Here is a 45,375-nt window from a genome sequence, read left to right on the forward strand (position 1 = left end):
GGAATAACCCTGCATCGGCACCGGCTTTCGTCGCGCAGGACAATTCCAACAACGCAGCGCGCATGGGGCTGTTGCAGCAGATCGCGGGTACGGACGACGACCTGGCGGCAGCGGTGCAGGCACGCCGTGACGCCACGTCCCCACACTTCAAGGACTATCTGTCGCCCAGCAACCCGCAGCAGCGTTACAAGACGGCAGTGGGGCTGTTGGGAGACGTGAAAGGGCAGGTATTCCGACCCGACTACGAGGCCCTTCAGCAAGCGAAGTCCATCGCCTCCAAGGTCGCTCGTGGGACGCTGGACGAGGGGCAGGGTGCCGACCTTCTGAACCAGATCACGGTGAAGACCAAGAAGGCGCAGAAGGTGCTCGACCAGGCCATCACCGCCATCAATCAGAATATGGTGGACCCCAGCCGGATCGCTAGCCAGCTTGCGGAGCTTACGAAGTCCGGCAATCCCACCGTGGCAGGGGCGGCCCGCCAGCACCTCGACCTGATCGCCCGAAACGCCGACGAAACCGGAATGGTCCCTGCTCGGGCCCTTGACGATATGCGGCAGAACATAGGGAATATGCTGTCCGCAAACGCCACTAACGGCGTTGTCGGCTCTCAAGAGGCTGCCCTGTATGGACCGGTCACCGCCAAAATTGTCTCTACTCTCGACCGAGCGATACCGGGCTATCGTAATAACCTGGCGACGTACGCCAAGCTTTCGCAGCCCATCAACGACATGCAGGCCATCCGAGGGCTACTTGACCCTAACGCTCCGGGTAGCCTTAACACTGCTGGCGATCCACAGCTTGCAGTCGCTCGTGTAAAGCAGGCCCTACGGTCGGACGACAAGGCCAACTACGGCCTGAGTGACCAGGCACGGGCTCAGTTGGAGAGCGTACGGGACAGCCTCCAGCGTCGCGGGATCTCCGATCAGAAGATCGCAGCGGCGGGTCCGGGGACGGCAGCTGACCTTCAAGCCCAAGGGCTGCTCTCAGGGGCCATTTTCGGCAAGAACCTGGGGAACCACGGCGGGTGGCTGGGCCGATCCATCGGTAGCGGCATTGGGGGCCTCCTGGGCTCCGGCCTGGGCGGCATCGAGGGTGGTCTCCTGGGCTCCAGTCTCGGCCTGGGCGTTAGCGACGCTATCGGAGCAGCCAATTCACGCGTAGCGGCTCGTACAGGGCAGACGGCGGCAGACGCGGGAGCTACGGCAGAGGCCATCAGGCGTTGGATTGGGAAGCAGCCCAAGGCCCAGCGGCAAGGACTGCTTGACCATTACCTTTACGGCCTTCCCGCAGCCACAGCCAACGAGCCCTGATCGGGTAAAGGGGTCTGGTACTATTTCACTGGGACGGGAGTTGGCTCTAAGTGGAACGTAACTCTATCAATCCGGCGGTACTTGTCTGGGCGCGGGAATCCGCAGGTCTGGACTTGGCTGAAGCTGCTCGAAAGATCGGGCTGTCCGCGAGCCGTAACCTAAGCCCTGCTGAGAAACTTGCTCAAATCGAGCAAGGTGCGCGAGCCGTCACCGCCTCGCTACTAGAATGCATGAGCAAGGCGTACCACCGCCCACTCATTGCATTTTACGCGGCTACGCCGCCCCCAACAGGAGAGCGCGGGGCGGATTTTCGGACCCTGCCTCCTGACCGACGACGTGAAGATGCGCCAACAATTGACGCGCTCATCCGCGATATTAAGGCACGTCAAGCCCTTGTCCGAGAGTTAGTTGAAGACGATGAAGGGGTCGAGCCGATCCGCTTCGTCAATTCTCTAACAATGGATACGCCCATCAACATAGCTGCGCAGGCCATAGCTGGAGCACTAGGGTTCACTAGCCGAGAGTTCAGGCGTGGACCGGTCGAGGCTGGGTTCGCGTACTTAAGGGAGTTGGTAGAGCGCACCGGCGTATTCGTGCTGCTAATGGGAAATTTAGGTTCCAGTCACACCAACATTAGCGCGGAGGTCTTCCGAGGCTTTGCTGTCGCAGATCGGTTTGCTCCGTTCGTGGTTATAAATGACCAAGATGCCAAGGTTTCTTGGTCATTTACGCTTCTGCATGAGTTGGTACATATATGGCTCGGCGAGTCAGGAATCAGCGGCGGTTCCGCGGACAGTCGAATTGAGCGGTACTGTAACGACGTAGCGAGTGCACTCCTCTTGGATCAGGCGGAGCTTGAGCGTTTTGTCTGGACTGGCGACGACCAAGCGCTAGAAGCCATAAATCAGATTGCGCACGAGGCAAGGGTCAGCCGAAGTCTTGTTGCCTACCGTCTGTTTCGCTCGCACGTTGTAACGGAGATAGTTTGGCGCACGCTCACTGACCGTTTTAGGCAGGAATGGCTGGCAGAGCGCGAGCGCCTGAAAGCGATTGAGAGATCAGCAAGAAAAGAAAAGCCTGGGGGCCCTAGTTATTACGTCGTGAAGCGCCACAAGCTAGGTGATGCGCTGGTCGACCTTGTTCGACGTTCCGTGACTGAAGGTAACCTGACACCTTCGAGGGCAGGACAAGTCTTGGGTGTTAGCGCAATGAATGTCCAGCCGCTTATCAGCGGCAAAGCGGCATAGGGATTGTGATGCTTTATCTACTTGACGCGAATGTCCTCATAACGGCGAACAATCAGTACTACGCTCTCGATGCGGTCCCTGAGTTCTGGGACTGGATGCTCCATGTCGCGGGAGCGGGGCACGTGAAGATGCCTCGGGAGACGTTGGCAGAGTTGAAGGGAGGCAATGCCCAAAAGGATGCTCTCCACGCCTGGGCGGCTAGGCAAGACGTCAGGGACGCTTTAGCCCTACGAGAGGACGTAGATGCTGATTTGGTGAGGAAGGTGATTGCTGAGGGATACGCCCCAGATCTACGCGATGACGAGTACGATCTTCTCGGGCAAGATCCCTTTCTGATCGCCCACGCACTTCGCGCTCCCCAGGACCGTGTCGTAGTCAGCATGGAGGTATCAAAGCCGTCACTCGCTCGGGCTAGGCGGAAGGTGCCCGATGTGTGTAAAACCTTGAACCTCAGGTGCCGTGACACTTTCCAGTTCCTTCGCGAGATGGGCTTTCGGACCAACTGGAAGACGTAGTGCCGGTCGTTGTCGTGATTCGTTTTCCGACGCTATAAAAGAGACGGAAGGTGGGTTTTCTGACACGTAAAAGTCAGTCAGTCGATTTCTTCCGTGGTTTGTATGGTCGCAGCCGTGTCGGTGAAAGATTGCGATAGGGTGCCAGCGGGGAGGCGGCAGCAGCCAGAGGAATGGCCGGTTGGTCCCAGGGCAGCGACTTGGCGATGGCATCGTAAAGGGCTACCCGCTCGTACAACTTCTTCCCCATGAAGCGCCTGGCCGACAGGCCATAGTCGCTTTCCCTGGCTTTGAACTGGCTCACCGATACCCCGCAGTAGTGCGCGGCCTCGTCGACGGTGAACCAGTCCTTGCCCGCGATGTTGAATTCGTTGGGCATGGGCCCTCCCGTTGGTTGGCATGCTGGTGGTTCGATGGTATCTAAGGGCAGCCAATACCAATGCAGCCATCCGGTTCAATGCCAAGGATGCCGTTCCGCATGAAACCCTGTCTCTCCCTCGCGACAATGTCTCTCGTTGCGTGCCTGGGTTTTTCGTCACTCGCCTTGGCTGATGTTTCCGAGTTCAAGTACCTGAGAGACGCCATCGCCACGAACCCGATCCTGACGACGTTCCAAAAGGTCGCGAAGTATGCATATCCGCCGGAATGGGATCAGATAATTTCTCGCTTTGCACCCGTGGACGGCTCATGCAGCGCGGAGACTTCCGCCAAGCTTGCGGCCATGAACAAGAGTGACGCCCGGCGCTTCGTGGACGAGCATTCCGTCCTGGGGCATTTCGTGGTTCGTGGCAGCGCTGATCCATCGGTAGGCAAGCCGGTCGGCGTCGTACTGTTCTTCCCCATGGACTTTTCGAAGACCATTAAGGAGGGGGAGACTCTGAACCTTACGAGCCTTGCCAAGACGCCGATCACCGTGCGAATCGTAAACGGGGAGGTATTTGTCGGTGGCTATAAGGTTGACTGGGAGAACTCCGTAAATACTGACGAGGGTGCAATTATCGCCATCGATGGGTGCGAGGCGCTGAATTGATCTTGCGGCTAGGACCGCCTACAGAGGGGTGTCTATCGGAGGACATGCCCGGCACCTATAGGGTGGTAGCACCCCAGGAAGCTATGCCCCGTAGTGACCCCCTTCCAGGCGGCTTCAGCGCATTTCTAAAGTAGAGGCTGTTAGACCGGCTGAGCGACGAAGTTGGGATTCTTCTGAAAGCTGCCGGCAATAATTTCGCCTGCGACATCGACCTTCCAGGCACCCACGATCGCGTGCGGTGGCACGGTATCCGAGGGGCCGAAGTTTCCAGAAATCACGTAGACCCAGCCACCCGGGTTTTGTCTGGCCTCTTCGCGCATGGCATCGCTAATCTGTGTCGCGGGATCGAATTCCGTCATTCGAGCTTCCTTGAGGGCGATTGATTTATATCAATGAATCAAACGACCGCCGTGTGCTCTCCGGTCGCATGCTGGAGTGACCCGAAATCGCCCTCTAGGGGGTACTCCATCGAGGATGCGGCGATGACCCGGTAGGGTGGTAGCGGGTAGGGCGGTAGGTACGATGGAGGGGTACTCCAGAGGCAGGAGCCTAGATCACTAAAGTAGTGATGAATAGCAACGGAACGACATGGCCTCTCACTTGATACGTGTTGCCTCAACGGTCTCGTTGTCATCCGTGTTGATTAGCTTGTCATCACACACCACGATTTCTGTCATTGGCAGCCAAAGCGAGCTGTCGATGCGGTCGAGCGACGACACTTCCCATATTGTTCCGTCGTTGAGGACGATGATTCCTCCATCGTCGGTCACAGACCGAACCCAGTAGCCACTTTCGCACGCGAGAGCTTCAACTGACGTTGCGCCAAGGGTGATGATGACGATTATTCGCCAGTACTTATCGAGTGACAGCATATGCCTTCATCCGGTACTTGTTGCGGATGCTCGACTGGATAAAGGCCACGTCGAACGCCTGGACGCCCTCTGGCTGGCCCTTGAAGCAGCGGACCATGAGCTTGCTGTTGGGCTTTACCATCGGGAACACGCCGCCCGTAGAGACAGCCGTGTTATCCCCGTAGGCGGCCGTGTTGACCGTGACCGCCCCCGTGGTCGAGGACTCCGCCCCATTGAGGATGGCGAAGTGGTCGCAGCCCAGGGCCTCCGACTTGTCTGCCGCCCGTAGAATTGCGAAGTCCGAAGCCTGCTCGGGCGTCGTGTAGGCATTGGCCGCGAAGTTGACCATGAACGTGTCTGGCGACAGTTGGGTCTCGCTGAACCCCCCGGACCAGCCCTTGGTTTGGTATCCCGTTGCACAGCCTGCCAGGCCCACGGCCAGCACGGCGAGAATTGCCTTCCTCATGCCCATCCCCCTCAGTGGCTCACCCCGGGGCATATTTTAGGCTCATTTAGGCTAATCAGTTCGTGAGTAACTATGTGAGTAACTGCTGTATATGCGACTCAGATACATTGCAAAAACTTCGGTTGTGGTGCCCCCCTTGGCACCAACAACGGTTTCAGCGGAGGCACTCCGTATCGAAACCACAGAGAAACCCGCCATCTGGCGGGTTTTTTTGTGCCCGTAGAATGCCGGCCGATCTCACGGCGTCCCAGTGACCGACGCGAATGCGCCACCTTTGGCACATGGCGAACGGGACACTCCGTGACAGCTTCACATTGCCTCTCGCGGCTGGTTGCGACGCCGGTTCCCGTACGGCGAGGCGGAACGCGTCCTTTTCGACATGGAGACAGGTATGTTTGGCCAGCGATTTCTTGTGATCTATTCAGGCGTCCTCACTGCGGTTTTTGCGGTGTCGATGCTGACGGGTTTTACGAAAACCCCTGCTACGTCGTTCGATGAGCTCAATGTGCAGCGAATTAACGTGCGAGAGGCTGACGGCACGCTTCGGATGATTATCACTAACGGCGCGAGAATGCCTGGGGTGATCGTCAAGGGCAAAGAACAGCCGAAGGTGGATCGACCACAGGCCGGAATGATCTTTTACAACGATGAAGGCTCGGAGAACGGCGGTCTGATTTTTGGCGGAAAGCGGCTCGCCAACGGAGACGTCGTGGATGCTGGAGGAAGCCTGTCGTTCGATCGCTATAACGCGAATGAAGTCGTGAAGCTCATAGGTGTCAACGAGAAGACCGATAGCTTCGCGGGTCTGGCCATCTCGGACAGCGAGGAAGGCGGTCCGAACCATCGACGTGTATGGGTGGGACGGTCCGATGACGGGTCGGCGTCGCTATCCCTGATGGATGCCACGGGGCATGAACGCATTCAATTGTCCGTGCCTGCCACCGGCACGCCCCGGATCGCGTTTCTCGACGAGCATGGCAAGGTCGTAAAAACCTTGAGCGGCGGTGGCGATTCCGGCCAACGATAACCAAAAGGGGCACAAAAGACCCCGCTGATGCGGGGTTTTTTGTTTCAGCATGATTCCCGTATCGAACTTCGCTCCGAAACATTGACGCGGCCGTGGAGTTTCATCGGATGGCTACCGGGTTGATGTTGACCTGGGTGGAACCGACGTAGAGCGGCTGGCCGAGCACGAACAGGAATTCCCAAGCCTTGTCGCGAACCAGTGCGCGGCTGTCGATCAGTTCCAGGTTGTAGATGCCGCGCTTGGCGAGCATGTACTGGTTGACCGGGAACTCGTCTTTGCCATGTGGGTTCGGATAGACCTCGGAGGCCCACGTGTCACCGCCGAAGGCGACGATGCCCTGGTCGGCCAGCCATTTCGCCGCTTCCATGCCGATGCCGGGTTCAACTTCCAGGAACTGCTGGTTGTCCTTGCCGATCAGTTCCAGCCAGCCCGTGTTGAACAGCACCACGTCCGCCTTGCGCAGGGTGATGCCCTGCGTCTTCAGCACGGACTGGATGTCTGCCACGCTGAACTCGGTGCCGCCCGGCACAATGGTCTTGCCGTAGTACGCGGTCATGTCCAGCACAACGCCACGGGTCACTATCGGCGGAACCTTTTCCACGCCGAGCTTGGTGACACCATCGATGGTCACGAAATCGGCGGCGCGGTTGCCGTTGTAGTAAACGTTGTCGATGCCGATGTGGCCGATGCCGTTGAGCTGGGTGCCGACTCCGGTCCATGCGTTCACCAGTTCATCGTTGAAAGTGAACTTATTGGGACCGAGCGATTTGCCGGCCTGCTGGCCGACCTGCACGTTGTACAGACGGAAGCTGCGGTGGCGGAAGGCCGGAAGGTTCTTGTCCACCGGCACGGCCAGCGGGTAAGTCTTTCCCGTCTTGACCAGACCGACCGCCTGCCTGACCACTTCCGGGGTCAACAAGTTTGCGGCGCCGATCTCGTCGTTAGGACCGTAGGATGAGGGATGGCAGTCGGCCGCAGGCGCAACCTGCATGGCCAGCGGCAATACGGCGGCCAGCGCGAGCTTTGTAAGGGTCTTCATCATGCTTCCAGGTTTTCGGCGGACTGCGCCAGCGTGGGGTAGTCGGTCAGGCCGCGCTCGTCGCCGCCGAATAGGGTGTCGCGGTCGTGCGGGTTGAGCGATGCGCCCGTACGCAAGCGCTCCGGCAGGTCGGGATTGGCGACGAACGGACGGCCGAAACCGATCAGGTCTGCCCAACCTTCACGCAATGCCGCGCGAGCGCGTTCGGCGTTGTAGTGGCCGGCGTAGATCATTGCGCCGGGGAATACTTCCCGGAGTCGCTGCTTGAACCCGACCGGCATATCCGGTGCATCGTCCCAATCGGCCTCGGCGATGTGGATGTAGCCCACGCCGATTTCGCCGAGCAGCTTCGCCGCTGCGATGTAGGTGGTCTCGGGATCGTCATCGAAGCAGCCGTTGAGCGTGGTCAGCGGGGCCAGGCGGATGCCGACGCGGCCCTTGTCGCCCGTGCCTTCGGCCAGGGCCTGCGCCACCTCGCCGAGAAAGCGCAGGCGGTTCTCCAGTGAACCGCCGTACTCATCGCTGCGTCCGTTGGCGCCGGAGTCGATGAACTGGTTGATCAGGTAGCCGTTGGCGGCATGCAGTTCCACGCCGTCGAAGCCGGCTGCCATCGCATTGCGCGCGGCCTGACGGAACTCGTCGATGATGGTGTGGATTTCCTCCAACTTGAGCGCACGCGGCTTGGACGCTTGCACGAAACCCGGCTTGCCATCGCCCTCGGCGATGAACACGTTGACGCCCTCTGCCTGCAGGGCTGTGGAAGACACCGGGGCCTGCCCGTCGAGCAGGCTGATGTGGCTCAAGCGACCGACGTGCCAGAGCTGCGCAAAGATGCGTCCGCCCGCGGCATGTATTGCCTTGGTGACTTTGCGCCAGCCGGCGACCTGCGTCGGGGTATGGATGCCTGGCGTCCACGCATAGCCTTTGCCGAGCGGGGAGATCCAGGTGCCTTCGCTGATGATCAGTCCGGCACCGGCACGCTGCGCGTAGTACTCGGCCATCAGATCGTTCGGCACATCGCCGGGTTGGCTGGCGCGCGAACGCGTCATCGGCGGCATCACGATGCGATTGGGCAGTTCGAGGCTACCCAGGGAATAAGGTTGGAACAGGGGGTCTTGGGTATCAGGCATCATGGGGCTCCGCGATAGGCGCAATCGCGCCGATCGGTAGGGTCTGGAAATGCGGTGACAGGTATCCGGCGATCTCACGGAAAGTCTCGCCGAACGGGCGTCGGTCGCGGCGGAACCGCAGGCTGAAGAAGGTCTCCTTCCTCAGTCCCAGACGGGAGCCAGGCCTTCGGGACTGACTTCGCGCCCGTTGCGTTCCAGCAGTGCGATCCTGGTCATGTCGTCGGCGTCCAGGCGCAGGTCTCGGGCCAGCAGGTTGCTGGCGAGGTTCTCGCGCCGGGTCGAGGACGGAATCACGGCATAGCCCAGTTGCAGCGCCCAGGCCAGCGCCACCTGCGCCACCGTGGCCTGATGCTTGTCGGCGATCTGCGCCAACACCGGGTCCTTGAGTATCTTGCCGTAGGCCAGGGTCATGTAGGACGTGACGGTGATGCGCTGTTCCTTCAGGAACGCAGTCAGCGTGTGGCTCTGCAAGTAAGGGCTGAGTTCGATCTGGTTGGTGGCGATCTCGTCTTTGCCAACCGCGGCGATGGCCTGCCTGGTCAACTCGATATTGAAGTTGGAGATACCTATCTGGCGGGTAAGGCCCAGCGCCTTGGCCTCGGCCAGCGCAGTCATGTATTCGACCAGTTCGACGCCATTGCCCGGTGCCGGCCAGTGGATCAGGGTCAGGTCCACGTAGTCGGTACGCAGCTTCGTCAGGCTCTCGCGCAAGCTGGGAACCAACGTGTTCCTGGCGTAGTTGTCAGTCCAGATCTTGGTCGTGACGAACAGCTCGGCACGCTCGACGCCGCTTTCGGCGATGGCCTGGCCGACGTCGGCCTCATTGCCGTAAATCTGCGCGGTATCGACCGCGCGGTAACCCAGTTCCAGTGCGCTGCGCACCGAATCGATGACGGTCTGGCCGGTCAAACGGAAGGTGCCGACGCCGAAGGAAGGAACGCTCATGATCAACTCCTGGAACCAGTGGGTTAAGTGATGGTTCGCAGTTTGCGGAGTTTACATTTGTAGATTAAGCCATGTATGGATTAAATATATTTGGTTTAAAGTCAATTATTGAGACGGCGCTGGATGAATGCAGGCGTTTGTTGCCATCCCGGCTCCTTAGAGCAGCCGGATACCAAACGGCCTGACAGCGAGCGCGAACAGGCCGAAGCTGGCGATCGTGACGAGTGCGCTCATCGCCAGCGCAGGCCAGAAACCGAACCGGGCCAACAGCGTCGGGAACAACAGGAACATGGGCAGCGTAGGCACCACATACCAGAATGTGTACCAGGCATGGTTGGCGATCTTCTCGGCCGGTTGCCGTTCGACGTATAGCCAGACCAGGGCGAGCAGGGTGACAAGAGGCAGTGAGGCCAGCAGGGCGCCCAGGCGGTCGCTTCGCTTGGCTACTTCTGAAACGACCACGACCACCGCGGCGGTGATGGCGTATTTGGTGATGATCCAAAGCATGCGCAACTCCAACGGGTGCTTAAGCATGCCATGCTTTCGAACGCGACCATCCGGCGGTCGCTACCAGGGCACGGTCCGGCCCATATAGTCCACGTAGTGGAGCCCGCCACGCCCTTGATGGGCCTCCATCGTATCGAGCAGGTTGGGAATGCTTTCCTCGATGCTCAAGCGGGCATCGGGGCCACCCATGTCCGTCCGCACCCATCCCGGCGCCATGAGAAGCAAGGTGCGTGGATCGCCGGCGTGCCGCGCGGCGAAGCTGCGCATGAACATGTTGAGCGCGGCCTTGCTGCCGCGATAGACCTCGTGGTTGCCGTTGGTGTTATTGGTCAGGCTGCCCTGGCCGGACGACATCAGCCCGATGGTCCCGTCAGGGCGCACCAGGTCCTGGAAGGTCTCGACCACTCGCATGGGGCTCAATGAGTTCGTCACCATCACGCGGATGAATTCCTCCGTGGAGACATCGGCGATGGTTTCACAGTGGTCGTTCGTGACACCGGCATTCACGAAAAGGACGTCCAGGGGCCTGTCCGAGAGGCTGGCACGAAGGTTGGCGACCTGTTTCGGAAGGGTGGTGTCGACGACTTCGACGTCGAGTGCATCGGGACATGAAGCCGCGAGCTGGCGAAGCCGGTCTGTCGAATCGGCTCGCCCCGTGGCGATCACCTTCCAGCCACGGCGCAGGTATTCTTCCGTCATGGCGAACCCGAGGCCACGGGATGCACCGACAAGCAGAACGGTTTTTGGGGAGGTTTTCATCGATCGGTCCTTAAGAGCGGTCTCCCCAGGATAGGGACGGATCGGATAGGCGGAAGGCGCGCGGGCCGCAGGTATTCGTTGCGCTGAACGCCTTGTCGCGGCGGCTGTCGTAGGATGAGCCATGACCGAGCCAGACCTGAACCTGCTGATCGCGCTCGACGCGCTGCTTGCCGAAGGGAGCGTGGCGAAGGCATCCCGCCGCCTGGGGTTGAGCGACTCGGCCATGAGCCGGACGCTTGCCCGCCTGCGCGTCGTCACCAGTGATCCTTTGCTCGTTCGGGCGGGGCGGGGCATGGTGTTGACGCCGTATGCGGAAGTACTTCGCGGACGCACACGGGACCTCGTCCACGAGGCCGTCGCCATGCTTCGACCCCCGGTCAGCGAGACCGATGTCACGACCTTGCGTCGGACGTTCACGATCCGGACGAACGACGGTTTCGTGGAAGCGTTCGGACCCCTGCTCATCGCCGAAGCGGCAAGGGAAGCGCCGTGCGTGTGTCTGCGCTTCGCACCGAAGGCCGAGAAAGCATCGACGTACCTGCGCGAAGGCCTGGCAGATCTGGAGATCGGCGTCGTCGCCAAAATGGGGCCGGAAGTTCGCGTGCAGGCGCTATTTCGCGATCGTTTCGTGGGTGTGGTGAGGAGGGGGCATCCGCTGGCCGCGAAAAAGAGCGTGACACCCGAGCACTATGTCGCGTTCGGCCATGTCGTCGCATCGCGCACGGGGCGTACGGCTGGCCCTGTCGACGACGCGCTCGCGTCGCTCGGTATGGACCGGCATATCGCCGCGGTGCTGCCGAGCTTTCCGGCCGTGCTGGCCGTGGTACGGACGTCGGATCTCATCGGTCTCGTGCCCGCCTCCTTCGTCCAGGCGATATCCCGTGGGGAAGGCAACGCCGGACCCCGTGCGATCCGTGCCTTCGAGCTTCCCTTGAGAACGCCTGGCATCACGGTCTCGCAAATGTGGCATCCGCGGCTGGATCGGGATTCCGCCCATCGCTGGCTTCGGAAGCTGGTGCGGGTCGCTTGCCGCGGCGAAGCGGATTGACTCCTCGCCAGCGAAGGCTTGTAGTCTAGGCATTCCCTCCCCGCTGACGGCACGCGCATGCCTTGCTGCGATTGTGAATCCACCGGTGAATCGCTGGCTCGTTCCAGGGCGCAGCGGCGCGTCTTGTGGGCGGTGCTCTGCATCAACGTCCTGATCTTCGCAGGCGAGTTCGGTGCTGGCGTATGGGCGGATTCGACGGCGCTCCAGGGCGATTCCCTGGATAGCCTGGGCGATGCCCTGGTTTACGCGGTCAGCCTCGTCGTCGTCGGGCGCTCGTTGCGTTCGCGTGCGGGCGCGGCGTTGATGAAGGGCTTCGTGCAGTTGCTGTTCGCGGGCCTGGTGCTGGCCGAGGTCATCCACAAACTCATCGTCGGGCCGGCACCTTTGCCCGGAGTGATGGCGGTGGCGGCGAGCCTGGCACTCCTGGGTAACAGCGCATGCCTCGCGTTGCTCACGCGGTTTCGTTCGCACGATATCAACATGCGCTCGGTCTGGTTGTGCTCGCGCAACGACGTCATCGGCAATGCAGGCGTGCTGGTCACCACAGGCCTCATCGCATGGACGCACCAGCCGTGGCTGGACTTGCTGTTCGGCGGTGCCCTTGCACTGCTATTCGCGCGCACCGGTGTCCATGTCGTATCCGTCGCCTGGCGGGATTTCCGTTCGCCACGGCCGATCGCGCACGGATGAGCGAGCCCAGGTCGCCTTTCTTCATCATCTGACTTACGATCCCCTTTCCGCTGCCGCAGGCGGCATGCGATTCGATCGGGGAGTGGCCATGGCTGTGACGCAGGAACAACTGGAGAAGCTGTTCGGCTTCGCGGTGGAGTTCGCCCAGGACATGTTGCAGAAGAACGGCGAGTTCTATCCGTTCGGCGCGACGCTGGGACGGGATGGCCAGATCGCCGCGGAGGGTGGCTACGACGGGGACGACGACCACCCCAGCACGCAGGATGTCTACGTGGCCGTGTCCGATCGCCTGGCCGCCGCGGGTGCCGACGGACGCATCCACGCCGCCGCCCTGGTGGCGAACGCGACCGTGCCGGACGAACTGGAGGCACCCTCGCGCGATGCGATCCGCGTGCGCCTGGAGGCGGACGGCTTCGCGCGCTTCATCTATGTTCCCTACGAGCCGTCGTCGGAGCAGTCCATTCGACTGTACGATCCGGTGCTGATCGACATCGATCCGGCCTTCTTTCCCGTCTGACGGCGGGCTCGTCGTCAGACGAGCAGGCGCTGCCAGCGCGGAGGCACGCGTCCCTCGGGGCCGGGCACCGGCTGGTCGACCGGGTGGCTATGCGGTGGCGCCAGGGCCGGGCCTTCGAACATATCGTCGTTACGGTAGTCGTAGAACCAGTCCTCGCCCGGCTCGAAACTCTGGATGATCGGGTGACCCGTTTCACGGGCGTGCTTGCTGGCGTGCTTGTTGAGCGAGTCGTCGCAGCAACCGATATGCCCGCACTGGGCGCAGCGGCGCAGATGGAGCCACCAGCTGCCGGTCTGCTCGCATTCGACGCAGCCAGTGCCGCTGGGCCGCGCCTTTGGGTCGATTCCGTCACTCTCGGTCGTCATGGGTAACGCTCCGCGGGGTTCGTATCGATCCTACCCCGGCGGCGAGGTCGTCCGCTTGTCCCCGCATGCCGTCACGAATGTTCAGAAGAGGTGGCCGGCTCTGCGCATCGCCGTGTGCTGCATGCTGTCCACCGAGCTGGCCAGGAAGCGAAGGGCGATCCGCAGTTCCATCGCATTCGGGTAGCCGCAGGCCAACAGGGATTCGATGCGTTCGGCCGCGTCGGCCACGCTGAGGTGCTCGTGCTGCAAGGCGTGGCGTGCCACGTGGTTGGCGCGGAACTGGGCTTCGTCGTAATCGTGATGCAGCAGCGCCTGGAGCAGCCCAAGGGCCTCCAGAGATATCTCCTGGGCTGCCATGACGTAATGCATCCGGCGATTAAGGCTGAATCCCGTGTCCGATCGCAATCAGCCATCTGGCCTACTAAAGGAATACGCGAAACGACCGATGGGACGCGGCGGCCGCCTTAACGGCTATTCTTTGCACCATCCCCTCGACGCAGGATAGCGCATGACCCTCGCCGCCACCGTGCTCACCGTGCTGGTGCTCCTGATCCACGTGTACATCGTGATCCTCGAGATGGTCCTGTGGCGCAGCCGCGGACCGAAGGTCTTCGGGATCAGCGAGCAGTTCGCCCGCGACAGTGCCGCGCTGGCCTCCAACCAGGGCCTGTACAACGGGTTCCTGGTGGTAGCCCTGCTGCTGGGCCTGAGCCTGCGTGAACCCTTCGCCACGGCATTCCTGTTCTACGGCCTGGGTTGCGTGGTGGTGGCTGGTGTATGGGGTGGGCTGACTGCCAGCCGGCGCATCCTCTACGTGCAGGCCTTGCCCGCCGCCCTTGCGCTGGCGGCGCAGTGGCTCGCCCGCTGATACCCGGAAACGTGGTGACGATCGGAGTTTGACCGGGGGCGTTCGCGGATAATCCCGCAGGACCTATCGACGGGAGCGGGCATGCCCGACACCGATCTTCCCCTCGCGCACCCGGACATCACGCCACCGCCGCGCGAACGCACGTTCGAACTCGGCCTCGCCCTTGCCGGGGCGGTTTCCGGAGGGGCTTACGCCGCCGGGGTGCTCGACTTCCTGTATGAGGCGCTGGACCGCTGGTATGCGGCCAAGGATGCCGGCTTGCCCGTGCCGGACCACGACGTGTTGCTGCGCGTGGTTTCCGGGGCATCGGCGGGCAGCATCAACGGCGTGATCTCGGCGGTGGCACTGCCGTACGCTTTTCCGCATGTGCACGCCTCGGAAGGCGAAGCGGCGGTGGCCAACCCCTTCTACGACGCCTGGGTGAAGCGGGTGGACATCCGCCACTTCCTCGGCACGAACGATCTCGCGGACAAGGACCTGCCGATCGCCTCGTTGCTGGATACGCGCTGCCTGGACGAGATCGCCGCGAATGCGCTGCGCTTCCAGGGTGAGCCGCGCATGCGCCGGTACATCGCGAATCCGTTGAAGTTCGTCTTCACGGTCACCAACCTGCGTGGGGTGCCCTATGCGGTGCCCTTCGCCGGCAATGGCACGCAAGCGGGCCACGGCATGGTGGCGCATGAGGACTACCTGCGTTTTTCCGTCGACACGGGGCAGGGTATCTACGACCGCGCCTGGCAATACCCGGACGATCTCTACGTGGCGCACCCCAAGCATCTTCCCGACCGGGGCTGGAATGCCTTGATGACCGCCGCACTGGCATCCTCGGCGTTCCCCGGTGGCTTGCGACACCGGGAGGTGGAGCGGCGCTGGAGCGACTACCTTCAACGCAGCGTCGTGATTCCCGACGAGCGAGGGATGTCGCGCGTGGTGAACATCGAGCCGAAGCGAGACGTGCTCGACCGGGGCTCCGCCACCTATCGCTTCGTGGGTGTCGATGGCGGCGCGATGGACAACGAGCCGTTCGAACTGGCCAGGACCGAGCTGGCGGGCATGCTCGGGCGCAATCCACGCAGGGGCGACCAGGTGAACCGTATCGTGCTGATGGTGGACCCGTTCCCCGAGCCGGACGACCTCGGCCCCGAATACGCGGCGCCGCTCAATGTCGTCGGTGCGCTCGCTGCCCTCTTCGCATCCTGGAAGCAGCAGGCACGGTTCAAGCCCCGGGAGATCGCACTGGCGATGGATGACGCCGTGTATAGCCGCTTCCTCATCGCACCGACCCGTTCGTCGACGGACGGCTCCGCGCGCTGGTTGGGAGCGCGCGCGGTGGCGGCGGGAGCGCTGGGAGGATTCTCCGGGTTCTTCGCCGAGGCCTATCGCCGCCACGACTTCCTGCTTGGCCGGCGCAATGCGCAACGGTTCCTCGCCGAGCATTTCCTGGTTCCCGCCGGGAACCCCATCGTCGCCTCGTGGACGGCCGACCCCGCCATGGCCGGTTACCTGCGGACGCGCGACGGCGTCCTCCATGCGCCGGTCATTCCTCTGGTCGCGGAGTGCGATCCGGCCCGGCGCGAGGACTGCCTGCCGGACTGGCCCAGGGGCGCGTTCGATCCCGCGACCCTCATGCCGGCGGTAGGCAAGCGCATGGATGCGCTCTATGCCGTTGCCACCGACAAGTGGAAGGACAAGCTGCTGACCTGGTTGGCATGGCATACCTATGCCCGCCGGAAGCTGCTGGCCCTGGCCTCGCGCCGGCTCGTGGATGCCTTGCGCAAGCACGACCTCTGGTGAGGAAAGCCTGCCGAAATCGTGCGCCTAAATCGTGACAAAAATGCATGCTTCCGCATCCGTGAAGACGCAGGTCTCATTTCGATGAAAAATCTGTCGAGTGGTATATAGCGGTGGCGTTCGTTCGGTAGTAGGTTGGGGCCGGGCAACTCTTACGCGGGTAACGTATGAGCATCACCGCCTCTCCTCGCGTCATCGTGTTCGAAGATCATTCCGGACTTGCTTCGGCGCTTACCGACCTGCTCGAGGAGCGGCTTGGCTACGACGTGGCCGCTTGCGCGGGCTGCATCGAGGAGGCGATCCGCGTCGCCCATGTCGAGCGTTGCGACGTCGCGGTCGTCGATCTCGATCTACAGGGCGTGATGGCCTATCCGGCGCTCGACGAACTCCAGCGCCGCGGTATTCCCTATGTGCTTGCCACCGGGGCCATGCCGGTCGACATCCCCGGCCGTTACCGCGCACCCTTGGTGCACAAGCCCTATAGCGCACATCAACTCGAACGGGCGATCCGCGAGGCGAGTGGGCAGCCCGCCTGTTGATGCCCGTATCGTTCAATCCAGCGAAGGCTCGTCGAACATGCCACGTTCGCCGCGGCGTTCCTCCGCCGGTTCGCCGCGGCGAACGCGGAGGGTGTTTTCCACGTCCTTGACTCCGATGGCGTCGGCGACGGCGTCTTCGGCGAGGTGTTTCATATGGCGCCCGGGTACCTCGCCACTCAACTGGACGATGCCCCCGGCGACCCGGACCTCGATCCCGGAGGCATCGATGGCGTCGTGTTCGGCCAGCCGCTCGCACAGGTCTTCGCGGATGCGTTCATCCGTCCGTGAATAGCCCTTGGGACCGACTCCTCGATAGCCCCCCGGATAACCCGAGGCGCTCCAGTCGCGTTCATCCCTGTCATAGTGCCCCGGCGATTCGCCACGGCCGAAATCGCGGTGGCCCGGATGTGGTCCGACGCCGTAGCCGTGTCTTCCACCGAAGTCGCGGTGTCCCGGGTGCCGCTGGCCTTGGCGGGGATCGCGGCCTGCTTCGTAGGGGCTGCCGCCGAAGTCGCGGGCATCGCGATAGCCGTAGGTGCCGCCGAACTCGTCCCCTGGGTAGCGGGTGTCGTCGTGGCGCCTCTTGTCGTAGCGTTCGTCGAAGCGGTGCATGCGGGGTGCTCCCATGGATGGCGGCGACACAGGGGCCAGTCTTGTCCTGGCGGCATGCAATGCGTGTTGCCAGTGCGTCAACGGCGTGTCGCTGAGCGGGCTTTGTTCACTATCGAAGCGGGGGAGACATGTCGCGAATCAGTTTCGACGAACCGTGGACATTCGGCGGGCATCCGTGGCGGAGCCTGAAGGATACGTCTTTCGGCGTCATCGTCGCCGATGGGGAGGGCGAGATCGTCCACGTGAATGAACGTGCGGCCGAGCTGCATGGATGGGTGCGCCTGGCGGTCGGTCCGGACGATTACAGCCGGATGTACAGCCTGTTCACCGAAGAGGGGAGACCGTATCCCTCAGCCGATCTTCCATTGACCCGCGCCGTGCGCCAGGGCGAGACCACGCGGCACGCGCGGTGGGTCGTGCGCCGGCCGGATGGATCGCGGCAGACCCTGCAGGGTTCGGCCTATCCGGTTTGCGACGCCCGTGGGAAACAGGTGGCTTCGGTGCTGGTCCACGACGCGATCGAGCGCCCTGGCGGTGCTTGAGCGCTAGTGCGCCCGTGCTTCGGCGGCGGGGCCACACGCGCCACGCAACCAGGCGTTCACTTCGTCGAGGTCGCCTACGACACCGGCGCACAGGCGCCTCAGTTCGGCGGATGGCTGCTGCAGGTCGGGCACCATGATCGTCGGCAGGCCCGCCGCCACCGCGGAGCGCACCCCCGCCTGGGAATCCTCCAGGGCAAGGCAGCTGCCGGTGGGCTTGTTGAGGATGCGCGCGGCCCGCAGGTACGGGTCTGGATATGGCTTGCAGCGTTCGCAGTCGCCCGACGCCACGAGGGCGTCGAAGCGGTCGCGCAGGCCGAAGGCTTCGAGATGATGGATCGCGGTGCCGTGCGAGGACGAGGTGGCGATCGCACGTGGCAGGCCGAGTTCATCGAGGGTATCGAGCAGCGCCGTCACGCCCGGCTTCAAGCGGAGGTCGGTATCGAGCATCGCGCGGTAACGCTCGGAGGTGCCGGTCCAGATGGTGTCCAGGTCGGTATCGTCACCGACGTGTTCGTGAAGGAGCACGCGCGCCGCGTGCCCATGCAATCCGACCATGCGCTGGCAAAGCGACAGCGGCATGTGGACGCCCGCCTCGGTGGCGGCGGCGAGCAGGGCGTCGCGGTACAGCGCCTCGGTATCGAAGAGGATGCCGTCGAGATCGAACACGATCGCCTGTGGTATCGCGGGAAAACGGACCATGCCACCCCCCGAACCGCCTTGCCGGGCGACGTGCCCGGTTCGCCCCGAAAATAGCGCGGTTTGTCGCACGGTGCCATAGCTCGGCGGTCAACGGGCGGTGCAAGTGTTTGCGTTCGCGTTCGGCACAGGCCACGCTTCGGCGATGAAGAAAGATCGGCGCATGCTTGCCCACGGTGCCGCGGGCGTCCTGGCCGCCGTCGCGTTGTTCCTCTCGGGTGCCTGGGGAGCCTTCGCGCTGGCCTTCCGTTTCCCGGGCGTCCGCGCGGTGCGCCTGGTGGCCGCCTCCGCATGGGCCCTCGGCTGCCTCGCGCTCTGGGCAGCCTGGTTCGGTTGGCGTGCCTGGTGGGCGCTCCCCGGCCTGCTGGCCTCCTTCGCCGCGCTGCTCGCCTGGTGGGCGACCATTCGGCCGCGCAACGACCGGGTCTGGGCGGACGATGTCGCGCGCCTCCTGCATGGCGAGGTCGACGGCCCGCGCGTCGTGTTGCACAACGTGCGCGACTTCGAGTGGCGCGGCGACGATGACTACGACGTGCGCTGGGACACCCGGGAATATCGCCTGGACCGCCTCGCCGGCGTGGACGCGATCCTTTCCTACTGGTCGGGTGAGGCGATTGCCCACGCGATGCTCTCGTTCGGCTTCGACGACGGTCGCCACGTGGTGTTCTCCGTCGAGATACGGCGCAAGCGGGGCGAGGCTTTCTCCGAGATCGGCGGCTTCTTCAGGCAGTTCGAATTGATCCTGATCGCCGCCGACGAACGCGACATCGTCCGGGTCCGCAGCAACGTGCGTGGCGAGGACGACTACCTCTTTCCATTGCGGATGCCGCGCGAGGCCATGCGCTCACTGTTTCTTTCCTACGTGGACGCCGCCAACGAACTGGCCAGGACGCCGCGCTTCTACAACACGGTGACATCCAATTGCACCACCATCGTCTATCGCATGGCGAAACGAATCGATGGCGCCTTGCCGTTCGACCTGCGCCTGCTGCTGACCGGCTACCTGCCCGAATACCTTGGCGACAGCGGGACACTCGACCCCCGCTTCGGCGTGGACGAATGGCGCCGGCTGGGAAGAATTACGGAGCGGGCGAGGGCGACCCGCCCGGAGGATGATTTCTCGGCGGCGATCCGCGTCGGCATCCCGCCGGCTTACTCGCCCCCGTCGGGGGACTCCACGGCATAGCCTCGTTCCTTCAGGGCCTCGAGGTAGCCGTGCGCGCCGAGCAAGTCGTCGATGGATACGATCGCCACCGCCTGCGTGTTGGCCGCGACCGCCGCGTCGACCGCGGTGAGCCAGCGCGCCCGGATGGTCCCAGGCACATCGGCGAGGCCGATGCGTTGCGCCACGCCGCCTTCGGTGACGGCATTGAGGCACGCGAGGCGTTGCTTCGCCCGCCGGTCGTCGCGCAGCGCGGCGACATCGCCGGTGGCCCAGGCATTCGCGCGCGCGGCCATGTCGGCGAGTTGCGCATCGATGTTGTCGATGCTCTGGGTGAAGCAGGAGACATCGTCCAGCGTGGAACGCTTGAACGCCTTGACCGCCGCGCGTGGATCGTCCACCAGCAAGGTGTACGTCACTTCGACCTGCGCGACGCCGTGCTTCTTCGCGAGCGCCGCGACCGTGCGGGTGATGTCTCCCGATCTTGCGAGACCGCTCTTCTTCACCGCGTCCTTGTAGAGTTCGATGGCGGCGAAGATCGGGCGGTAGCGTTCCACGCCGCGGTCGCTGCCGATATAGCGTGCCTTCACCGCCAGCCAGCGCGCATAGACGTCGGCGGGCACGCTGTCTTTCAGCGTCGCTCCGTCCGGCGCGTTGCGCACGCCTATGAGCGACGGGAGCAGGGCGAGGCGGCCGAAGAAGCCGGTATTCGGCTTGATTTCCACGTGGGGCGGCATGAGGAGCGCGCCCGCATGCGCGAGCGCCTCGTCGATCTCGTCGGTCTTCCAGGTCATCTTCCGCGGCAGCGGCGTGAGGGTGCCCAGGATCAGCAGCGTGTGCCCGTCGCGCGTGGCGCGCCAAAGGCCGGGACCGGGCTGCTCGCCACTGACGGTCACGGCTTCCAGTGTCGGTACGGAGGTATCGGGCGGTGGCGTCTGCGCCCGGGCCGCGGTCGCCAGCCACGCGGAGCAGAGCAGGGCAGGGAACACGAGGAGGCGGACAGGGAAATGGCGCATCGGCGAAATTCTAGTGTCTTCACGGAAGAGCGGGAAGCAGGCACAAGAGTTCTCCATGCCCCGGTGGGAGAAGTCCTTCGCACCCTGGTGGGAGAAGTCCTCCACACCTTGGTGGGAGCCGACCCTGTCGGCGATGGGGTGCTTGCTTCAGCCTGGCCGAGCCCCCGACACCCCGCGCACCATGCTCACCGAACACTCGCTCGGCATTCACGCGGAATGACGAGAATCGATCTTTTTCGCCGAGGCGGAGACAGCCATGAAGATTGGCATCATCGGGGCCGGCAACATCGGCGGCACCCTCGCGAGGCGTTTTCGCGAACTCGGGCACGAGGTGTTCATCGCCAATTCCCGAGGGCCGCATACGCTGACCGGCCTCGAGAACGAAACGGGCGCAGTGGCCGTCACCGCGCGCGAGGCGGCGCGTGCCGGTGAGGTCGTGGTCGTCACCATTCCCGAATCGAAGATCCCGGACTTGCCGGCGGATCTGTTCGCGGGCGTGGCCGACGACACCGTGGTGGTCGATACCGGCAACTACTATCCACGGCAGCGCGATGGGCGCATCGGCCCCATCGAGGAAGGCGTACCGGAAAGCCAATGGGTGTCGGACAGGCTCGGCCGCCCGGTCGTCAAGGCGTTCAACAACATCTACGCCGATCATCTCCTGAAGCGGGGCAAGCCGGCCACGGCGGAGGGACGTATCGCCTTGCCGGTAGCGGGCGACGATGCGAACGCAAAGGCGAAGGTATTGAAGCTGGTGGATGAACTCGGCTTCGACGGCGTCGACGCCGGTACGCTCGCCGATTCATGGCGCCAGCAGCCAGGTTCACCCGTGTATACGACAGATCGCGACCTGGAAGGCGTGCAACGGGCACTGCTCGCGGCGGTGCGGGAACGCCAGCCCGAGTGGCGGGCGACGGATGCCAGTCCCGGCGATTTCGATACGCCGCGCTAGCCGCCCGGCGTGACCTTCGCGTGAAGGAACGGCATACGCGGTCTTCCGTTGTGGGGGCCCGTGGGAACGGATAATCTTGCGCACCTGACGATGTAGCCGTGACACCCATGGACCTTGGGGCCTCCGGTCTTCCGCCTAGCGAGGTTACTCATTACTTCCATGGCCCTGGTGATCTACGATATTCCGTTCCATCCGGATATGGCGGGCTTGTGGCACGTGCAGATGAATGGCGTGCCTACCGAGAATTTCGAGACCCGTATCGCGGCCATCGCCTATGCGGTGCAGCAGTCGAAGCTGTTGGGCATGCAGAACGGCTTGCAGGTGCTGGTTTCGGTGGAAGGCGCCGACGGCATCTGGCGGGAATTCGAATCGAACGCGAAGCGCCCGGTCGGCAGGCTGCAATAGCGCTGCACGTCGCGTTGATCCGCGATCCTTACGATGGGGGACGATAAGGAGGATCATCCCACCCATGACGCATCGAAAAATCGGTTACTTCGACGTGGAAGGCACGTGCTACGTGGCCAAGCCAGGCCGCTGGCGTGGCAAGTACGTCATCAGCGAAGACGGCGAGGAATTGCAGGAGAAGTTGTGCACGACCCTGCATGAAAACGAAGAAGATGCCTGCGCGGAAGGCCTGACACTCGGGATCGCCGCCGCTCGCAGGCTCATGCGCGAGCGCGAGGGATTCGACCCCGGCGGCGAGTGACACCGGCGGTGGCGCGTGCATAGGCCGTGCCATCGCTTGCCGCTTTTTGTCCATCGCAACATATTACGAATGGCCGATGGTGCGCCTTGTTTACACGGCGTAAGTTTTCCTTGCGTCCCTGTGAATGCCGCGTTGCGAACTCATTCCCGGAGCCGCCAAGTCCCAGCCCCACTCCCCTAAGGCTCCGGAGACTCACAATGAAAACGACATCCCAGAAGGCGCTTCGGCGTCACGGCCTCGCTTTGTCCATCGCCACCGCATTGGCATGCACCTGTGGCGCCACGGTTGCGCAGGATGCGCCCGCGCAGGCCCCGCGAAATACTCCTCCAGCAGCCCCGGCGAACCAGCAGGAACAGCAGACGACGGAACTTCAGGCCATCACCGTCACCGGCTCGGCGTTACCTCGCATCGACGTGGAAACGCCTTCTCCGGTGACGACGATCACGGCCGAGCAGATCCAGAAGAGCGGCCTCACCACGGTGTCCGATGTGGTGCGCGCCGTGTCGGCGGACAATAGTGGATCGATACCGGCCTCGTTCACCGCCGGCTTCGCCGCCGGCTCGTCGGGCGTCGCGCTGCGCGGCCTGACCGTCAATTCCACCCTCGTACTGATCGACGGCCGTCGCGCGGCGAACTATCCCCTGGCCGATGACGGCCAGCGCTCCTTCGTCGATCTCAACACCATCCCGTCGAATGCCATCGAGCGCATCGAGGTGCTGAAGGACGGCGCATCGTCGTTGTATGGTGCGGATGCCATCGCCGGCGTGGTCAACATCATCCTTCGGCCAGGCTATCAGGGCACCGAGTTCACCGCCGATGTCGGCACCTCGCAGCATGGTGGCGGCACGACCCGGCGCGCCACGGTGCTGTTCGGTGGCGGCGATCTCAACAAGGACGGCTGGAACGCGTATTTCAGCGCCGAATACCAACACGACGACGAGATACTCACACGTCAGCGCGGATATCCCTACAACACGGCCGATACCCGGCGCAGTGGCGGCAACAATCTCATCGGAGGGCAGCCTTCGCAGAACTCCGGCTCGATCTACGGCACGGTGACGCCCGGTACGCTGTCGCGTCCGGGCGACGTGACATCGGGCGTCCCGGATCCGGATGCGGTGGCACAGCCACTGGTTCCCTGCGGATCGCGGGGCACGCTGGTCACCGATGATCCGGCCAATCCCGGAAGCTACTGCGCGCAGAACTTCGCGCGTTATACCGCCATCCAGCCGACGATGGACCGGCGTGGCCTGTATGGACGTTTCACCATCAAGCTGTCCGACACGAGCAAGGCGTATCTCGCCGCCAGCTATTACGAGGTGAAGACCTCCTTCCCCGGCGTGCCTGCACAGATCCAGGCGGGCACGCCGCGCAATACGAACTCGATCGCCTTGCCGGCGACCCTGCCCGACGGCTCGCTCAATCCGAACAACCCGTTCGCCGCCGAAGGCAAGGCGGCGCTCATCAACTACGGGTTCCCGAGCGCGTTGGCAAGCGGCGAGAACGACAACCACAACCTGCGTCTCGTCGGCGGTCTGACCGGTTCGTGGGGTGACTGGAGCTACGACACCGCCTTGGTCTTCAACCATTCGTCACTGGACACGCGCCTCTCGGGCTTCCTCAACTACGACAGGCTGATCGATGCGGTGACCAACGGTACGTACAACTTCATCGATCCTGGCGCTAACTCGCGCGAGTTCCTCCGCGCGCTGGCGCCGCCGCTCAAGAAGACCTCGACCAGCGACTTGCAGTCATTCGATTTCCGCGTGACGCGTCCGTTGATGGACCTGGCCGGCGGCTCGCTGGGTCTCGCCGCGGGCCTCGATGTTCGTCACGAGGAACAGGACGATCCAGACCTCAATCCGAACCTGGCCGCGCAAGGCCTGGGCATCGCCCACGTGAAGGGCGACCGCACCGTCTCGGGCCTCTATGTCGAGCTGGATGCGCCGTTCCTCGAGTCGCTGGAGGTCGATGTCTCGGGTCGCTACGATCACTATTCCGACTTCGGCAACAATTTTTCGCCCAAGATCGGCATCAAGTGGAAACCGATCGAGGAGCTGGCGTTCCGCGGCACCTTCTCCAAGGGATTCCGCGCGCCGAGTTTCGCCGAGAATGGTTCGAGCGAAGCGGAAGGGTTCGCTACCTATACGCCGCCGGAGGATTTCCAGGCGGCGCACGGCAATAGCGGCTACGTGCAGCCGTATGGTCTCGGGTTCCTCACACGGGCCAACCCGAACATCAAGCCGGAACGCTCGAAGAGCTGGACCTTCGGCATCCTGTACCAGCCCACGCCGGACCTGAGCGCGTCGCTGGACTACTATCGGATCAAGAAAACCGGAGTGATCGCGCAGCAGAGTGCGAGCGCGGTGCTGGATGCGTACTACGCGGGGCTGCCGTTACCGCCGGAGTCGGCGATCGTGCAGGATGTGCCCGATCCCGCCGCACCGGATGCCTTGCCGCGCCCACTCGTGGTCGCCGCGCCTTACGTCAACCAGAACGCGCTGGAGACCAAGGGCCTGGACCTGAACCTCAAGGCCGGGTACGACTTCAGTGAGAATGTGCGCTTCACCAGCGAATTGAACCTGACGAAGATCATCAGCTGGCAGCTGACCCTCGAGGATGGAAGCACGTTGCAGTTCGTGGGCACGCACGGTCCTTATGGCCTGTCGTCGGGCGCGGGCACGCCGCGCTACCGGGGTTCCTGGGCGAACAGCATCCAGTTCGGCAAGGCCACCGTCACCGGCACGCTGTACTACACGAGCGGAATCAAGCTGACCGCGCCCGACATCACCACGGGATGTTTCTCGACCAACACGGACACGGGTGCGAACGTCCCCGCCGATTGCCGCATGTCCTCGTTTACGGACTTCGACCTGACCGGGCGCTACGACATCAGCGACAAGGTGGCGATCACCGGCTCGATCATGAACGTGTTCGACAAGAAGGCGCCATTCGATCCGCTGAACTACGCGGCGCTCAACTACAACCCGACCTATGCGCAGAACGGCGTGATCGGCCGCTTCTTCACGCTGGGGGTGCGGGTGAAACTATGAGGTGTCCCTCAGCGAAGCAGGGACGCTTCGTCGAGCACGTCGACGCCGTCGGCGCGGATGGCAAGCACGCCCTCGGCACGGAGTTTCGCCAGCATCCGCGTCACGGTCGCCGAACTCATGCCCAGGTAGGAGCCGATGTCATCGCGCGACATCGGCAAGGGCACGAAAGGCGAGGGGCCTTCGATGCGCCGCCGGCGTTCGAGCAGGTCGGCAAGGAAAGCGCGCACGCGCTCGATGGCGGAACCTTCCGCGGCATGGGGCGTCTTCCCGCGCTCGCGCCTGCGCAGCGTGCGCAGGTGCCGGGCGATGTCCTCGTTGTGTTCGCATAGCGCGTCGGTCGCGGCGCGGGGGAAGCGACAGAACCATGTCTTGCCGATGGCCACCACCGATGCGCCATGGGTTTGGCTGCGCGCGATGTCGAGGGCGAACAATTCGCCGGGTAGGTGGAAAGCAAGCACGCGGCCGCCGCCGACGCTCATGGCCAGGCCCGAAAGCACGGCGAAGGCCGCGCGGTGCGGCGCTTCCGGTTGGACGAGACGGTCGCCTTCGAAGAAGGGGCCGACCCGCTCCACCACGCCACGCATCTCCAGCAGGTTGCCGTCGCCGCCGCGGGTCGCTTCGCATGCGCCGGCATGACGGCAGGACGCGCTGCAATGCACGGCCGCCCGCGTTGCCGGGAAGGTGGCGTGCTGGACCTGTGCGCAAGCTTGGGACATGACGGGACCTCGCTCTTTGCTGGTGCGTGCAAGACCATTCTAGGATCGCGGCGGACCGGGTCCATTCGCCGTCAGCCAGATGTGCGCTTATGTCGCATGCCCCCCGGGGTGTCCGTGCCCATTGACGTGGCCGGATTTTTGCTTTAGTTACGCATCCTGGGGGAATGTCAACAGGGGGCCGTCAAGGCCATGGCAAGTCGATTCACACATTTCAATCCGATTACCGAAGATGCCGGCGCCGCGGTGGCGGCCCTGCCTGATGGCTTCGTGCCAGGCACCGTGGCACCCTTCGTGATGCGCTACGGCACGGATTTCCTGATGGCCATGCAACGCGCCGCGGCGATTCACGACGTATCGCGCCCGACGACGGCCGAGACCGAACCGGCCTGATAGCGCGCCTGGCCCCGTCAGGGGCGCGTGCCGTCGAGCAGGTCGGCCACGGCCTCGGCCAGCGCGTGAAGGGAAAACGGCTTGCCGAGGATGGCCGTGCGTTCGGGTAGTCGCGGTGTGTCGGCGAAAGCCTCCCACGCATAGCCGGTGATGAACAGGACGGGCAGGTCCGGCAACGATTCGCGCGCCGATGCCGCCAGTCGCCGGCCGTCCATGCCGGGCAGGCCGACATCGGTCACCAGGATGTCCACGGCATTGCCTGCGCGCAATTGACGCAGCGCCTCGTCGCCGTCACCGCATTCGCTGACCGAATACCCCGCTTCTTCGAGCACTTCGCGCGACAGGGTGCGCAGCATGTGTTCGTCCTCCACCAGCAGCACGCGCTTGCCGTCGCCGCGACGCGCGCCTCGTTCGATATGTGCGTGCGAGGCCGCCGTGTCACCGACATGGCGTGGCAGCCACAGGCTGACGGTGCTGCCCCGGCCCGGTTGCGACTCGATGATCGCGCGACCTCCGGTCTGTCGTGCGAAACCGTCCACCATCGAAAGGCCCAGTCCGGTGCCTTGGCCGATCGCCTTGGTGGTGAAGAACGGATCGAAGGCTTTTTCGACCACGGACCGCGACATGCCGGTACCGGTGTCGGATACGGCGATGACGACGTAGTCGGCGCGGCCCAGGCCAATATCCGCTCCCTCGACATTGCGTGTCGCGATCCTCAGCGTGCCGCCACCGGGCATCGCATCGCGCGCGTTGATGGCGAGATTGAGGATGGCGCTTTCGAGTTGGCTGGCATCGGAAAGCGTGCGCCAGAGACCGGCTTCCATGCGTAGGTCCAGGGCCACTTGCTTACCCAGCAGCGGACGCAGCAACAGGTCGAGGCCGCGCACGATGGCATTGGCATCCACGTCCGACAAGGACAGGGCTTGTTGGCGCGAATAGGCGAGCAGCCGGTGGGTGAGCCCCGCGGCCCGCTTCACCGCACCGCCCGCGGCATCGAGGAGGCGGCGTGCCCCGTCGATCCGGCCGTTCTCCAGCCGTTCGGTGAGTACCTCGATGGCACCGCCAATACCGCCCAGGATGTTGTTGAAGTCATGCGCGATGCCACCCGTGAGACGGCCCAGCGCTTCCAGCTTCTGTGCGTGGCGCAATTGGTCCTCCATGTCGCGCCGGCGCTGGATGTCACGCCCCATGCCGTAGACCACGTCGCCGTCCGGCACGTAGGTCCAGGCGAACCAGCGGAACTCGCCATCGTACGCACGTATGCGCACCTCCAGGTCCTCCACCACCTCTCCATCGAACAGTTGAGAGACGGCGTCGTGCGAACGTTCGAGGTCGTCCGGATGGACGAGTTCCTCGAAGCCCAGGCCGACCAGGTCGCTGACCTCGTAGCCCAACTCGATGCGCCATGCGGGATTGACGTTGCGATAATGGCCGTCACGGCCCATGACCACATAGAGGTCGCGTGATATGCCCCAGATCTGGTCTCGCTCGCGGGTGCGTTCATCGATTTCCCGCTCCAGCGATGCGTTCAGTTCACGCAGGGCGAGTGCGGAGCGAACGCCACGCGTGGTCTCGTTGGTGACGGCGTACATGCCGATGATGCCGCCGTTCTCGTCACGCAGCGGCGCGTACGAAAAGCTCCACCATGTTTCCTCGTCATAGCCATGCCGGGTCATTCGCAGGGGCAGGTCGCGGTGCATCGACCCTTCGCCAGCGAGTGCCCGTTCCACGTGCACGGACACATCGTCCCAGACGTCCTCCCACAGCGTGTCGAACGAGTGACCGATCGCGCCCGCCAGGCGTCCGCCGAGCATGAGGCGGTAGGGATCGTTGAAGAAGAACATCTTGCCGGGCTCGGCGGAGACGAACATCGGTTGTGGCGTGTCGAACATCGTGGCGAGCATCGATCGCAGGGCGTTCGGCCAACGGTCGACCGAACCCAGCGGCGTACCGCTCCAGTCGAAGGCGCGGATTTCCGCGGCGGTCGGCGAGTCGACCGGGAGGAACGCGAAAGGATCGGCGTGCCGGTTCATCTCGGGCGAAGCCGGAGCATGGGAATGTCCTTCGTGGCGGTGACCGTCATGGAATAATGCACGGAGCGCGAAGACAATGTCGTCTACCACGGAGCCCCCCCCATGTCGTCAGCGAGCCTACCGCGCAGCCCGGGCATCGACACACTGCGGGGCGCCAGCATCTTGCTGGTCGTGATACACCACCTTGGCCTTCGCCTTCCTTTACACAAGACGGACGCGGCGGACTGGTTGCCGGCTCCGTTCCTGAAGGGCCTGATCCAGAACGGCTACGAAGCCGTCTTCATTTTCTTCGTCATATCCGGCTTCCTCATTACACGGCACGCGCTGGAGCGCGATGGGCCGTTGCGCGAGATCGACTGGCGGGCCTTCTACGTGCGCCGCATCGCTCGCATCGTGCCCTGCCTCCTGGGCATCGTCCTGATCCTGCTGGCCTGTCACGCATTGCGCCTGCCGAACTACACGATCGATCGCGCGGGCCAATCGCCCTGGGCGGCCACCCTTTCGGCACTCACCTTCACGCTCAACCTCTATGAGGGGCGCACCGGCTGGTTGCCCGGGGGCTGGGACGTGCTCTGGTCGTTGTCGATCGAGGAGGTGTTCTACCTGGGCTTCCCGCTGGTGTGCCTTTCACTGGGGCGGACGAGGTGGCTGGTGCCGTCCCTGCTGTTGCTGGTGTTGTCGGTGCCGTTCGCGCGTGCCGCGATCGTGGACAACGAGATCTGGCAGGAAAAAGCCTACTTGCCGGGCATGGGGGCGATCGCCGCCGGTGTCCTTGCCGCACTGGCGGTGGGTGCGGGGCCCGCGCGCTCCTTCGCGGGCCGGGGGAGGCGGGCACTGCTCGCGGTGGTCGGCCTCGTGAGTCTCTCCCTGGTCATGTTTTCCGGTGGCTGGTTGTGGAGGGCGATCCATGAGGGCTACATGCTCGTGCTGATCGGTGCGTCGGTGTGCCTCGTGCTCGCTTCGCCGGAAGGTGGCCGGGCGTGGCCGGGCTTCGGCTGGCTCCGCGCGATGGGAAGGGCGAGCTATGAAATCTATCTCACCCACATGTTCATCGTGTTTTCGCTGGTGGGATGCGCACGCGCCACGGGTACGGACACGGTGGACGGCTGGATATGGTATGTGCCGGCGGTGCTGGGGTCGTGGGCGCTGGGCTGGCTTGTCGCCCGGTTTTTTTCGGAGCCGGCCAACCGCTGGCTACGCTCGCGCTTTCACGCGGGGGAGGCCCGGGAACCCGTCGTCGAGGCGGCGTGACGCGGTGCGCGGGAGCCGGCGGCTCCCGCGCGGGGCGGGATCAATGGCGGCGGTCGTTGTCGCGTGCGCGATCAACGGCCTTGCCGGCCTCCCGCTGGACCTTGCCGGCATTCTTCTCGATATGGCCCGCGGCTTCTTTCGCATGGTTACCGGTGATCTTGCCGGCGGCTTCCTTCATGGAACCCTTGACCTCGTGTTTCATGCCCTCGGTACGGTTCTTGTCCACGTCGGTTTCCTCGCTTGCACTGCGTTATCCGCAGCGGCACCGGTTTACGCCGTTTCGTGATTAGCACCGCGTGAAGCCGGCGTGCGGCGGCTTTCATCCGCGAATCCCGTTACGATGCGGCCATGTTTCCCTTGCCCAAGACGGCGACCGCGCCGTTCTGCCCGTCGGAAGTCGCCGGGTCCATCATCGTTCCCTTCGATCTGCCCTGGTGGAAAAAGGCCGCGCGTTTTGCCGGCCCCGGCCTGCTCGTTTCCGTGGGCTACATGGATCCAGGTAACTGGGCCACCGATATCGAGGCGGGCTCGCGGTTCGGCTATCGCCTGCTGTTCGTCGTGCTGCTTTCCAGCCTCGCCGCCATCGTGCTGCAGTGCCTGGCCGCGCGGCTGGGCATCGCCACCCGGAAGGATCTCGCCCGGCTCTCGAGCGAGCGTTACCCGAAGGCCATCGGGCGCATCCAATGGGTGTTCGCTGAGATATCGATCATCTCCTGCGACCTCGCCGAAGTGCTCGGGAGCGCCCTGGCGTTCAAGCTGCTCTTCGGGGTCTCGTTACCCGTCGGTGTCGCCTTGACGGCGCTGGACACCTTCATCGTCCTTGGCTTGCAGGGCAGGGGCTTCCGCCGGATCGAGTCGATCGTCCTCGGACTGGTCGGCACCATAGGCATCTGCTTCGTGGTGCAACTGTTCCTGCTGGGCCCCGACTGGGCCAGGGTCGCCGCGGGATTCGTGCCTTCGTGGCACGCGGTGTCGGCGCAGGAGCCGCTCTACCTGGCGATCGGCATCCTCGGCGCGACGATCATGCCGCACAACCTCTACCTGCATTCGTCGATCGTGCAGACGCGCGCGGTTTCAGGCGAGGAAGGCAAGCGTGCCGCGATCCGCCTGACCCGCGTGGATACCATCTGCTCATTGAGCCTGGCCTTGCTCATCAACGCGGCGATCCTGATCGTGTCGGCCACCGCGTTCCATGCCAGCGGGCGCACGGACGTCGCCGACATCGGCGATGCCTACCAACTGCTCGCTCCCATCGCGGGAACCACCGTCGCCGCCGTAGCCTTCGCCATCGGCTTGTTCGCCTCGGGACAGAGTTCCACCTTCACCGGCACCATCGCGGGGCAGGTGATCATGGATGGCTTCCTGCAACTGAAGATACCCTGCTGGCAGCGCCGGCTCGTCACGCGGGGGCTGGCGATCGTTCCTGCCTTCATCGGCGTGGTGACCATGGGCGATCGTGCCATCGGTGCCTTGCTGGTGGCGAGCCAGGTCGTGCTCAGCATCCAGCTGCCCTTCGCCATGTACCCGCTGATCCGCTTCACCGACGACCGGGCCTTGATGGGAGGCTTCGTCAACACGCGCCTGGTGTCCTGTACGGCGTGGTTCCTTTTCGTCGTGATCTCCGCCGCGAACGCGTGGCTCGTAGCCCAGGTGTCGGGACTCGCGTGACGCGGGGCATACATATGCATCACGCGTAGCCGCGCAGTCTCGGCTGCCGGCGACACCGACGGCCTCCCTCTCGATCCCTGACCCACACTCCCCGGAGGAGACCAAGTCATGCCTGAGAAAAAGACCATTGCCAAGGCACGGAAGGATAAGCGCGAAGGAAAGTCGCCCTCGACCCAGGCCGGGGAATTCGTGCACGAGGAAATCGAGCACGTGCGCGAAGGCAAGCACGGCGCCCGGTCGACCAGGCAGGCGATCGCCATCGGCTTGTCCAAGGCGCGGCGGGCCGGCGTGAAGAACAAGCCCTCGAAGACGGCGAGCAAGGCCACGAAGAAGAAGGCGGCGCAGGAGTCGCGTGCGGCCACCCGGAAACGGTCGACGGGCACGGCGGCGAAGAAGTCCACGGCGCGCAAGCGCGCGGCGGGCACACCGCGGAAGTCCAGCGCCAAGAAGGCCACGGCGAAGAAATCGGCGACGCGCTCGCGGGCTACTACCAGGGCGTTGAAGCGTGAAGGGCATTCCGCCGCGTCCAAGCGTGCGTTATCTGCCCAGGGTCGCAAGAGCGCGGCGAAGCGCACTTCGTCCAGCCGGTCGACGGCGGCCAAGAAGGCCGCTCGAACGAGGGCGCGCCAGGCGTCCTGACAGCCGAAGGCCCGCCGCGAGGCGGGCCTTCTTTATATTCGCAGTACGGAGCGCGGCCCGGTCGGGGCGAATCGCGTTAGACCGAATCGCCGCTCAGGCGGCTGGCCACTTCGCCCAGCCAGTCGTAACCGTCCATCTCGCCACCGAAGAGGTCGAGACCGCCGTGGGCGTCCGCGACGCGGTAGCCAGCGGAGTATTCGAAGGTGGTGATGCCGTATTCGTTACGAAGTTCGTTCATGGTCTTGTCTCCCAGTCGTTAAGGACCGGATGTTTCAATCCTCTGGCGCCGACGCCGCCGGTCTCTGGCGTGGCGTGGACCTTACGCTGCCGGGGCAATCCCAAGAAGAGGCGCCGGGCGATTGGTCCGTTTCGTTTGGTGAACAATCGGTTCGTTAGTCTTTCGTCACGCGCCCCAGGGGCCGAATTCCTGAACTAACGAGTTTCCTACGAGCCCTTTCTATGGGCGGCTTGCGGCTTTACAAGGCCTTCCAAGCATTAAAACTTTGGACATCCGGTGTAAGGAAAAGGTTCAAATAAATTTCCGATGGTGGTCATAAATCACCCCTATCGGAATCCTTACCGTGCCCTTTCGTTCGCCGTTCCGGACGTATCCGTTAACCCTAGTTTAACTCAATGGGCGGTGGACTGCCACCAGTGGGGCTGAACGCCGCGCTGGCGCCGCTTCGGGATCGGGTTCAGGGTGGCTAGAATCCACGGTCCACCCGGTGTCGCAGCCGGTTCAGTCATCGTAAGAGGAAGGCCCCATCATGAAGTCTCGCGCCGCGGTTGCCTGGGAAGCAGGAAAGCCCCTGTCCATCGAAGAAGTCGACGTCCAGGGCCCCAAGGCGGGTGAAGTGCTGGTCCGCATCGTCGCCACCGGCGTGTGCCATACGGATGCGTATACGCTTTCGGGGGACGACCCGGAAGGCGCGTTCCCGGTGATCCTCGGTCACGAAGGAGGCGGCATCGTCGAGGAAGTGGGCGAAGGGGTGACCTCGCTCAAGCCCGGCGACCACGTCATCCCGCTGTATACGCCGGAGTGTGGCGAGTGCAAGTTCTGCCGCTCGGGCAAGACCAACCTCTGCCAGAAGATCCGTGTGACCCAGGGCAAGGGCGTGATGCCGGACGGTACCTCGCGCTTCTCGCTGGGCGGCAAGCCCCTGCTGCACTACATGGGTACCAGCACCTTCAGCGAATACACCGTGCTGCCGGAAATCTCCCTGGCGAAGATCAACAAGGATGCCCCCCTGGAGAAGGTCTGTCTCCTCGGCTGCGGAATCACCACCGGTATCGGGGCGGTGCTCAACACCGCCAAGGTGGAACCGGGCTCCACCGTGGCCGTGTTCGGCATGGGCGGCATCGGCCTGTCCGTGGTGCAGGGCGCCGTCATGGCCAAGGCCAGCCGCATCGTGGTGGTGGACACGAATCCCTCGAAGTTCGAGATGGCGAAGATGCTCGGCGCCACCGATTGCATCAATCCGCGCGACTACCCGGGCACACCGATCCAGCAGGTGATCGTCGACCTCACCGATGGCGGCGTGGACTATTCGTTCGAGTGCATCGGCAACGTCGACGTGATGCGTGCCGCCCTGGAGTGCTGCCACAAGGGCTGGGGAGAATCGATCATCATCGGCGTCGCTGGCGCGGGCCAGGAGATCCGCACGCGTCCGTTCCAACTGGTGACCGGCCGCGTGTGGCGTGGCTCGGCCTTCGGTGGGGTGAAGGGGCGCAGCCAGTTGCCCGGCTACGTGGATCGTTATATGGGTGGCGAGATCAAGATCGATCCGATGATCACGTATACGATGGGGCTGGAAGACATCAATCGCGCCTTCGACCTCATGCATGAGGGCAAGGCCATCCGCTCCGTCATCCTCTACTGAGCCCCTCGATGAACGAAACGATCGATCTGATCCGCCGCTACTACGACGCCTTCAACCGCGGTGACTGGGCCTCGATGCTGGCCCTGCTCGACGAACATGTCGCGCACGACATCAACCAGGGCGGACGCGAAACCGGCCGAGACCGCTTCGCCGCTTTCCTGGAGCGCATGAACATGAGCTACAGCGAGCAGTTGAAGAACATCGTGGTGATGGCCAACGAGACCGGTACACGTGCCGCCGCGGAATACGTGGTCCACGGCGTGTACAAGGCCACGGACGAAGGCCTGCCGCTGGCCCAGGGCCAGAGTTATGTCCTTCCGGGCGGCGCGTTTTTCGAAGTGGCCCAGGGCCACATCACCCGGATCAGCAACTACTACAACCTGGAAGACTGGCTGGCCCAGGTGCGCCGGGTGGAAGTCGACTGAAACCTTGAAGTGCCGGAAGACGGGCCGCAGGTCTGCTGCGACCCGTTTCTTCCACAAGGTTGCGCCATGGCCTGGACCAATCCGCACTACGACCGTTCCAAGGCGCACCATGCGCCGGAAGGCTTCCGCAACCTCGAGCCGGACACCCGCGAACCGGGTGGCCTGCAGCGCTGGCGCAAGGAGCGCAAGGAGCAGGGGCTGCCGCGGCCACCCACGGAGGGCTACGACGCGTTCGTCCGCCGCTGGTGGCAGCGCGCGGATGTCGGCGGTACCGACGATGCCGCTTGGTGGCTGGGGCATGCGACCGCACTCGTCCGTCATCGCGGGCTGACCGTGCTCACCGATCCGGTGCTTGGACGGCGCGCTTCACCCGTGCCGTTCGCGGGCCCGGCGCGCCGGACCCCGCCACCGGTGGATGTTGCCGGCCTGCCTCCGGTCGACGTCGTGCTGATTTCGCACAACCACTACGACCATCTCGATGCCGGCACGGTGCGTGCACTATCGCGCCGGTTTCCACAGGCCGTGTTCCTCGTGCCGCTCGGATTGAAGGCATGGTTCGACCGTCGGCGCATCGGCAACGTGCGTGAACTGGACTGGTGGGCGAGCACGGACGTGCGTGGCGCGATGTTCACCTTCGTGCCCGCCCGTCATTGGAGCGCGCGAACGCTGTGGGACCGCAACCGCTCGCTCTGGGGTGGCTGGGTGATGGCGCAGGAGAGTTTCCGCTTCTGGTTCGCGGGCGACACCGGCTACTCGGACAAGCTGGCCGAGATCGGGCGCCGTGCCGGCCCGATCGACCTCGCCGCGATCCCGATCGGCGCGTATGCGCCACGCTGGTTCATGCGTGGCCAGCATGTCGATCCGGCGGAGGCGCTGCGCCTGCATCGGGAAATCGGCTGTCAGCGGTCGATCGCGATCCACTGGGGCGCGTTCGAGCTGGCCGACGACCAACTGGACGAGCCACCGCGCCTGTTGGGTGAAGCGCTCGCGGAGGCGGGGATGGAGACGGATGAATTCATGTTGCTCAGCATCGGCGGCCGAATTGCGCTCTAATGGCGGCCTTCCCGCCGCATAGCCGCCTCCCCATGCCGTTCCATGAATTCCGCCTCGAAGGCGAGTACGTCGAGCTCAACCTCCTTCTGAAACTCACCGGCATCGCCGCCAGCGGAGGGGAAGGCAAGCACATGGTCGCCGACGGCCTGGTCACGGTGGACGGTGTGGTCGAGTTGCGCAAGACCTACAAGGTGCGCGCAGGACAGCTGGTGAGGATCGGCGACAACGAGATCAGCGTGCTTCCCGAGATCGATTGACACCTTATGCCCAACAGGGCATGAAAAAACCCGGCGCCTCACGGCGCCGGGTTTTTTCGTTCATGCGCTTGCGATCACATGCCCGACGTGGAGGACTTCGCCGGTTCGGTCGAGGTGCCGCTCTTCTTGTGTTTCTTGTGGGTCGACTTCATGGAATCGCTGGCGCCGGATTTCATCGAGTCGTGGCTCATCGAATCCTGGCTCATGGAGTCGCCGGTCTTCTTCATCGAATCGTTGGTCGTCTGCGTAGGCGTGGCGGCGGTCGACGCCGGTGTGGGTGTGGCGCTTTGGGCGAGGGCTGCGCCGCTCACGGTCATACAACCAGCCAGCATGGCGAGGATCAGTTTCGTGTTGCGCATGACGAAATCTCCTGGAACTTTGTGGCGCCTGGGGAACATCGCGATGCATGGCGCGAAAAAGCATCGCTCCCGGTAAGACCTTAAGACCGGACCTTGCGGGGTTTGCTGACGCTATTCCTTTTTCGATGAATGTTGCTCTTGCAAAGCAGCAATTCGCGGGGAACCGTTCAGGAGAAAATTAGCTACGGTTAAGTGACGGCAAGGGTCGTGCCACGTGAGCGTTGGATCACTTAGTGGAAGTCGCGCGACACGGAGGCCATGGCCGGCAGCAGGTCGCTGAAATCGTGCAGCCGGCTCGCCACGAGGTGGCGCACACCGTCGATCGATTGCCATCGTCCATCGACCGCCAGCAACACGGCATCGAGCAAGGCTTGTCGGCACGCTTCGGCGACCTTCGGCCTTACGATCACATTGACCTGGCCGGTTTCATCCTCGAGCGTGACGAAGGTGATTCCACTGGCGGTCTGCGGCCGCTGGCGCACGGTCACCAGGCCCGCGTGGCGCAGCCAGGCGCCATTGCGCTCCCGCTCGAGATCGCTGGCCCGGCGCGCCCGCCGCGCCAGCAAGTTCTTGCGAATGAGGCTCAGGGGATGCGCGGCGAGTGAGAGGCCATGCGTGGCGTAGTCGGCGAAAACGTTTTCCGTGAGCGTGGGTGGGCGGAGCGTGGGGCGCGCCTCGGCCACCATGTCGATCAAGGGCAGGCTGCGCTCGATGCCGGAACTCTCCCAGCGCGCGCGGTGGCGATGTCCACTGAGCAGGCGCAGTGCGCCGGCATCGGCGAGGCGTTCGCGTTCGAAGCGAGTCATGCCGGCGCGGCGGGAAAGATCGGCCAGGTCGCGCAGGGGCGCTTCCGTGCGTGCGGCCGCGATGCGCGTGCCGAGTCCGGCGGACAACCCGTTGATCAGGCGCAGGCCGAGTCGCAAGGCATATGTGCCCGGCTTCCCGGTGATGGGTTCGAGCGTGCAATCCCAGTCACTGGCGGTGACATCGGGCGGCCGTACTTCCACGCCGTGCCGGCGCGCGTCGGCGACGAGCTGCGCGGGCGCATAGAAGCCCATGGGCTGGCTGTTGAGCAGCGCGCAGGTGAAGATTTCCGGATGGTGACACTTCAGGTACGAGGAGGCGTAGGCGATCAGGGCGAAACCGGCCGCATGCGATTCGGGAAAGCCATAACTGCCGAAGCCCTGGATCTGGTCGATGATCTGCTGGGTGAATTCGGGGGAATAGTTGTTCTTCGCCATGTTGCGGCGAATCCTTGGCTCGAATTTTTCCAGGCCGCCACGGCGTTTCCACGCCGCCATGGAACGGCGCAACTCGTCCGATTCGCCTGCCGTGAAATCGGCCACCACTTGCAGGAGGGCCATCACCTGTTCCTGGAAGATGGGCACGCCAAGCGTGCGTTGGAGCACATCGCGCACGCCCGGTTCGTAAGCGATGTCTTCCTTGGGCAGTTTTCGCCGTTGCAGGAAGGGATGGACCATGCCGCCCTGGATAGGCCCGGGACGGACGATCGCGACCTGGATCACCAGGTCGTAGTATTCCTTCGGCAACAGGCGCGGCAGCATCGACATCTGCGCGCGTGATTCGATCTGGAACACGCCCACCGTGTCCGCTTTCTGGATCATCGCGTAGGTCGGGCCATCGTCCATGGGAATGTCGGCGAGGCGGCGGTAGTCGATGCCGCGATGCTTGCGCAACAGGTCGATCGCCTTGCGCATGCAGGTGAGCATGCCCAGGGCGAGGCAGTCGACCTTGAGCAGTTTCATGGTTTCCAGGTCGTCCTTGTCCCACTGGATGATCGTGCGGTCGTCCATCGCGGCGTTCTCCACCGGTACGAGATGGTGCAGCGGCGTATCGGAGATGACGAAGCCGCCCACGTGCTGCGACAGGTGGCGGGGCATGCCGTTGAGTTCTTCCACCAGCACCATGAGCTGGCGGATGGTGCGACTGGTGATGTCGAAGCCTCGTTCGCTCAGGCGCAGGGCGATGGATACCTCGCCATGCGCATGCGAATAGGCCCGGCTCAACTGGTCGAGCTGGTCTTCGGAAAGGCCCAGTGCCCGGCCCACGTCACGCGCGGCGCTCTTGTGCCGGTAGCTGATGACCGTGGCGGCGAGCGCGGCCCGGTCGCGACCATACTTGTTGAACACGTACTGCAGGACTTCCTCGCGTCGCTCGTGTTCGAAGTCCACATCGATGTCGGGCGGTTCGTCGCGCTCGATCGAAATGAAGCGCTCGAACAGGGTGGATATCTGCGCGGGATTCACCTCGGTGATACCCAGGCAGAAGCAGACCACCGAATTGGCCGCCGAGCCACGGCCCTGGCAGAGGATGTTCTTCGAGCGTGCGAACCGGACGATGTCCTGCACGGTGAGGAAGAAGGCCTCGTATTTCATGTGGGCGATGAGTTCGAGTTCCTTCTCGATGCGCTCGACGATCGTGGGCGCGATACCCTCGGGCCAGCGCGTTGCGGCGCCTTCATAGGCGAGCTGGCGAAGGTAGGCCGGCGCATCGAGGCCTTCCGGAACCAGCTCGCGCGGATAGACATAGTTGATGTCGCGCAGGTCGAAGCCGGTGCAGCGCGCGGCGACGGCGAGGGTTTCATCGATGATGTCGCGCGGATAGATGCGGGCGATCGTTTCGCGTCGGCGCAGGTGGCGCTCGCCGTTGGGGAACAGGTCGTGCCCGGCCTCGGATACGGGTTTGTTGAGCCTGATGGCGGTCATGATGTCCTGCAACGCGCGCCGGCGGCGCAGGTGCATGTGGACGTCCCCCGCGGCGACGCAGGGCAGGCCGTGGCGTTCGCCGAGATCGCGCAGGGCCGCCAGTTCGGCATCGTCGTGCTGGCCGCGGTGCAGTTCCACGGCGAGCCAGGCACGACCATGGAAATGAGCTGACACCCAGGCCGCGCGATCTTCATGCGTGGCCGCATCGTTGGCCGGGAGGGGGCCGGGTGCCCAGAGTACGCCGAGGCCTGGCCCGAGGCATTCGAAGTCGCCACGGTCCAACTCGTAGCAACCTTTCGATGCGCGACGGCGGCCGAGCGTGATGATCCGGCACAATTCGGCGTAGCCCGCCTGGTTTTCCACCAGCAGGATCATCACGGTGCCGTCGGTGAGACGGAACTCGCTGCCGACGATGAGAGGGACGCCGGTTTCCAGCGATGCCTCCAGGCCACGCACGATGCCCGAAAGCGAGCATTCGTCGGTGATGGCGAGTGCCGTGTAACCGATGTCCTTCGCCCGCTCGAACAACTCGTGCGCACGGGATGCGCCACGCTGGAAACTGAAGTCGCTGAGTGCGTGCAGTTCGGCATAGGCGGGGACGGCGGTGTCCTCGTCGTTGGCGGGTGTCAGGTGGGATGTATCGATCTTCATGGCGAAGAAGGAGTCAGGCGAACCAGCCGTGCAGCATCCAGCCGTCGAGGGTGCCGGGGGGCAGGTAGGCCCAGGCTTGCTGCCCGTGCACGGTGCGCACGATGTAGTAATCGCGCCGTGCGTCGTCGCCATCCCACCAGCCGCTCTCGATGCGCTCGGGGCCGGCCAGGACGGCCGCCGGGTCGGGGCGCATCGGCATCGGTCGTGGCAGCAACCAGAGCGGACGGCGCCGGCGCGGCAGCGAGACCGTGGCACCGGGCGTGCCGTAACGCGAGGCACGTTCGGGGCGATGGTCGGCCACCAGCGCGATCTGGCGCAGCGCCGCATCGCCCAGGCGTGCGCGCAGCCGTTCGTCGAGCGCGGGCCAGTCGAGGCCGTCACCGCGGACCGGTTCGAACAGGTCGCGCAGCGGTGGCCGGAACACCGGCAATTCCTCGGCATCGAGTTCGATCGCACGCGCCGGGGCTGGCAACGTGACGCGCTCCAACCGTGTACGGGCCAGTTCGAACAGGCGCTCGGCATCGCGTTGCGGCGCGGCCATGGCGACCACGACACGGGTGGATTCGCCGCGTGCATGATCGAGGGTGAGGGTGAAACGCTGCACGCCTCCGTCGCGCGCGGCCAGCAGGTTCGCCAGTGCGCGGGTGAGGCGGCGCAGGGGAAACAGCAGTGGCTGGCTGCCATCCAGTTCGCCGTCGAACTCGATCTTCTGGCGGAAGTTGGCCGGCGGCTGCCAGGCGGGCAGGGCGTCGGCGGCTTCCCCACGGATGCGATCAAGCCAGTTCACGCCTTCGCGCCCGATGCGCCGGGTGAGTTCCGGGCGTGGCAGGCGGAAAACCTCCTCCAGGCGGCGAAAGCCCATGGCATGCAGCGATGTCACCGTGGCGACGGGCAGCCCACTCTGGTTCAGCGGCAAGGCGCCCAGCATGCGCCGCACGCCTTCGCGCTCCGGCAGCACCATGCCGTCGGCATGGGCGGCGAACACCCAGGAAGCGGCGGCGAACGGCGTCGCCGCCAGCGTATGCGCATGACCTTGCGCGGCGAGCCCGCTGCGCAGGCGCTCCGCCAGCACGGGCCAGCCGTCGAACAGGCGCAGGCTGGCACCGACTTCCATCAGGATCGCGTGCGGTGGAACCAGGCTCACGTGGCCGCTGAACTGGTAGCACCAGGCGGCTAGTTCGGCGAGCAGCCGGCCTTCCGCATCGGGATCGCGGGGGCGTACTTCCAGGGAGGAGCACAAGGCACGGGCGGCGGCGAGACTTTGTCCACGGCGCACACCATGGGTGGTGGCTTCGGCGTTAGCCGCGGCGATCAGGCGTTGGCGGGTCCGATGGTCGAGCAAGGCAGAGGGGCCTGCCTCCGGTGTCGCGGCGAAGGCGGCGGAGAACGCCAGGCCGGGAAAGCGGAGACAGGCCCAAAGCATGACTGCGTAGGAAGGGCGACGACGGCGCGTCCGTCATGACGGCGTGGAGAACGCGGCGTCATGAAGGAAACCATCAGGCCCGCATGCGCAGCAGTGGAGCGGTGGTGGTCAGCAGGCCACGCGACTTGAGCACGTCGACATAGGTGGCCTCGTCGCTGTTGCTGACCTTGAGCCGCAGCGCAGCCGGGCTGTTCTGCGCGGCATGTGCGGCGGGCCGGAAAATCATGGCGCAGGCATCGCCGCTTTCGGCGGCCAGTTGCAAGCGCCGCAGGCTGCGGTAATCGATATCCGGCAACCAGCCGACCACGGCACCGCAGCAACCCGAACGCAGGCACTGTTCCATGCTCCAGGCGGCTTCGGTGCTGCCGGCCTGGATCTCGTGCAGGAAACGCAGGTCCACGCCGGCGGCGGCGAGGGCGGGTGCATAGGGCAAGTAGGGCGGCGCGACGAAGATCACCCGGCGGTGTTCCTGGGTGAGTGCCGCCAGCGCGGGCATCACCAGGTCCAGTTCACCGAGGCCATCGTGTTCGAACAGGATCTCGCTGAGCGCGCCTTGCGGCCAGCCCCCACCCGGTAGCTTCGCATCCAGCGAGGTCCAGCCCGTGGACAGCGCGCGCACGCGCGGCTGACGGTCGGCGGAACGGCGCCAGATACCGGGGTGGTCGAGCACCTGGGCGAGGGTCGGGGTGGCGATGGCGTTCATGGTCAGGTCCTACGGATGATGCCGACGTAACGCCCTTCGATGGCGAACGCGTGGCGGCGAGGGTCGACTTCGATCGGCGTGAAGTCGGGGTTTTCGGGCAACAACAGGAGACGGTCGCGTTCGTGCTTCAACCGCTTCACGGTGACTTCGTCGTCGAGGCGGGCCACGACGATCTGGCCGTCGCTGGCGGTGGCCGTCTTGTGCACGGCCAGGAGGTCGCCGTCGAGAATGCCGACATCGCGCATGCTCATGCCGACGACGCGCAGGAGGTAGTCGGCGCGCGGTCGGAACAGCGCGGGGTCGACCTCCAGTTGCGCCTCGATATTTTCCTCGGCGAGGATGGGCGAACCGGCGGCGACACGCCCGATGAGTGGCAGGTCGTTCGCGGCGGCCATGCGCAGCAGGGCGGCGTTGCCGGCCGGGAGGCGTAGCCCGCGATGTTGCGGCGAGCGCTCCAGCACGCCTTTACGTACCAGGGACTCCACGCAGGCCTGGGCGGAACTGTGGCTGGAGAAGCCGAGGGCGTCGGCGATCTCCCGCAGCGTCGGCGGCAGGCCTTGCGCCCGCAGGTATTCCTGCAGGAAGGCGAGGGTCTTTTGCTGGCGCTCGGTAAGGGTAGGTGTCGACATGCGTACATTTGTACAGATGTCGGCGAAGCGGCGCAAGGGGAAAATCGTGTCGTGCCTGGCGGGAGCCGACCGTGTCGGCGATGGGTGCTTGCCACAACCTGGCCCGCTGCCGCGGGATCGCCGACAAGGTCGGCTCCCACCCGGTCTCGGCAAGGGCACGTGGCACGGCGAGCGGTGCTCTTTCCTTCCAGCCCACCCCCGTGTCCAGAGAGCTGCCGGGCGCCACCCCCGCCCGACCGTCCGAGCCCGCCGGGGCGCAGCCATCGGACACGGCCGCGCCAGCGGCTTTCCTTACCCAAGGGACGGCGACTACCGTCGCGCCGAGGGTGGCGCCCGGCAGCTCTCCTCGCCGCACACAACGAACGCGAGGGCGAGGCCGAGCCAAGCACCGCCCCCTCTCGCGAGAAACAAAACATGCCCAAAGAGCTTGCACGTTTATGCACGTTTTCATACATTGATGCGCATTCGTCATCCATGGAAGTCCGCATGAAGCCTGCGCGCGCCACCCGATTGATCTTTCTCCTTTCCGGTATCGGCATGGCCAGCTGGGCTCCGATGGTGCCGTATGCCAAGGCGAGGCTCGGGCTCGACGATGCGGCGCTTGGTCTGGTGCTCCTGAGCATGGGCTGCGGGGCGGTCGCCGCCATGCCCCTGGCGGGGTTCCTGACCAATCGGTACGGGAACCGCGATGTCATCGGTGTCAGCGGATTGCTGGTCTGCGTGGCTTTGCCCCTGCTGACGATCGCTACGAACGCCTATTGGCTTGGCGCTGCCCTGTTGTTCTTCGGTGCTGCGCTGGGTGTGGTCGACGTGGCCATGAATGCCCACGCGGTGGACGTGGAAAAGCATGCGGGTAAGCCGATGATGTCGGGTTTCCATGGCCTTTTCAGCGTAGGCGGCCTCGTCGGTTCGGCAGGCATGGCGGCACTGTTGAAGGCGGGGGCGCCACTGACCGGCAGCGCGTTGGCCGTGTCGGCGGCCTTGCTCGTCATCGTCGTGACGCAGTGGAGGCACTTCCTCGTTCGACTCGACGATGCCGGCCAGTCGCATTCCATCTTCCGCGTGCCCTCGGCCTCGGTCTTCCTGCTGGGTTTCCTCTGCCTGGTGGTGTTCCTCGCCGAAGGCGCGATGTTGGACTGGAGCGCGGTGTTCCTGCGTTTCTCGCGCGGATTCGATCCTTCGCTGGCTGGCCTGGGCTATGCCGCGTTCTCCATCGCGATGGCCTGCGGCCGCCTGCTCGGCGATCGCATCACGGCCTCGGTGGGGCCCGTGACGATCGTGCGTGTGGGCGCCCTCCTGGCCGCGCTCGGTTTTTTCCTCGCCACCATCTTGCCCTGGGGGCCGGCCGCGATGCTGGGCTTCATCCTGGTAGGCATCGGCGCATCGAACATCGTCCCCGTGTTGTTCAGCGCGGCCGGACGCCAGCCGGGCATGTCGCCCGGCATCGCCATCGCCACGGTCACTTCGCTGGGCTACGCGGGCATGCTCGCCGGACCGGCGGTCATCGGCTTCGCCGCCCACCTGAGCAGCCTCTCGCTGGCCCTTTGTGGCGTGGCCGTGTTGCTCGTGGTCGTTTCAACCTGCGCGTCCATCGCGCGCCGCTAAGGATTGTTCCATGCATACCAAACGCGATGTCGTCATCTTCGATTTCGGCGGTGTCCTGATCGACTGGAATCCGCGCTACCTGTACCGCAAGCTGTTCGGCGACGACGAGCAGGCGATGGAAACCTTCCTGGCCGAGGTGACCACGCCGGAGTGGAACCTTCAACAGGATGCCGGCCGCTCCTGGGACGAGGCGGTGCGCCTGCTCACCGCGGAGCATCCCACCAAGGCCGAACTCATCGCGGCCTACCAGCACCGCTGGGAAGAAACACTCGGTGGCGCGATCGACGACAGCCTGCATATCCTGCGCGAACTGAAGGAGGCAGGGCATCCTCTCTATGGCCTCACCAACTGGTCGCACGAGACCTTTCCATTCGCCCGCGAGCGCTTCGGTTTCCTCACCCTTTTCGATGGCATCGTCGTCTCGGGCGAGGAGGGCATGATCAAGCCGGACCCGAAGCTCTACCAGACCTTGCTCGAGCGCTACGACATCGATCCCACGCGCGCGGTGTTCATCGACGACAACAAGGTCAACGTGGATGCCGCCGAAGCGCTGGGTATCCATGGCATCCACTTCCATACGTCCCGGCAACTGCGTGCGGAGCTGATCGGACTGGGCTTCCTCCCGGCATGAATGCGCCGCTCGATACGACGCTGCCCCGCGAGCGCCAACAGCTGATCCTCGAGCGCTTGCGCCGCGAGGGCAAGGTCGTCGCCGCCGACCTCGCGCAGGAGTTCCGTGTATCGGAGGATTCGATCCGTCGCGACTTGCGTGATCTCGCCGCACAGGGGCTATGCCGTCGCGTGTATGGCGGTGCCTTGCTCGCGGTGAATATCCCACCGCTGGGCGAGCGTCACGCCGAGCGGGCGGAACTCAAGCGCGAACTCGCGCGGACGGCGCTCGGTCTCATCGGGCGCGGGCAGATACTGTTCATCGATGCGGGCTCGACCAATACCGCGCTGGCGAAGATGTTGCCGGAAAATAGTGATCTTACCGTGGTGACGAATGCGCCGGACGTGGCGTTGGCGGTGCTCGGCCGTCCCGGTTTCGATGTCATCGTGCTGGGTGGAAAGCTCGATCCGGCCATTGGCGGTGCGATCGGCTCACGTACGGTTCGCCAGGCACAGGACATTCGCGCGGATCTCTGTTTTCCGGGGGTGTGCGCCATCGATCCCGAACGTGGGCTATGGACCTACGACGAGGAAGAGACCGTGTTCAAGCAGGCGATCATCGAGGCAAGCGGTGAGACGGTGGCGATCGCCACGCCGGACAAGCTGGTGGCGTCGGCGACGCACCATACGGTGCCGATCACCGGCATCGCACACCTGGTGGTGGCGGTGGATACGGACGCGGCGGTGGTGGAGCGGTATCGTGCGGCGGGCGTGACGGTGCATATGTAGGTCGATCGCCGCTGAAGCGGCTCCCACAAGAAGCGGCTCCTGCAAAAGCAGCCGCTGTAAAGAGCATCGCCGACAGGGTCGGGGGGCCCCCCCCCGGGGGGGGCCGGGGGGGGGCCGCCCCCGGGGCGGCGGGGGGGCGGGGCGCCCCCCCCCCGGTGCTGGGGGCCGCCGCCCGCCCGCCCGCCGAGC

The 45,375-nt window shown here is 64.4% G+C and carries 51 protein-coding genes (1 of these 51 running past the window's edge); 28 read left to right on the top strand and 23 right to left on the bottom strand.

Features of this window, described 5'->3' with window-relative positions; all coding sequences use genetic code 11:
* The 3 genes in view from J2T07_RS13600 to J2T07_RS13610 are tightly spaced (at most 50 nt apart) and all read left to right on the top strand, a layout consistent with a single transcriptional unit that may run on beyond the window.
* Positions 1–1,310, top strand: partial view of a hypothetical protein gene (locus tag J2T07_RS13600; protein ID WP_306850620.1) — the 3' portion only. Its footprint begins 313 nt before the window's first position; only the last 1,310 of its 1,623 coding nucleotides appear in the window; its start codon lies off the left edge, out of view; its stop codon occupies positions 1,308–1,310.
* A gap of 50 nt (positions 1,311–1,360) precedes the next feature.
* Complete coding sequence (locus tag J2T07_RS13605; RefSeq protein ID WP_306850621.1) at positions 1,361–2,557, top strand: helix-turn-helix domain-containing protein; 1,197 nt, start codon at positions 1,361–1,363, stop codon at positions 2,555–2,557.
* Positions 2,558–2,565: 8 nt separating this feature from the next.
* Positions 2,566–3,072, top strand: a complete 507-nt coding sequence (locus J2T07_RS13610; RefSeq protein ID WP_306850622.1) for a DUF4411 family protein — start codon at positions 2,566–2,568, stop codon at positions 3,070–3,072.
* A 73-nt stretch (positions 3,073–3,145) separates the two neighbouring features.
* Here J2T07_RS13610 and J2T07_RS13615 read toward each other — a convergent pair whose 3' ends face one another.
* Positions 3,146–3,448 (bottom strand): hypothetical protein, encoded by a 303-nt coding sequence (locus J2T07_RS13615; RefSeq protein WP_306850623.1) that lies wholly within the window; start codon positions 3,446–3,448, stop codon positions 3,146–3,148.
* Between the two features lie 99 nt (positions 3,449–3,547).
* Between J2T07_RS13615 and J2T07_RS13620 the strand changes: the two genes are divergently transcribed.
* Entirely contained in the window at positions 3,548–4,099 is a 552-nt protein-coding gene (locus J2T07_RS13620; protein ID WP_306850624.1) for a hypothetical protein, read from the top strand.
* A gap of 140 nt (positions 4,100–4,239) precedes the next feature.
* On the opposite strand, the gene J2T07_RS13625 is transcribed toward J2T07_RS13620, so the two are convergent.
* From J2T07_RS13625 to J2T07_RS13635, 3 genes are all read right to left on the bottom strand, one after another.
* Positions 4,240–4,458, bottom strand: a complete 219-nt coding sequence (locus tag J2T07_RS13625; RefSeq protein ID WP_306850625.1) for a hypothetical protein — start codon at positions 4,456–4,458, stop codon at positions 4,240–4,242.
* Positions 4,459–4,695: 237 nt separating this feature from the next.
* On the bottom strand, positions 4,696–4,971 hold the full coding sequence (locus tag J2T07_RS13630; RefSeq protein WP_306850626.1) for a hypothetical protein: 276 nt from the start codon (positions 4,969–4,971) through the stop codon (positions 4,696–4,698).
* Positions 4,955–5,416 carry a CC0125/CC1285 family lipoprotein gene (locus J2T07_RS13635; protein ID WP_306850627.1) on the bottom strand — a complete coding sequence of 154 codons (462 nt, stop codon included), beginning with the start codon at positions 5,414–5,416 and terminating at the stop codon, positions 4,955–4,957. Before J2T07_RS13635 ends, J2T07_RS13630 begins: the two co-directional genes overlap by 17 nt.
* 391 nt (positions 5,417–5,807) lie before the next feature.
* Here J2T07_RS13635 and J2T07_RS13640 point away from each other — a divergent pair, with 391 nt between their 5' ends.
* Positions 5,808–6,443, top strand: coding sequence for a hypothetical protein (locus tag J2T07_RS13640; protein ID WP_306850628.1), 636 nt, complete (start codon positions 5,808–5,810; stop codon positions 6,441–6,443).
* 100 nt (positions 6,444–6,543) lie between these two features.
* Here the strand turns inward: J2T07_RS13640 and J2T07_RS13645 are convergent, their stop codons facing one another.
* The 5 genes from J2T07_RS13645 to J2T07_RS13665 all read right to left on the bottom strand — a co-directional run bounded on the left by J2T07_RS13645 (position 6,544) and on the right by J2T07_RS13665 (position 10,823).
* Positions 6,544–7,482, bottom strand: a complete 939-nt coding sequence (locus J2T07_RS13645) for a cyclase family protein (protein WP_306850629.1) — start codon at positions 7,480–7,482, stop codon at positions 6,544–6,546.
* The gene (locus J2T07_RS13650; RefSeq protein ID WP_306850698.1) at positions 7,482–8,612 is read right to left on the bottom strand and encodes an alkene reductase; all 1,131 of its coding nucleotides are present in this window, start codon (positions 8,610–8,612) and stop codon (positions 7,482–7,484) included. Before J2T07_RS13650 ends, J2T07_RS13645 begins: the two co-directional genes overlap by 1 nt.
* Positions 8,613–8,753: 141 nt before the next feature.
* Positions 8,754–9,557 carry a 2,5-didehydrogluconate reductase DkgB gene (dkgB, locus tag J2T07_RS13655; protein ID WP_306850630.1) on the bottom strand — a complete coding sequence of 268 codons (804 nt, stop codon included), beginning with the start codon at positions 9,555–9,557 and terminating at the stop codon, positions 8,754–8,756.
* 156 nt (positions 9,558–9,713) lie between these two features.
* Positions 9,714–10,064, bottom strand: a complete 351-nt coding sequence (locus J2T07_RS13660; protein ID WP_306850631.1) for a DUF3147 family protein — start codon at positions 10,062–10,064, stop codon at positions 9,714–9,716.
* A 60-nt stretch (positions 10,065–10,124) separates the two neighbouring features.
* Positions 10,125–10,823, bottom strand: a complete 699-nt coding sequence (locus tag J2T07_RS13665; RefSeq protein ID WP_306850632.1) for an SDR family NAD(P)-dependent oxidoreductase — start codon at positions 10,821–10,823, stop codon at positions 10,125–10,127.
* A gap of 121 nt (positions 10,824–10,944) precedes the next feature.
* Here J2T07_RS13665 and J2T07_RS13670 point away from each other — a divergent pair, with 121 nt between their 5' ends.
* From J2T07_RS13670 to J2T07_RS13680, 3 genes are all read left to right on the top strand, one after another.
* A complete protein-coding gene (locus tag J2T07_RS13670) occupies positions 10,945–11,871 on the top strand; it encodes a LysR family transcriptional regulator (protein ID WP_306850633.1) in 927 nt (308 codons plus the stop codon).
* Positions 11,872–11,928: 57 nt separating this feature from the next.
* Complete coding sequence (locus tag J2T07_RS13675; RefSeq protein WP_306850634.1) at positions 11,929–12,561, top strand: cation transporter; 633 nt, start codon at positions 11,929–11,931, stop codon at positions 12,559–12,561.
* A gap of 88 nt (positions 12,562–12,649) precedes the next feature.
* A complete protein-coding gene (locus J2T07_RS13680) occupies positions 12,650–13,078 on the top strand; it encodes a hypothetical protein (protein WP_306850635.1) in 429 nt (142 codons plus the stop codon).
* 14 nt (positions 13,079–13,092) lie between these two features.
* Here J2T07_RS13680 and J2T07_RS13685 read toward each other — a convergent pair whose 3' ends face one another.
* Positions 13,093–13,443 carry a UBP-type zinc finger domain-containing protein gene (locus J2T07_RS13685; RefSeq protein ID WP_306850636.1) on the bottom strand — a complete coding sequence of 117 codons (351 nt, stop codon included), beginning with the start codon at positions 13,441–13,443 and terminating at the stop codon, positions 13,093–13,095.
* A gap of 81 nt (positions 13,444–13,524) precedes the next feature.
* Positions 13,525–13,800, bottom strand: coding sequence for a hypothetical protein (locus J2T07_RS13690; RefSeq protein WP_306850637.1), 276 nt, complete (start codon positions 13,798–13,800; stop codon positions 13,525–13,527).
* Between the two features lie 151 nt (positions 13,801–13,951).
* Between J2T07_RS13690 and J2T07_RS13695 the strand changes: the two genes are divergently transcribed.
* The 3 genes from J2T07_RS13695 to J2T07_RS13705 all read left to right on the top strand — a co-directional run bounded on the left by J2T07_RS13695 (position 13,952) and on the right by J2T07_RS13705 (position 16,641).
* On the top strand, positions 13,952–14,311 hold the full coding sequence (locus J2T07_RS13695; protein ID WP_306850638.1) for a DUF1304 domain-containing protein: 360 nt from the start codon (positions 13,952–13,954) through the stop codon (positions 14,309–14,311).
* Between the two features lie 81 nt (positions 14,312–14,392).
* The gene (locus J2T07_RS13700; RefSeq protein WP_306850639.1) at positions 14,393–16,105 is read left to right on the top strand and encodes a patatin-like phospholipase family protein; all 1,713 of its coding nucleotides are present in this window, start codon (positions 14,393–14,395) and stop codon (positions 16,103–16,105) included.
* 164 nt (positions 16,106–16,269) lie between these two features.
* Complete coding sequence (locus tag J2T07_RS13705) at positions 16,270–16,641, top strand: response regulator (protein ID WP_306850640.1); 372 nt, start codon at positions 16,270–16,272, stop codon at positions 16,639–16,641.
* A gap of 12 nt (positions 16,642–16,653) precedes the next feature.
* Here J2T07_RS13705 and J2T07_RS13710 read toward each other — a convergent pair whose 3' ends face one another.
* Positions 16,654–17,253 carry a BON domain-containing protein gene (locus J2T07_RS13710; protein WP_306850641.1) on the bottom strand — a complete coding sequence of 200 codons (600 nt, stop codon included), beginning with the start codon at positions 17,251–17,253 and terminating at the stop codon, positions 16,654–16,656.
* 128 nt (positions 17,254–17,381) lie between these two features.
* Between J2T07_RS13710 and J2T07_RS13715 the strand changes: the two genes are divergently transcribed.
* Positions 17,382–17,795, top strand: a complete 414-nt coding sequence (locus J2T07_RS13715) for a PAS domain-containing protein (protein ID WP_306850642.1) — start codon at positions 17,382–17,384, stop codon at positions 17,793–17,795.
* 3 nt (positions 17,796–17,798) lie between these two features.
* Here the strand turns inward: J2T07_RS13715 and J2T07_RS13720 are convergent, their stop codons facing one another.
* Complete coding sequence (locus J2T07_RS13720) at positions 17,799–18,494, bottom strand: HAD family hydrolase (protein ID WP_306850643.1); 696 nt, start codon at positions 18,492–18,494, stop codon at positions 17,799–17,801.
* A gap of 160 nt (positions 18,495–18,654) precedes the next feature.
* Between J2T07_RS13720 and J2T07_RS13725 the strand changes: the two genes are divergently transcribed.
* Entirely contained in the window at positions 18,655–19,677 is a 1,023-nt protein-coding gene (locus J2T07_RS13725; protein ID WP_306850644.1) for a DUF4105 domain-containing protein, read from the top strand.
* On the opposite strand, the gene J2T07_RS13730 is transcribed toward J2T07_RS13725, so the two are convergent.
* Positions 19,644–20,669: a TraB/GumN family protein gene (locus J2T07_RS13730; protein WP_306850645.1), complete on the bottom strand. Its 1,026-nt coding sequence runs from the start codon at positions 20,667–20,669 to the stop codon at positions 19,644–19,646. The two genes, J2T07_RS13725 and J2T07_RS13730, sit on opposite strands and share 34 nt — an antisense overlap.
* 256 nt (positions 20,670–20,925) lie before the next feature.
* Between J2T07_RS13730 and J2T07_RS13735 the strand changes: the two genes are divergently transcribed.
* The 4 genes from J2T07_RS13735 to J2T07_RS13750 all read left to right on the top strand — a co-directional run bounded on the left by J2T07_RS13735 (position 20,926) and on the right by J2T07_RS13750 (position 25,380).
* Positions 20,926–21,621, top strand: coding sequence for an NADPH-dependent F420 reductase (locus J2T07_RS13735; protein ID WP_306850646.1), 696 nt, complete (start codon positions 20,926–20,928; stop codon positions 21,619–21,621).
* Between the two features lie 159 nt (positions 21,622–21,780).
* Positions 21,781–22,026, top strand: a complete 246-nt coding sequence (locus J2T07_RS13740; protein WP_306850647.1) for a DUF2188 domain-containing protein — start codon at positions 21,781–21,783, stop codon at positions 22,024–22,026.
* A 64-nt stretch (positions 22,027–22,090) separates the two neighbouring features.
* Positions 22,091–22,327 carry a hypothetical protein gene (locus J2T07_RS13745; protein WP_306850648.1) on the top strand — a complete coding sequence of 79 codons (237 nt, stop codon included), beginning with the start codon at positions 22,091–22,093 and terminating at the stop codon, positions 22,325–22,327.
* A 197-nt stretch (positions 22,328–22,524) separates the two neighbouring features.
* Positions 22,525–25,380, top strand: coding sequence for a TonB-dependent receptor (locus J2T07_RS13750; RefSeq protein ID WP_306850649.1), 2,856 nt, complete (start codon positions 22,525–22,527; stop codon positions 25,378–25,380).
* 8 nt (positions 25,381–25,388) lie between these two features.
* Here J2T07_RS13750 and J2T07_RS13755 read toward each other — a convergent pair whose 3' ends face one another.
* On the bottom strand, positions 25,389–26,096 hold the full coding sequence (locus J2T07_RS13755; RefSeq protein WP_306850650.1) for a Crp/Fnr family transcriptional regulator: 708 nt from the start codon (positions 26,094–26,096) through the stop codon (positions 25,389–25,391).
* 189 nt (positions 26,097–26,285) lie between these two features.
* Between J2T07_RS13755 and J2T07_RS13760 the strand changes: the two genes are divergently transcribed.
* Positions 26,286–26,486 (top strand): hypothetical protein, encoded by a 201-nt coding sequence (locus J2T07_RS13760; RefSeq protein ID WP_306850651.1) that lies wholly within the window; start codon positions 26,286–26,288, stop codon positions 26,484–26,486.
* 17 nt (positions 26,487–26,503) lie between these two features.
* Here J2T07_RS13760 and J2T07_RS13765 read toward each other — a convergent pair whose 3' ends face one another.
* Complete coding sequence (locus J2T07_RS13765; RefSeq protein ID WP_306850652.1) at positions 26,504–28,519, bottom strand: hybrid sensor histidine kinase/response regulator; 2,016 nt, start codon at positions 28,517–28,519, stop codon at positions 26,504–26,506.
* Positions 28,520–28,621: 102 nt separating this feature from the next.
* On the opposite strand from J2T07_RS13765, the gene J2T07_RS13770 reads away from it, so the two are divergent.
* Complete coding sequence (locus J2T07_RS13770; RefSeq protein ID WP_306850653.1) at positions 28,622–29,770, top strand: acyltransferase family protein; 1,149 nt, start codon at positions 28,622–28,624, stop codon at positions 29,768–29,770.
* A 40-nt stretch (positions 29,771–29,810) separates the two neighbouring features.
* On the opposite strand, the gene J2T07_RS13775 is transcribed toward J2T07_RS13770, so the two are convergent.
* Entirely contained in the window at positions 29,811–29,996 is a 186-nt protein-coding gene (locus J2T07_RS13775) for a CsbD family protein (RefSeq protein ID WP_306850654.1), read from the bottom strand.
* A 122-nt stretch (positions 29,997–30,118) separates the two neighbouring features.
* Here J2T07_RS13775 and J2T07_RS13780 point away from each other — a divergent pair, with 122 nt between their 5' ends.
* Positions 30,119–31,438, top strand: coding sequence for an Nramp family divalent metal transporter (locus tag J2T07_RS13780; protein ID WP_306850655.1), 1,320 nt, complete (start codon positions 30,119–30,121; stop codon positions 31,436–31,438).
* A gap of 108 nt (positions 31,439–31,546) precedes the next feature.
* Positions 31,547–32,077, top strand: coding sequence for a DNA-binding protein (locus J2T07_RS13785; protein ID WP_306850656.1), 531 nt, complete (start codon positions 31,547–31,549; stop codon positions 32,075–32,077).
* 76 nt (positions 32,078–32,153) lie between these two features.
* Here J2T07_RS13785 and J2T07_RS13790 read toward each other — a convergent pair whose 3' ends face one another.
* Positions 32,154–32,315 carry a hypothetical protein gene (locus tag J2T07_RS13790; protein WP_306850657.1) on the bottom strand — a complete coding sequence of 54 codons (162 nt, stop codon included), beginning with the start codon at positions 32,313–32,315 and terminating at the stop codon, positions 32,154–32,156.
* Positions 32,316–32,844: 529 nt separating this feature from the next.
* On the opposite strand from J2T07_RS13790, the gene J2T07_RS13795 reads away from it, so the two are divergent.
* From J2T07_RS13795 to J2T07_RS13810, 4 genes are all read left to right on the top strand, one after another.
* Positions 32,845–33,957 (top strand): S-(hydroxymethyl)glutathione dehydrogenase/class III alcohol dehydrogenase, encoded by a 1,113-nt coding sequence (locus tag J2T07_RS13795; protein WP_306850658.1) that lies wholly within the window; start codon positions 32,845–32,847, stop codon positions 33,955–33,957.
* A gap of 8 nt (positions 33,958–33,965) precedes the next feature.
* Positions 33,966–34,382, top strand: coding sequence for a ketosteroid isomerase-related protein (locus J2T07_RS13800; protein ID WP_306850659.1), 417 nt, complete (start codon positions 33,966–33,968; stop codon positions 34,380–34,382).
* A gap of 66 nt (positions 34,383–34,448) precedes the next feature.
* The gene (locus J2T07_RS13805; protein WP_306850660.1) at positions 34,449–35,435 is read left to right on the top strand and encodes an MBL fold metallo-hydrolase; all 987 of its coding nucleotides are present in this window, start codon (positions 34,449–34,451) and stop codon (positions 35,433–35,435) included.
* Between the two features lie 32 nt (positions 35,436–35,467).
* Positions 35,468–35,692 carry an RNA-binding S4 domain-containing protein gene (locus J2T07_RS13810; protein WP_306850661.1) on the top strand — a complete coding sequence of 75 codons (225 nt, stop codon included), beginning with the start codon at positions 35,468–35,470 and terminating at the stop codon, positions 35,690–35,692.
* A 74-nt stretch (positions 35,693–35,766) separates the two neighbouring features.
* Here J2T07_RS13810 and J2T07_RS13815 read toward each other — a convergent pair whose 3' ends face one another.
* From J2T07_RS13815 to lexA, 5 genes are all read right to left on the bottom strand, one after another.
* Positions 35,767–36,051: a hypothetical protein gene (locus tag J2T07_RS13815; RefSeq protein ID WP_306850662.1), complete on the bottom strand. Its 285-nt coding sequence runs from the start codon at positions 36,049–36,051 to the stop codon at positions 35,767–35,769.
* Positions 36,052–36,281: 230 nt separating this feature from the next.
* Positions 36,282–39,428 carry an error-prone DNA polymerase gene (locus J2T07_RS13820; protein WP_306850663.1) on the bottom strand — a complete coding sequence of 1,049 codons (3,147 nt, stop codon included), beginning with the start codon at positions 39,426–39,428 and terminating at the stop codon, positions 36,282–36,284.
* Positions 39,429–39,441: 13 nt separating this feature from the next.
* Positions 39,442–40,851: a Y-family DNA polymerase gene (locus tag J2T07_RS13825; protein ID WP_306850664.1), complete on the bottom strand. Its 1,410-nt coding sequence runs from the start codon at positions 40,849–40,851 to the stop codon at positions 39,442–39,444.
* 73 nt (positions 40,852–40,924) lie between these two features.
* Entirely contained in the window at positions 40,925–41,554 is a 630-nt protein-coding gene (gene imuA, locus J2T07_RS13830; RefSeq protein ID WP_306850665.1) for a translesion DNA synthesis-associated protein ImuA, read from the bottom strand.
* 2 nt (positions 41,555–41,556) lie between these two features.
* A complete protein-coding gene (lexA, locus tag J2T07_RS13835) occupies positions 41,557–42,183 on the bottom strand; it encodes a transcriptional repressor LexA (protein ID WP_306850666.1) in 627 nt (208 codons plus the stop codon).
* Positions 42,184–42,669: 486 nt separating this feature from the next.
* On the opposite strand from lexA, the gene J2T07_RS13840 reads away from it, so the two are divergent.
* From J2T07_RS13840 to J2T07_RS13850, 3 genes are read left to right on the top strand one after another with little or no spacing between them, the layout of a single operon-like run.
* Positions 42,670–43,788: an MFS transporter gene (locus J2T07_RS13840; RefSeq protein ID WP_306850667.1), complete on the top strand. Its 1,119-nt coding sequence runs from the start codon at positions 42,670–42,672 to the stop codon at positions 43,786–43,788.
* A 10-nt stretch (positions 43,789–43,798) separates the two neighbouring features.
* On the top strand, positions 43,799–44,419 hold the full coding sequence (locus tag J2T07_RS13845; RefSeq protein ID WP_306850668.1) for an HAD family hydrolase: 621 nt from the start codon (positions 43,799–43,801) through the stop codon (positions 44,417–44,419).
* A complete protein-coding gene (locus J2T07_RS13850; protein WP_306850669.1) occupies positions 44,416–45,186 on the top strand; it encodes a DeoR/GlpR family DNA-binding transcription regulator in 771 nt (256 codons plus the stop codon). The genes J2T07_RS13845 and J2T07_RS13850 overlap by 4 nt, the downstream gene beginning before the upstream one ends.
* Positions 45,187–45,375: the final 189 nt, after the last annotated feature.

The sequence above is a fragment of the Luteibacter jiangsuensis genome (genome assembly GCF_030812295.1).
Lineage (GTDB): Bacteria > Pseudomonadota > Gammaproteobacteria > Xanthomonadales > Rhodanobacteraceae > Luteibacter > Luteibacter jiangsuensis_A.

Coding starts and splice junctions, on each gene's coding strand:
- J2T07_RS13825 (WP_306850664.1), bottom strand. CDS start 40,851: ATGCTTTGGGCCTGTCTCCGCTTTCCCGGCCTGGCGTTCTCCGCCGCC.
- J2T07_RS13765 (WP_306850652.1), bottom strand. CDS start 28,519: ATGAACCGGCACGCCGATCCTTTCGCGTTCCTCCCGGTCGACTCGCCG.
- J2T07_RS13715 (WP_306850642.1), top strand. CDS start 17,382: ATGTCGCGAATCAGTTTCGACGAACCGTGGACATTCGGCGGGCATCCG.
- J2T07_RS13705 (WP_306850640.1), top strand. CDS start 16,270: ATGAGCATCACCGCCTCTCCTCGCGTCATCGTGTTCGAAGATCATTCC.
- J2T07_RS13720 (WP_306850643.1), bottom strand. CDS start 18,494: ATGGTCCGTTTTCCCGCGATACCACAGGCGATCGTGTTCGATCTCGAC.
- J2T07_RS13690 (WP_306850637.1), bottom strand. CDS start 13,800: ATGGCAGCCCAGGAGATATCTCTGGAGGCCCTTGGGCTGCTCCAGGCG.
- J2T07_RS13750 (WP_306850649.1), top strand. CDS start 22,525: ATGAAAACGACATCCCAGAAGGCGCTTCGGCGTCACGGCCTCGCTTTG.
- J2T07_RS13660 (WP_306850631.1), bottom strand. CDS start 10,064: ATGCTTTGGATCATCACCAAATACGCCATCACCGCCGCGGTGGTCGTG.
- J2T07_RS13675 (WP_306850634.1), top strand. CDS start 11,929: ATGCCTTGCTGCGATTGTGAATCCACCGGTGAATCGCTGGCTCGTTCC.
- J2T07_RS13810 (WP_306850661.1), top strand. CDS start 35,468: ATGCCGTTCCATGAATTCCGCCTCGAAGGCGAGTACGTCGAGCTCAAC.
- J2T07_RS13840 (WP_306850667.1), top strand. CDS start 42,670: ATGAAGCCTGCGCGCGCCACCCGATTGATCTTTCTCCTTTCCGGTATC.
- J2T07_RS13610 (WP_306850622.1), top strand. CDS start 2,566: ATGCTTTATCTACTTGACGCGAATGTCCTCATAACGGCGAACAATCAG.
- J2T07_RS13650 (WP_306850698.1), bottom strand. CDS start 8,612: ATGCCTGATACCCAAGACCCCCTGTTCCAACCTTATTCCCTGGGTAGC.
- J2T07_RS13815 (WP_306850662.1), bottom strand. CDS start 36,051: ATGCGCAACACGAAACTGATCCTCGCCATGCTGGCTGGTTGTATGACC.
- dkgB (WP_306850630.1), bottom strand. CDS start 9,557: ATGAGCGTTCCTTCCTTCGGCGTCGGCACCTTCCGTTTGACCGGCCAG.
- J2T07_RS13615 (WP_306850623.1), bottom strand. CDS start 3,448: ATGCCCAACGAATTCAACATCGCGGGCAAGGACTGGTTCACCGTCGAC.
- J2T07_RS13645 (WP_306850629.1), bottom strand. CDS start 7,482: ATGAAGACCCTTACAAAGCTCGCGCTGGCCGCCGTATTGCCGCTGGCC.
- J2T07_RS13805 (WP_306850660.1), top strand. CDS start 34,449: ATGGCCTGGACCAATCCGCACTACGACCGTTCCAAGGCGCACCATGCG.
- J2T07_RS13665 (WP_306850632.1), bottom strand. CDS start 10,823: ATGAAAACCTCCCCAAAAACCGTTCTGCTTGTCGGTGCATCCCGTGGC.
- J2T07_RS13635 (WP_306850627.1), bottom strand. CDS start 5,416: ATGAGGAAGGCAATTCTCGCCGTGCTGGCCGTGGGCCTGGCAGGCTGT.
- J2T07_RS13730 (WP_306850645.1), bottom strand. CDS start 20,669: ATGCGCCATTTCCCTGTCCGCCTCCTCGTGTTCCCTGCCCTGCTCTGC.
- J2T07_RS13795 (WP_306850658.1), top strand. CDS start 32,845: ATGAAGTCTCGCGCCGCGGTTGCCTGGGAAGCAGGAAAGCCCCTGTCC.
- J2T07_RS13670 (WP_306850633.1), top strand. CDS start 10,945: ATGACCGAGCCAGACCTGAACCTGCTGATCGCGCTCGACGCGCTGCTT.
- J2T07_RS13770 (WP_306850653.1), top strand. CDS start 28,622: ATGTCGTCAGCGAGCCTACCGCGCAGCCCGGGCATCGACACACTGCGG.
- J2T07_RS13740 (WP_306850647.1), top strand. CDS start 21,781: ATGGCCCTGGTGATCTACGATATTCCGTTCCATCCGGATATGGCGGGC.
- J2T07_RS13640 (WP_306850628.1), top strand. CDS start 5,808: ATGTTTGGCCAGCGATTTCTTGTGATCTATTCAGGCGTCCTCACTGCG.
- J2T07_RS13695 (WP_306850638.1), top strand. CDS start 13,952: ATGACCCTCGCCGCCACCGTGCTCACCGTGCTGGTGCTCCTGATCCAC.
- J2T07_RS13790 (WP_306850657.1), bottom strand. CDS start 32,315: ATGAACGAACTTCGTAACGAATACGGCATCACCACCTTCGAATACTCC.
- J2T07_RS13760 (WP_306850651.1), top strand. CDS start 26,286: ATGGCAAGTCGATTCACACATTTCAATCCGATTACCGAAGATGCCGGC.
- J2T07_RS13700 (WP_306850639.1), top strand. CDS start 14,393: ATGCCCGACACCGATCTTCCCCTCGCGCACCCGGACATCACGCCACCG.
- J2T07_RS13780 (WP_306850655.1), top strand. CDS start 30,119: ATGTTTCCCTTGCCCAAGACGGCGACCGCGCCGTTCTGCCCGTCGGAA.
- J2T07_RS13680 (WP_306850635.1), top strand. CDS start 12,650: ATGGCTGTGACGCAGGAACAACTGGAGAAGCTGTTCGGCTTCGCGGTG.
- J2T07_RS13845 (WP_306850668.1), top strand. CDS start 43,799: ATGCATACCAAACGCGATGTCGTCATCTTCGATTTCGGCGGTGTCCTG.
- J2T07_RS13725 (WP_306850644.1), top strand. CDS start 18,655: ATGCTTGCCCACGGTGCCGCGGGCGTCCTGGCCGCCGTCGCGTTGTTC.
- J2T07_RS13685 (WP_306850636.1), bottom strand. CDS start 13,443: ATGACGACCGAGAGTGACGGAATCGACCCAAAGGCGCGGCCCAGCGGC.
- J2T07_RS13710 (WP_306850641.1), bottom strand. CDS start 17,253: ATGCACCGCTTCGACGAACGCTACGACAAGAGGCGCCACGACGACACC.
- J2T07_RS13630 (WP_306850626.1), bottom strand. CDS start 4,971: ATGCTGTCACTCGATAAGTACTGGCGAATAATCGTCATCATCACCCTT.
- J2T07_RS13785 (WP_306850656.1), top strand. CDS start 31,547: ATGCCTGAGAAAAAGACCATTGCCAAGGCACGGAAGGATAAGCGCGAA.
- J2T07_RS13755 (WP_306850650.1), bottom strand. CDS start 26,096: ATGTCCCAAGCTTGCGCACAGGTCCAGCACGCCACCTTCCCGGCAACG.
- J2T07_RS13850 (WP_306850669.1), top strand. CDS start 44,416: ATGAATGCGCCGCTCGATACGACGCTGCCCCGCGAGCGCCAACAGCTG.
- J2T07_RS13620 (WP_306850624.1), top strand. CDS start 3,548: ATGAAACCCTGTCTCTCCCTCGCGACAATGTCTCTCGTTGCGTGCCTG.
- imuA (WP_306850665.1), bottom strand. CDS start 41,554: ATGAACGCCATCGCCACCCCGACCCTCGCCCAGGTGCTCGACCACCCC.
- J2T07_RS13735 (WP_306850646.1), top strand. CDS start 20,926: ATGAAGATTGGCATCATCGGGGCCGGCAACATCGGCGGCACCCTCGCG.
- J2T07_RS13745 (WP_306850648.1), top strand. CDS start 22,091: ATGACGCATCGAAAAATCGGTTACTTCGACGTGGAAGGCACGTGCTAC.
- J2T07_RS13625 (WP_306850625.1), bottom strand. CDS start 4,458: ATGACGGAATTCGATCCCGCGACACAGATTAGCGATGCCATGCGCGAA.
- J2T07_RS13820 (WP_306850663.1), bottom strand. CDS start 39,428: ATGAAGATCGATACATCCCACCTGACACCCGCCAACGACGAGGACACC.
- J2T07_RS13800 (WP_306850659.1), top strand. CDS start 33,966: ATGAACGAAACGATCGATCTGATCCGCCGCTACTACGACGCCTTCAAC.
- lexA (WP_306850666.1), bottom strand. CDS start 42,183: ATGTCGACACCTACCCTTACCGAGCGCCAGCAAAAGACCCTCGCCTTC.